53 protein-coding genes, 1 rRNA gene, 1 pseudogene and 2 riboswitches (1 of these 57 cut by a window edge) are annotated in these 56,899 nt (G+C 54.7%); of the genes and pseudogenes, 36 read left to right on the top strand and 19 right to left on the bottom strand.

Features of this window, described 5'->3' with window-relative positions; translation table 11 throughout:
* The 3 genes in view from ACIDEJ_RS11590 to ACIDEJ_RS11580 are tightly spaced (at most 1 nt apart) and all read right to left on the bottom strand, a layout consistent with a single transcriptional unit that may run on beyond the window.
* On the bottom strand, positions 1-2,236 hold the 5' portion of the coding sequence (locus tag ACIDEJ_RS11590; protein WP_411988226.1) for an efflux RND transporter permease subunit. The gene continues 818 nt to the left of window position 1, outside the view; the window shows 2,236 of its 3,054 coding nt (coding positions 1-2,236); the start codon lies at positions 2,234-2,236; the stop codon falls past the left edge of the window.
* Between the two features lies 1 nt (position 2,237).
* Positions 2,238-3,266, bottom strand: coding sequence for an efflux RND transporter periplasmic adaptor subunit (locus ACIDEJ_RS11585; protein ID WP_411988225.1), 1,029 nt, complete (start codon positions 3,264-3,266; stop codon positions 2,238-2,240).
* Complete coding sequence (locus tag ACIDEJ_RS11580; protein WP_411988224.1) at positions 3,263-4,477, bottom strand: metal transporter; 1,215 nt, start codon at positions 4,475-4,477, stop codon at positions 3,263-3,265. Before ACIDEJ_RS11580 ends, ACIDEJ_RS11585 begins: the two co-directional genes overlap by 4 nt.
* 153 nt (positions 4,478-4,630) lie before the next feature.
* Here ACIDEJ_RS11580 and ACIDEJ_RS11575 point away from each other — a divergent pair, with 153 nt between their 5' ends.
* A complete protein-coding gene (locus ACIDEJ_RS11575; RefSeq protein ID WP_411988223.1) occupies positions 4,631-5,149 on the top strand; it encodes a helix-turn-helix transcriptional regulator in 519 nt (172 codons plus the stop codon).
* A gap of 14 nt (positions 5,150-5,163) precedes the next feature.
* Here ACIDEJ_RS11575 and ACIDEJ_RS11570 read toward each other — a convergent pair whose 3' ends face one another.
* A complete protein-coding gene (locus ACIDEJ_RS11570; protein ID WP_411988222.1) occupies positions 5,164-6,108 on the bottom strand; it encodes a YeiH family protein in 945 nt (314 codons plus the stop codon).
* 226 nt (positions 6,109-6,334) lie between these two features.
* On the bottom strand, positions 6,335-6,853 hold the full coding sequence (locus ACIDEJ_RS11565; protein WP_411988221.1) for an aldolase/citrate lyase/malate synthase family protein: 519 nt from the start codon (positions 6,851-6,853) through the stop codon (positions 6,335-6,337).
* A gap of 130 nt (positions 6,854-6,983) precedes the next feature.
* Here ACIDEJ_RS11565 and ACIDEJ_RS11560 point away from each other — a divergent pair, with 130 nt between their 5' ends.
* Entirely contained in the window at positions 6,984-8,489 is a 1,506-nt protein-coding gene (locus tag ACIDEJ_RS11560; protein ID WP_411988220.1) for a DUF3612 domain-containing protein, read from the top strand.
* Between the two features lie 15 nt (positions 8,490-8,504).
* Here ACIDEJ_RS11560 and ACIDEJ_RS11555 read toward each other — a convergent pair whose 3' ends face one another.
* Together ACIDEJ_RS11555 and ACIDEJ_RS11550 are read right to left on the bottom strand one after the other, a co-directional pair.
* Entirely contained in the window at positions 8,505-10,421 is a 1,917-nt protein-coding gene (locus tag ACIDEJ_RS11555) for a methyl-accepting chemotaxis protein (protein WP_411988219.1), read from the bottom strand.
* Positions 10,422-10,598: 177 nt separating this feature from the next.
* The gene (locus ACIDEJ_RS11550) at positions 10,599-12,248 is read right to left on the bottom strand and encodes an electron transfer flavoprotein-ubiquinone oxidoreductase (protein WP_411988280.1); all 1,650 of its coding nucleotides are present in this window, start codon (positions 12,246-12,248) and stop codon (positions 10,599-10,601) included.
* A gap of 187 nt (positions 12,249-12,435) precedes the next feature.
* Positions 12,436-12,572: riboswitch (molybdenum cofactor riboswitch) on the top strand.
* On the opposite strand from ACIDEJ_RS11550, the gene moaA reads away from it, so the two are divergent.
* The 11 genes from moaA (at position 12,560) to ACIDEJ_RS11495 (ending at position 20,809) form a co-directional block, all read left to right on the top strand.
* Positions 12,560-13,543, top strand: a complete 984-nt coding sequence (gene moaA / locus ACIDEJ_RS11545; protein WP_411988218.1) for a GTP 3',8-cyclase MoaA — start codon at positions 12,560-12,562, stop codon at positions 13,541-13,543. Its footprint overlaps the riboswitch before it by 13 nt.
* 54 nt (positions 13,544-13,597) lie before the next feature.
* Positions 13,598-14,074 carry a cyclic pyranopterin monophosphate synthase MoaC gene (moaC, locus tag ACIDEJ_RS11540; RefSeq protein WP_411988217.1) on the top strand — a complete coding sequence of 159 codons (477 nt, stop codon included), beginning with the start codon at positions 13,598-13,600 and terminating at the stop codon, positions 14,072-14,074.
* Between the two features lie 4 nt (positions 14,075-14,078).
* Entirely contained in the window at positions 14,079-14,330 is a 252-nt protein-coding gene (moaD, locus tag ACIDEJ_RS11535) for a molybdopterin synthase sulfur carrier subunit (protein ID WP_411988216.1), read from the top strand.
* A 2-nt stretch (positions 14,331-14,332) separates the two neighbouring features.
* Positions 14,333-14,794 (top strand): molybdopterin synthase catalytic subunit MoaE, encoded by a 462-nt coding sequence (gene moaE, locus ACIDEJ_RS11530; RefSeq protein ID WP_411988215.1) that lies wholly within the window; start codon positions 14,333-14,335, stop codon positions 14,792-14,794.
* Positions 14,794-15,582, top strand: a complete 789-nt coding sequence (gene modA / locus ACIDEJ_RS11525) for a molybdate ABC transporter substrate-binding protein (RefSeq protein WP_411988214.1) — start codon at positions 14,794-14,796, stop codon at positions 15,580-15,582. The genes moaE and modA overlap by 1 nt, the downstream gene beginning before the upstream one ends.
* Positions 15,582-16,247, top strand: a complete 666-nt coding sequence (modB, locus tag ACIDEJ_RS11520; protein WP_411988213.1) for a molybdate ABC transporter permease subunit — start codon at positions 15,582-15,584, stop codon at positions 16,245-16,247. The genes modA and modB overlap by 1 nt, the downstream gene beginning before the upstream one ends.
* Complete coding sequence (locus ACIDEJ_RS11515) at positions 16,244-17,344, top strand: ABC transporter ATP-binding protein (RefSeq protein WP_411988212.1); 1,101 nt, start codon at positions 16,244-16,246, stop codon at positions 17,342-17,344. The genes modB and ACIDEJ_RS11515 overlap by 4 nt, the downstream gene beginning before the upstream one ends.
* A 247-nt stretch (positions 17,345-17,591) precedes the next feature.
* Positions 17,592-18,110 carry a hypothetical protein gene (locus ACIDEJ_RS11510; RefSeq protein ID WP_411988211.1) on the top strand — a complete coding sequence of 173 codons (519 nt, stop codon included), beginning with the start codon at positions 17,592-17,594 and terminating at the stop codon, positions 18,108-18,110.
* Positions 18,111-18,113: 3 nt separating this feature from the next.
* Entirely contained in the window at positions 18,114-18,791 is a 678-nt protein-coding gene (locus ACIDEJ_RS11505; RefSeq protein WP_411988210.1) for a response regulator transcription factor, read from the top strand.
* 49 nt (positions 18,792-18,840) lie between these two features.
* Positions 18,841-20,106, top strand: coding sequence for a sensor histidine kinase (locus ACIDEJ_RS11500; protein WP_411988279.1), 1,266 nt, complete (start codon positions 18,841-18,843; stop codon positions 20,104-20,106).
* 13 nt (positions 20,107-20,119) lie between these two features.
* On the top strand, positions 20,120-20,809 hold the full coding sequence (locus tag ACIDEJ_RS11495) for a TIGR01621 family pseudouridine synthase (protein WP_411988209.1): 690 nt from the start codon (positions 20,120-20,122) through the stop codon (positions 20,807-20,809).
* A gap of 75 nt (positions 20,810-20,884) precedes the next feature.
* Here ACIDEJ_RS11495 and moeB read toward each other — a convergent pair whose 3' ends face one another.
* The 3 genes from moeB to ribB form a co-directional block, all read right to left on the bottom strand.
* Entirely contained in the window at positions 20,885-21,646 is a 762-nt protein-coding gene (gene moeB / locus ACIDEJ_RS11490; RefSeq protein ID WP_411988208.1) for a molybdopterin-synthase adenylyltransferase MoeB, read from the bottom strand.
* An 11-nt stretch (positions 21,647-21,657) separates the two neighbouring features.
* Entirely contained in the window at positions 21,658-22,902 is a 1,245-nt protein-coding gene (gene moeA / locus ACIDEJ_RS11485) for a molybdopterin molybdotransferase MoeA (protein WP_411988207.1), read from the bottom strand.
* 184 nt (positions 22,903-23,086) lie between these two features.
* Positions 23,087-23,740: a 3,4-dihydroxy-2-butanone-4-phosphate synthase gene (gene ribB / locus ACIDEJ_RS11480; protein WP_411988206.1), complete on the bottom strand. Its 654-nt coding sequence runs from the start codon at positions 23,738-23,740 to the stop codon at positions 23,087-23,089.
* Between the two features lie 113 nt (positions 23,741-23,853).
* A riboswitch (FMN riboswitch) is annotated at positions 23,854-24,032 on the bottom strand.
* A gap of 197 nt (positions 24,033-24,229) precedes the next feature.
* Between ribB and ACIDEJ_RS11475 the strand changes: the two genes are divergently transcribed.
* From ACIDEJ_RS11475 to ACIDEJ_RS11450, 6 genes and pseudogenes are all read left to right on the top strand, one after another.
* The gene (locus ACIDEJ_RS11475; protein WP_411988205.1) at positions 24,230-26,365 is read left to right on the top strand and encodes a S9 family peptidase; all 2,136 of its coding nucleotides are present in this window, start codon (positions 24,230-24,232) and stop codon (positions 26,363-26,365) included.
* 8 nt (positions 26,366-26,373) lie between these two features.
* Positions 26,374-26,643, top strand: a pseudogene (locus ACIDEJ_RS11470) (GIY-YIG nuclease family protein); the annotation flags it as partial.
* A gap of 431 nt (positions 26,644-27,074) precedes the next feature.
* On the top strand, positions 27,075-27,728 hold the full coding sequence (locus ACIDEJ_RS11465) for a TorF family putative porin (protein ID WP_411988204.1): 654 nt from the start codon (positions 27,075-27,077) through the stop codon (positions 27,726-27,728).
* Positions 27,729-28,052: 324 nt separating this feature from the next.
* Positions 28,053-28,949, top strand: a complete 897-nt coding sequence (gene nrfD / locus ACIDEJ_RS11460) for an NrfD/PsrC family molybdoenzyme membrane anchor subunit (protein WP_411988203.1) — start codon at positions 28,053-28,055, stop codon at positions 28,947-28,949.
* Between the two features lie 9 nt (positions 28,950-28,958).
* A complete protein-coding gene (dsrO, locus tag ACIDEJ_RS11455) occupies positions 28,959-29,675 on the top strand; it encodes a sulfate reduction electron transfer complex DsrMKJOP subunit DsrO (protein WP_411988202.1) in 717 nt (238 codons plus the stop codon).
* 4 nt (positions 29,676-29,679) lie between these two features.
* Positions 29,680-32,754: a molybdopterin-dependent oxidoreductase gene (locus tag ACIDEJ_RS11450; protein WP_411988201.1), complete on the top strand. Its 3,075-nt coding sequence runs from the start codon at positions 29,680-29,682 to the stop codon at positions 32,752-32,754.
* 93 nt (positions 32,755-32,847) lie between these two features.
* On the opposite strand, the gene ACIDEJ_RS11445 is transcribed toward ACIDEJ_RS11450, so the two are convergent.
* The 3 genes from ACIDEJ_RS11445 to hslR all read right to left on the bottom strand — a co-directional run bounded on the left by ACIDEJ_RS11445 (position 32,848) and on the right by hslR (position 35,551).
* The gene (locus tag ACIDEJ_RS11445) at positions 32,848-33,828 is read right to left on the bottom strand and encodes a LysR family transcriptional regulator (RefSeq protein ID WP_411988200.1); all 981 of its coding nucleotides are present in this window, start codon (positions 33,826-33,828) and stop codon (positions 32,848-32,850) included.
* 455 nt (positions 33,829-34,283) lie between these two features.
* Positions 34,284-35,144 (bottom strand): Hsp33 family molecular chaperone HslO, encoded by an 861-nt coding sequence (gene hslO / locus ACIDEJ_RS11440; RefSeq protein WP_411988199.1) that lies wholly within the window; start codon positions 35,142-35,144, stop codon positions 34,284-34,286.
* Positions 35,145-35,158: 14 nt separating this feature from the next.
* Positions 35,159-35,551 (bottom strand): ribosome-associated heat shock protein Hsp15, encoded by a 393-nt coding sequence (gene hslR, locus ACIDEJ_RS11435; RefSeq protein ID WP_411988198.1) that lies wholly within the window; start codon positions 35,549-35,551, stop codon positions 35,159-35,161.
* Between the two features lie 272 nt (positions 35,552-35,823).
* Between hslR and gspC the strand changes: the two genes are divergently transcribed.
* Genes gspC through ACIDEJ_RS11375 form a run of 12 tightly spaced genes read left to right on the top strand, consistent with a single transcriptional unit; the run spans position 35,824 to position 47,273 of the window.
* Positions 35,824-36,732 carry a type II secretion system protein GspC gene (gspC, locus tag ACIDEJ_RS11430; protein ID WP_411988197.1) on the top strand — a complete coding sequence of 303 codons (909 nt, stop codon included), beginning with the start codon at positions 35,824-35,826 and terminating at the stop codon, positions 36,730-36,732.
* A 24-nt stretch (positions 36,733-36,756) separates the two neighbouring features.
* Positions 36,757-38,886 (top strand): type II secretion system secretin GspD, encoded by a 2,130-nt coding sequence (gene gspD, locus ACIDEJ_RS11425; protein ID WP_411988196.1) that lies wholly within the window; start codon positions 36,757-36,759, stop codon positions 38,884-38,886.
* On the top strand, positions 38,879-40,444 hold the full coding sequence (gene gspE, locus ACIDEJ_RS11420) for a type II secretion system ATPase GspE (RefSeq protein ID WP_411988195.1): 1,566 nt from the start codon (positions 38,879-38,881) through the stop codon (positions 40,442-40,444). The genes gspD and gspE overlap by 8 nt, the downstream gene beginning before the upstream one ends.
* Positions 40,445-40,447: 3 nt before the next feature.
* Positions 40,448-41,671: a type II secretion system inner membrane protein GspF gene (gene gspF, locus ACIDEJ_RS11415; protein WP_411988194.1), complete on the top strand. Its 1,224-nt coding sequence runs from the start codon at positions 40,448-40,450 to the stop codon at positions 41,669-41,671.
* Positions 41,672-41,703: 32 nt separating this feature from the next.
* Complete coding sequence (gene gspG, locus ACIDEJ_RS11410) at positions 41,704-42,138, top strand: type II secretion system major pseudopilin GspG (protein ID WP_411988193.1); 435 nt, start codon at positions 41,704-41,706, stop codon at positions 42,136-42,138.
* Positions 42,101-42,703 carry a type II secretion system minor pseudopilin GspH gene (gspH, locus tag ACIDEJ_RS11405; protein ID WP_411988192.1) on the top strand — a complete coding sequence of 201 codons (603 nt, stop codon included), beginning with the start codon at positions 42,101-42,103 and terminating at the stop codon, positions 42,701-42,703. Before gspG ends, gspH begins: the two co-directional genes overlap by 38 nt.
* Entirely contained in the window at positions 42,690-43,058 is a 369-nt protein-coding gene (gspI, locus tag ACIDEJ_RS11400) for a type II secretion system minor pseudopilin GspI (protein WP_411988191.1), read from the top strand. The genes gspH and gspI overlap by 14 nt, the downstream gene beginning before the upstream one ends.
* Entirely contained in the window at positions 43,039-43,749 is a 711-nt protein-coding gene (gene gspJ, locus ACIDEJ_RS11395; RefSeq protein ID WP_411988190.1) for a type II secretion system minor pseudopilin GspJ, read from the top strand. Before gspI ends, gspJ begins: the two co-directional genes overlap by 20 nt.
* Before the next feature lie 35 nt (positions 43,750-43,784).
* Positions 43,785-44,774: a type II secretion system minor pseudopilin GspK gene (gspK, locus tag ACIDEJ_RS11390; RefSeq protein WP_411988189.1), complete on the top strand. Its 990-nt coding sequence runs from the start codon at positions 43,785-43,787 to the stop codon at positions 44,772-44,774.
* Positions 44,775-44,809: 35 nt separating this feature from the next.
* On the top strand, positions 44,810-45,997 hold the full coding sequence (gene gspL / locus ACIDEJ_RS11385) for a type II secretion system protein GspL (protein WP_411988188.1): 1,188 nt from the start codon (positions 44,810-44,812) through the stop codon (positions 45,995-45,997).
* A gap of 1 nt (position 45,998) precedes the next feature.
* Positions 45,999-46,475, top strand: a complete 477-nt coding sequence (locus tag ACIDEJ_RS11380; protein ID WP_411988187.1) for a type II secretion system protein M — start codon at positions 45,999-46,001, stop codon at positions 46,473-46,475.
* 36 nt (positions 46,476-46,511) lie between these two features.
* Positions 46,512-47,273 (top strand): type II secretion system protein N, encoded by a 762-nt coding sequence (locus ACIDEJ_RS11375; protein WP_411988186.1) that lies wholly within the window; start codon positions 46,512-46,514, stop codon positions 47,271-47,273.
* Positions 47,274-47,300: 27 nt separating this feature from the next.
* Here ACIDEJ_RS11375 and yrfG read toward each other — a convergent pair whose 3' ends face one another.
* On the bottom strand, positions 47,301-47,996 hold the full coding sequence (gene yrfG, locus ACIDEJ_RS11370) for a GMP/IMP nucleotidase (protein WP_411988185.1): 696 nt from the start codon (positions 47,994-47,996) through the stop codon (positions 47,301-47,303).
* A gap of 80 nt (positions 47,997-48,076) precedes the next feature.
* Between yrfG and nudE the strand changes: the two genes are divergently transcribed.
* Both nudE and cysQ read left to right on the top strand, forming a co-directional pair.
* A complete protein-coding gene (gene nudE / locus ACIDEJ_RS11365) occupies positions 48,077-48,634 on the top strand; it encodes an ADP compounds hydrolase NudE (protein WP_411988184.1) in 558 nt (185 codons plus the stop codon).
* A gap of 74 nt (positions 48,635-48,708) precedes the next feature.
* Positions 48,709-49,518 carry a 3'(2'),5'-bisphosphate nucleotidase CysQ gene (cysQ, locus tag ACIDEJ_RS11360; RefSeq protein WP_411988183.1) on the top strand — a complete coding sequence of 270 codons (810 nt, stop codon included), beginning with the start codon at positions 48,709-48,711 and terminating at the stop codon, positions 49,516-49,518.
* Here the strand turns inward: cysQ and mnmH are convergent.
* From mnmH to ACIDEJ_RS11345, 3 genes are all read right to left on the bottom strand, one after another.
* A complete protein-coding gene (gene mnmH / locus ACIDEJ_RS11355) occupies positions 49,515-50,636 on the bottom strand; it encodes a tRNA 2-selenouridine(34) synthase MnmH (protein WP_411988182.1) in 1,122 nt (373 codons plus the stop codon). The genes cysQ and mnmH overlap by 4 nt on opposite strands.
* A complete protein-coding gene (gene selD / locus ACIDEJ_RS11350) occupies positions 50,636-51,679 on the bottom strand; it encodes a selenide, water dikinase SelD (RefSeq protein ID WP_411988181.1) in 1,044 nt (347 codons plus the stop codon). Before selD ends, mnmH begins: the two co-directional genes overlap by 1 nt.
* 94 nt (positions 51,680-51,773) lie before the next feature.
* Positions 51,774-52,883: an acyl-CoA desaturase gene (locus tag ACIDEJ_RS11345; RefSeq protein WP_411988180.1), complete on the bottom strand. Its 1,110-nt coding sequence runs from the start codon at positions 52,881-52,883 to the stop codon at positions 51,774-51,776.
* 142 nt (positions 52,884-53,025) lie between these two features.
* On the opposite strand from ACIDEJ_RS11345, the gene fabR reads away from it, so the two are divergent.
* The gene (gene fabR / locus ACIDEJ_RS11340; protein WP_411988179.1) at positions 53,026-53,664 is read left to right on the top strand and encodes an HTH-type transcriptional repressor FabR; all 639 of its coding nucleotides are present in this window, start codon (positions 53,026-53,028) and stop codon (positions 53,662-53,664) included.
* Between the two features lie 10 nt (positions 53,665-53,674).
* On the opposite strand, the gene trmA is transcribed toward fabR, so the two are convergent.
* On the bottom strand, positions 53,675-54,775 hold the full coding sequence (gene trmA / locus ACIDEJ_RS11335) for a tRNA (uridine(54)-C5)-methyltransferase TrmA (protein ID WP_411988278.1): 1,101 nt from the start codon (positions 54,773-54,775) through the stop codon (positions 53,675-53,677).
* Positions 54,776-54,961: 186 nt separating this feature from the next.
* Here trmA and murI point away from each other — a divergent pair, with 186 nt between their 5' ends.
* Positions 54,962-55,759 carry a glutamate racemase gene (gene murI / locus ACIDEJ_RS11330; RefSeq protein ID WP_411988178.1) on the top strand — a complete coding sequence of 266 codons (798 nt, stop codon included), beginning with the start codon at positions 54,962-54,964 and terminating at the stop codon, positions 55,757-55,759.
* A 6-nt stretch (positions 55,760-55,765) separates the two neighbouring features.
* Here the strand turns inward: murI and ACIDEJ_RS11325 are convergent, their stop codons facing one another.
* Complete coding sequence (locus ACIDEJ_RS11325) at positions 55,766-56,212, bottom strand: RNA recognition motif domain-containing protein (protein ID WP_411988177.1); 447 nt, start codon at positions 56,210-56,212, stop codon at positions 55,766-55,768.
* A gap of 537 nt (positions 56,213-56,749) precedes the next feature.
* On the opposite strand from ACIDEJ_RS11325, the gene ACIDEJ_RS11320 reads away from it, so the two are divergent.
* Positions 56,750-56,899: ribosomal RNA gene (locus ACIDEJ_RS11320) — 16S ribosomal RNA — on the top strand; the annotation flags it as partial.

Below are 56,899 nucleotides of genomic sequence, written 5' to 3'. Positions count from 1 at the left end.
TGACTTCTGTCACCATCACCCCTTCCAGCTGGCTTTTCAGGTAACGGCCAAACTCGGTGGCATCCATGCCATAGCGGCTGGCCAGCCCCTCTTTGAGCTTGAGGTTGATAAACGGGCTGCCTTCGGTCATGGCGGTTTTCACGTCCTGCGCCCCGGCGGTGCTGCCGGTAATGCTGCTGATTTGTCCTGCCAGCCGGTTGAGTGTGCCCAGGTCATCACCGAAAATCTTGATGGCCACATCCCCGATGCTGCCGGTGAGCATTTCAGAAACGCGCATCTGGATGGGCTGGGTAAAGTTGAAATCGATCCCGGGGAATTTCACCACCTCGGCGCGGATGGCATCAATCAGCTGCGCTTTGGTATCAAAACGCCACTCCTCCACCGGTTTCAGTTGCAAAAACACGTCGGTTTCGTTGAGTCCCATGGGGTCCAGCCCCAATTCATCCGCACCGGTACGGGCTACCAGCTGGCGGATTTCCGGTACGGTTTGCAGCAGGTGCTCTTCTATCTGGGTGTCCAGCTCCAGTGACGATTGCAAAGAAATGGACGGGGATTTGGCCAGCTGCAAAATGATGTCGCCTTCATCCAGTGTGGGCATGAAGGTTTTGCCCACCAGTGTGAACAGGCCAAAACTCAGCACCAGCAGCACGCTGGCAATGGTGACAAAGCGTTTGCCATGATGCAGCACCCATTCCAGGGATTGCAGATAGCGCCGTTTCAGCCACTGGACAAATTTGGGTTCGGCCACGGCTTTTTCATTCACCAGATAGGACGCCACCACCGGAATGATGGTCAGCGCCAGCAACAGCGCCGAGAGCATGGCAAACACAATGGTAATGGCCACTGGCGAGAACAGTTTGCCTTCCAGCCCGGTTAGCGTCAGCAATGGCGAGAACACGATAATCACAATCACGGTGCCGGAGATCACCGGTGTGGCCACATCCTTGGTGGCGCGGTAAATCAGGTGCAGCCGCGGCAGTCTTTGCCCGCCCGCCAGTTGGTTGACGATGTTTTCCACCACCACCACCGAGGAGTCCACCAGCATGCCGATGGCAATCACCAGCCCCCCCAGGCTCATGAGGTTGGCCGACAGGTTGAAATAACGCATCAGCACAAAGGTGGCCAGCGCCGCCAGTGGCAGCGACAGTGACACCACCAGTGCCGCCCGGACATTGCCCAAAAACAGTGCCAGCAGCACAATGACCAGGATGACCGCTTCCACCAGCGCTTCGGAAATGGTGCCGATGGCAGTGCTGATAAGATTGGCCCGGTCGTAAAACACGTTGAGCTGGCTGCCGGCTGGCAGGGTTTTCTCAATTTGTGCCAGTTTGGTTTTCACCGATGCCACCACATCGGCGGTATTGGCGTCTTTCAGGGCGACAATTAACGCCTCGGCGGTTTCACTGCCATTGCGGGTAACCGCGCCATAGCGTGCCAGATGGCCGATTTCCACGGTGGCCAAATCTTGCAGGCGGTAGGTGCCGTTGGCATTGCTGACAATGACCATGTTGCGCAGGGCATCCAGGGTGTTTACCCGTCCTTCTGTGCGCACGGTGAAGTTGTCGGTGCCCACGGTGATGCGTCCGGCACCGGTATTGGCGTTGCTGGCCTCAATGCGGGCCATCAGCTCGCGTTGGCTGATGCCGGCCTGGGCCATCAGTTGCGGGTTGGGGGTGACTTGCAGGGTTTTGGCATAGCCCCCGAGGATGTTGACATCCGCCACCCCGGGCACGGTGCGCAGCAGCGGCCGCACTTGCCACTGCAACAGCTGGCGCCGTTCCAGTAACGACATGTTGGGGTTTTCCAGTGAAAACATGAAAATTTCACTGAGCGGGGTACTCATGGGGGCAATGCCGCCTGCAATATTGGCGGGCAATTTATCCTTTACGGCCGCCAGACGGTCGCTTACCTGTTGCCGCGCCCAGTAAATATCAGTGCCTTCATTGAAATCCAGGGTGATGGCGGTAATCGCGTATTTGGTGGTTGAACGCAAGATGGCCTGTTTGGGGATGCCCAGCAGCTCGGTTTCCACCGGTACGGTCACTTGGGACTCAATCTCCTCGGCGGTCATCCCCGGCGCTTTCAGAATGATTTTCACCTGGGTTGGGGAGATATCGGGAAAGGCGTCCAGCGGAATACCCACCCAGGCATAACCGCCGGCGGCGGCCAGGATCAGTCCGGTGATCAGCATGAACAGCCGTTGCGTTAATGAAAAACGCAGAATTGAGTTCAGCATATTACTCGCCTCCCAAGCCCAGTAACATGCCCTTGGCGGCGGCCACGGATTCGCTTAACACCTGGCTGTTTTGCAGCTCGGATTGTGGTTGCAGCAGGTAGTGTTCGGCCTCAACCCCCACAATGGTGACGTCGGTGGGCAGCAGTTTTTCCCCGCTAAGGCGCAATACCTGGCGCCCGGTTCCCCAAGAGTAAACGCTCTGTTTGGGCACTTTCAGCGCGGTGGCCTGTTGCAGTGGTGTCACCTGCAATTGCTGTCCGAGCATGAGTTGGCACGCTGGGGTCACAGGTTCGCTCCAGGCGGTAACAAATCCCCCTTGGGCGTAATTGTCGCGGCGGCTGAGGGTAAGCTGGCATTTGCCGGTATCCACTGCCGTGGTTGTGGCTGCCAGTGTCAGCGGCAGGCGTACATGCAGGCGGATATCGTCAAGGGGGGTAACCCCCAGCAGCAAATCGCCGTCATTGAGTGGCTCTCGCTTGTCGCCATAACGCAAAATGCCGGCAATGGGCGCCAGCAGCTGGGCGGCATCGCCCTGGGCGGTAGGGGTGTCCCGCAGCAGTTTGATAAAGTGCTGCATGTGTTCAAACTGCAGTTTGGCACTGTAGTATTGCTGGCTTATCTGACGCCATGCATCAGCACCAATGGTGCCGTTTGCCCGCAGCTTGCGGTTGTGTTCATAGCGTTGCTGCGCCAGCGAAAATGCGGCTTTGGCGGCGTCAAACTGCATATGGAAATGATGAACCCCGGCCCCTTGCAGCAAAATGAGCGGCTGCCCTTGGGTAACCTGGGCGCCATCGGCCACCAGCCAGTGGCGTTGCTGGATCATCTCCGGTGCATTCAGAAAAAAGGTATTGCCGGTTTCGGCAGCCACGGTGGCCGGTACTGGGCTGGCGGGCAACTGCTGCACTGTGGTAACCGGTGAGTAAGCCAATGCCAGATTGCCCAATTCGGCTACCGCCAGTTCGTTGGCTGCGGCGCCATAGCATGACAGCGCCAAGACACTGCTGCTGAGCAGTGATTTCCATTTCATAAGGTAACTCCAAGAGCTTGCAATTGTTTGGAATGCAGTTGGGACTGCGTTAATTGGTTCAGGGTAAGACGGCTTTGGGTATCCATCTCATCAATATAACTGCGTAGCCATGCCTGATATTGCGCCAGCCCCTGCTGTTTGGTGGCGGCCAGTGCCCGGGTCAGTTGCTGCGCCAGCTGCAATGACTGTTGCAGCAGTTGTTGCTGTTGTTGCAACTGGTGGCGTTGTTGCAGCAAATCATCCAGTTGCAGCCGGGTTTGCAACATCAGTTGCTGCTGTTGCTGTTGTAAGTTGAGTTGCTGCTCCACCAGTGTGCCCACTTCCTGTTGGCTCAAACCGCTGCGGGTTGGCAGGGGGATATCCAGGCTCAGGCCCACGGCCTGTTCTTCCATGCCCGGTGTGGCGGTGTTTTTGGCATTCACGGAAAACAGCCACGGGGTGCTGTCACCGTTGACGGTTGACGTTGCCATCAGTTTTTGCCGTTGCAGCTGGATGCTTGCCAGTTGCCACAGGGGATTACCGGCACCGTCATCCTGTGGTAATGCCCGGTTGCTTTCATCAAGGGAGGGTAACTGGCTCAGGCCTGTCAGCCGTTGCAGGGCATCGCTGGCACTGCTGCGCTGCTGGGTCAGGGGCAATACGGCCAGCTGCAGGGTTAACAGCTCCCGTTGTAGCATCAGCAGCTGACTGGTGGGGGATTCGCCGCTGTGGCTCAGCGCTTGCTGGCGTTGCAACAGTTGTTGCAGGGTTTGCTGTTTATGCTGCAACTGGCGCAGCGCCGCATCCGCCAGTTGCTGCTGCCACCAGTATTGGCGCAACAATCCAGACAGATACAACTGCTGCAATTTTTGTTGCTGCTGTACCCACTTGGCATTCAATGGCGCCAGTTGCTCATCCAGGCGCTGCATAGCCGGGGATTTTACCGGCAAGTTCAGTGACAGTTGCTGTTCATAACTGCGACGGCTGTCCAACCCCTGCAAATGGCTGAGGCTCAGGGTGGGCAGCCCCATTAACCAGTCGGAACTTTGGTAAAGCGATGCAATCTGATTGGAAGGGCCTTGGGCGGTGTAACCTTGTAATCTGGATTGGGTTTGAGACAGTAATTGGCTGCGGATGCTTTCGGTGCTGGTTTGGTGGGGGGCGGTTGCGGCAGATAGCGGCAACGCCGACACCAGCAGCGCCAGTGCTAACGAAAGTTTTTGGAATATCATAAGCTGTGATCACCGGGGAAAATAACATCACCAGCCTGCCACAAAATTACCCTGTTGGCATCGGGGAACTGTATAATGAACCCGCCTATGGTACATATGTACCATGCGATTATCTTTATGATAGAAAAGGATTTATTTTTAGGAGCGTTGCAAATGAAGGACTGGCTGATGATTACACTGCTGTGTGTAATAATGGTGCTGAACCTATTGGATGTGCTGTCGGATCTGGAGCTGGGCGTGCCTCAGTGGCACATTATTCAGGAAAGTTTTCTGGTGCTGTTATCGGCGCTTGGCGCCCTTTATATCAGCACCGATTTACTGTGTCGCACCCGCAAAATCCGCCAGCTGGCTGCCCAGTTAAAGCGGGCCGACACCCGCATTTGCAACATCTCCAACCGCATGCAGGCGGCCCGGCAGGAATATACACTGGCGGTGCAGCAGCAGTTTGACCTTTGGTCACTCACCCGCAGTGAACAGGAAGTGGCGTTGCTCTTGCTTAAGGGGTTGAGTTTCAAAGAGATTGCCGGTGTACGCAACACCAAGGAAAAAACCGTCAGGCAGCAGGCATCTTCCATTTACACCAAAGCCGATGTGGACGGCCGCCACAGTTTTTGTGCCTGGTTCATGGAGGATTTAATTCAGCCTGGTGCCGATAATGCCCAGGCCGCCTGACAGGTGCGTCATCCCTATTCACTCAACCACAATACGCAGCATAACGAACCACTGCCAATGGCCAGCCACAGCAGGGTCGCCATCAACAGCGGCCCGCGGCCATGGGTGCGCAGTTTTTTCAGGGTAATGCCGCAGCCAATCAAGAACAGGCACACCACCAACGTGCGTTTACCGGCGCTAAAGAGCAGCTCATAAAATGCCGCCCCTTGGGGAAACAGACTGGTAATGGCAATGGCCAGGCAGTAATAAAGGATGAATGACGGCACAATCATGCGGCCCTTCCCGCCGAAAAACATGGCGCTTAATGCCGCTACCGGCACAATCCACAACGCCCGTGCCAGTTTAATGGTGGTGGCGGTTTTCAGGGCCTCCTCGCCATAAGCGGATGCGGCACCTACCACAGATGAGGTGTCGTGAATGGCAATGGCACTCCACACGCCAAAATCGTGCTGGCTCATGGCCAGCAGATGGCCTATCACCGGAAAAACAAACAGGGCAATGGAGTTAAGAATGAACACACAGGCCAGTGCCAGTGCGGTTTGATCGCTTTTGGCATTAATGGCGGGGGCCACTGCCGCAATGGCACTGCCGCCACAGATTGCCGTGCCGCAGGCAATCAGGTGGCCGGTGCGGTGCTCCAGTTTGAACAGGCGGGTAAGCAAGGTGCCCACCGCAATGGTAAAGATGATGCTGCCCAGAATTAACGGCAAATTATGGGTACTGATGGCCACGGCCTGCTGCAACGGAATGCCAAACCCTAAGCCAACAATGGAAATGGCCAGCAGCTTTTTGGTGAATTTGCCGATTTCCCAATCAGCGGGTAACCAGCCCAGATTGGCCAGTATAAAGCCCAGAATTAACGCCAGTGGTGAGGATACCGCCGGGATCAGGCAGGCAACGGCTAACAGGCAAAACAAAATTTTACGGTGATTTTCCCGCAGAAAAACAGCTTCAGTCATGGCTTAAGGGTTCCAGAAAACGCAGAAGCCGCAGTATAGGGGAGACCACATGTTCAATAAAAATCAAATTATCTTAATTGTATGATTCAATTTTATTTAATGTTGGCATTTATTGTCATTTGCGCTTCCCTGCAGGTGACCATGTCCCTTCAAGGGGGGCGGCAAACCGCCATAAAAAAACGGCAGGTAATGCTGCCGTTAGTGGGTTTTGCCGCCGGGCTGCCAATCACAGCGTGTACAGCACGCCTTCCCGGTCGACAAACTGTTTGTCCAAGGTTTGGGCGCAGGCCTGGCCGCCGTCGTTTTCATGGAGCAGGCTAATCCATTGCCGGGTTTTGCGGTCGGCTTTTTCCAGCTGGATATCATCAATGCCCGCTCGGTCATGGATGCCGATAATGCCTCCATGATTAAAGCTCATCTCCAGATGGTAACCGCTGTTGTGTTTCAGCAGCAGGGCTTCTGGCTGGTTTTTATGGCCGGCAAGGGCCACAAACTGTTGTGGTTGCTGCAAACCGCTCATGGTGGCATCGGCAAAGCATGCCAACAGGTGCTGGTAGTACACCATGTAGCCGGTCACATTGTTATGGGACCCTTGAGCCAACGGAAACAGGATGTCCAGTAACTGTTTGGCGTTGGACAGTTTTTCAGAGATATGACGTTTAGCCAGCGACTCCACATTCACGACTGCCATCGCAATACATGGGTGTTGACGCTGCAATTCAGTGGCATTCAGTGGCATATTCATGGCTATTCCCTCGTAATTGACTGTATATGGTATACGTCACAGGACCCTTTCCCGTTTTGTATATTTTGTAGGCTAGCCGTTTTTCTACTAGAATTTCACAATAAAAATTTTACATTGTGAATTTTACAAAATGCGTCAGGAAAATAGCCTTCTTCGTAAGTCCCATTTTCTTGGGACAAAAATCAGAAATCTCAGAAAACGTAACCACTTGACCATGGAGGATTTGTCGGCCCGCTGCGTGCGGACGGCACCGGAGCATGCGCCATCGGTGTCTTACCTGTCGATGATAGAGCGGGGCAAGCGTACCCCCAGTTTCGCCATGCTGAAGGTGATTGCCGATGTGTTTCAGAAAACCCCGGAGTGGTTTTTGGACGATGCGCCGGAAGACGATGCCATTGTGCCGGAAAAGGGGCGTCACGGCGGCATCAGCGGTATGCCGCTGGAGCCGGGATTCCTGTTTTCAGACGACATCTTGCAGATTGCCATTCCGGAGATGCTGTCGCAGGCGGGGATCTCCGGGCGTCAGTTTGCCCAGTTGTTGATCCGGGCTTATCAGGAACACCATCAAAACCATTTTCCGGATCTGGAGCGGGCCGCCGAAGAGATTGGGCAGAAAAGACTGCCGTTGACACTGGAAGAGATGCTGGATTTGGCTGCGCGCCAGGGGCTGAAGATCCACTGGTTCAACACGCCCCGCAGTGATGACAATAGTCACCGTCTGGTGACCTCTTTTATGGATGCGCCCGGTAAACTGATGCTCAATGAATGTTTGCGCAGTAGCCCCACCCGCATGAAATACGATTTGGCGGTGCATATCGGCCACTGCGTATTGCACCGCAGTGACGGGCTGCAACACGAGATGAGCATCGGCCCCGGTGCCTATGAACTGGACCCGGCCCAACAAAGCTCCCTGATGAATGCCCAGGACATTTTACAGGCGTGGCGCGGCTTTGAGGCGAGCTTTTTTGCCGGGGCCCTGCTATGCCCCAAGGTGCCTTTTCGACAACTGCTGGACCGTTATGGCTATGAAGTGGATGCCCACCGGTTGGCCGGGGTGACGCCTTCGGTGGCGATGCGGCGCATGACGGTGGTCTCCCCGTACCCCCACTGGCATTATTTTGATGCCTATGCGCCGGGCAAACTCAAGGCGGTATACCGGGGCAACGGCATTCCGCTGCCCTGGGGCAATATGCGCAAGGTGGTGGACCCGTGCCAGCATTGGTCGGTGTTTCGCATGATCCGCGAATCCCGCCAGGGCAGTGCGGCACAGATTTCCTTGCTGGACGTGAATGGGCAGCCGCGCATTTATTGCTGCGAGTCGGTGAAGGTGACGGATCTTGCAGGCAATAACCGGGTGTTGTGTGCCGGTATTGATTTGAATCCGGCCATTGAAGCCCAGCAAATGGATGCCCAGTCCATGGCGCGGGAGCTGCAGCAGCTATGTGTCAGCCGTGGTGGTGAGTCGGATATTCCCGGCAGCATGCGCCGTCAGTTACTGATGTTGGCGCGCATTCTGAATATCCACTGGCTGGAGCGGGGGCTGAAACAACAAGCCCGGCTTATTTGCTCCCGCGGCGCGGTTTGTCCGCGGGAGCCGGGGTGTTACCAATGCGCTGACAAAAACCAGGAGCACTAATCCCTTAAGCTGCCCTTAGAGCCGGAAACGGCCAACCAGAGTGTTGAGCCTGTCTGCCAGTTGATTGAGGGAATCACTGGCCTGATAGGCGGTTTGGGAGCGTTCACTGGTGCGGTGAGAAACCTCGCTCATCTCCTGCAGGTTGCGGTTAATGTCCTGCACCACGGCGGTTTGCTCTTCCGTGGCGGCGGCCACCTGCACATTCATGTCGCTGATAAGGGAGATGCGTTCCGAGATCTGCTGCAATACGTGGCTGGCTTCATCTGCGGCCAGCACCCCCTCCGCCGAGCGGTTTTGGCTTTGCTCCATGGCGGCCACCGCTTTGGCCGCTTCCTGTTGCAGGCGGTCAATCATCTGCTGCACTTCATCAGTGGATTTGGCGGTACGAGCAGCCAGATTGCGCACTTCATCGGCCACCACCGAAAATCCGCGGCCGGCTTCTCCGGCGCGGGCCGCTTCAATGGCCGCATTCAGCGCCAGCAGATTGGTTTGATCGGAAATGCCGCGAATCACATCCAGAATGCTGCCGATGGCATCGGTATGACTGGACAGCGAGGCTATCACCTCGGACATCTGTCCCACATCTTCCGATAACTGGTTGATGGTATTGCGGGTACGGGCAACCACTTGTTGGCCGGTAACGGCTTGCTCGTCGGCATTTTTTGCTGCGGATGCCGCCTGGGCCGCATTGGCGGCAATATCGCTTACGGTGGCGCCCATCTGGTTGACCGCGGTGACAACCGTTAAGGTTTTGTCTTTTTGTTCGCTGTAATCCAGTTGTGTTTGCTGGGCATGTTCCGCGGCGGTGTTGGCTGCGGCGGTGAGCTTGCCGCTGGTATCCGCCACGGCTTCCATGGAGTGGTGAATTTGTGCAATAAAGCCGTTAAAGCCATGGGCCAGTTTTGCCAGTTCATCCTGTCCTGCTTCTGGCAGCCGTTGGCGCAAATCCCCGTCGCCTTTGCCCAGTTCGCTAAACATGGCCGCAGCCCGGGCAATGGGGCGGCTTACCGAGCCTGCCACCCAAATGGCCAATAGGATGAAAATGGCGGTGATCAGCAGTGTCCACAGCATGATCATCCAGGCGGCCTGCTCCAGTTCAGCAAAAATCTCCTGCTGCGGTACCTGGGCCACCACATACCAGCCAATGGCGGGTAAATAGCTGCTGGCAACGAGCATGTCTTCGCCGCCCAATGGCAGTGTTTGCAGGTTGAAATCCCGGTGTTGCAGCAGCGCGTTGGCATGGGCGCCGTAAAGTTGCTGCAGGCGGCCGCTGCCAGAAAGGGCTTTGTCCGGATGGATTTGGATAACGCCTTGCCCGTCAGTCAGAAAGACATAGCCGGTTTTATCAATGCGAAAACTGCTCAGTAATGTCATCATGTCTTTCAATGACTTACCCAATCCCACCAGCGCCCGGCCATGGGTTTGCTGGTAATTGACAAACAGTTTCACCTCTTTGCTGTCCGGCTCGGTATACAGCTGCAGCATTTGGGTTTTGCCGCTGTTGACGTAGTCAAAAAACCAGCCGTCCCGTTGTGGTGTTAATACCCGCAGCAGTCCTTTTTGGGTGTAGTAGGCCGCTGACTGGCGATCGGCATAGGAGGCCTGGGCCAGCTGATATTGGTTGACCAGTTGTTGCAGTTTTGCTTGCACCAGTGGTGTGGTGCTGTCTGGTCGTCCCTGTTTTAGCCATTGCTCCAGCAGTGGGTCGTCTGCCAGCTGTTTGGATGCATTGAGTAAGGTACCGATTTCCAACTCGATACGGTGGCGGATTTGCAGCAGTTGATTGGGCAATTCCGAGGTTAACATGCGCTGACGGATCACCTGTTTGGCATTGTGCTGATCAAGTATGCCAATGAGGCATGCGGGCAGCAGCACTGCCAGTACCATGGTGATAAGCAGTTTCTGCTTAATCGTTAGTGTGTTGAATTTCATTTTATTTTATTAATTGTGACAGCTCAGATACTCAGGGCTCCTCAAGCCTGGGGCTCAAGGCGGGTACGCACAGATACGACACAGCCGCACTGCCTGCAAGCATTATCCCTGCCAGGCCGTGCGGCTGCAATCTTGCTGTCTATAAATACTGCAGTGATGTCACCGCCGTGTGACACCCTACATGCTGGAGTAGTTGGGGCCACTGCCCCCTTCAGGCGTCACCCAGGTGATGTTCTGGCTGGGGTCCTTGATGTCACAGGTTTTGCAGTGAATGCAGTTTTGGGCATTAATCACAAATGCCGGCTGGCCGCTGTCGTTGGTGGCGATTTCATAAACCCCGGCAGGGCAGTAACGCTGGGCCGGTTCATCATACAGCGGCAAATTGCGAGTCAGTGGCACATCGGCATTGGTGAGATGCAAATGGCAGGGTTGGTCTTCGTCATGGGCAATATTGGCCAGATAGACGGAAGAGAGGCGATCGAAGGTCAGTTTGCCATCGGCTGGCGGATAGCTTACCGGCGGGTGATCGGCTGCATTGCCAAGGCAGGTGAAATCGGCTTTATCATCCCGCAAGGTGAGGGGAAATTTGCCATTGAACCAGTTTTGTTCCACAAAGTTGAAAGCACCTCCGAGCATGGTACCGAATTTGTGCAGCGCCGGACCAAAGTTGCGGGCACGGTAAAGTTCGTCATAAAGGGAGCTTTGTTCCAGCCGGGTTTGCAAGCAGTCCAGATCCTTGCCGGCATCAACGCCTGCCATCAACGCCTCTGCCAGGGTTTCGGCGGCCAGCATGCCGCTTTTAATGGCGGTGTGCACCCCTTTGATTTTGGCAAAGTTGAGGGTGCCCGCATCACAGCCCACCAGCATGCCGCCGGGGAAACTCATTTTGGGCAGGGAGTTAAGTCCGCCCTTGGCTATGGCTCTGGCCCCATAACTTATCCGTTCGCCCTGCTGTAAAATGGCGGCAATGGCCGGATGGGTCTTGTAGCGCTGAAACTCCTCAAAAGGGCTGATGTGGGGATTCTTGTAGTTGAGATCCACAATCAATCCTACAGATACCTGATGGTTTTCAATGTGATATAAAAAACCGCCACCGGATGCCTGGGTTAATGGCCAACCGGCAGTATGTAACACTTTGCCCAGCTGGTGCTGCTCGGGCGGAATTTGCCACACTTCTTTGAAACCGAGGGCGTAGTGTTGGGGGCTTTTGCCATTGTCCAGATGAAAATGGCGGATTAACTGCTTGCCCAGATGGCCACGGCAGCCTTCGGCAAATACGGTATATTTGGCCAGCAACTCCATGCCGGGCATGAAACCGTCCTTGGCCTGGCCGTTTTTGCCCACCCCCATATCACCGGTCAGGATCCCCTTGATGCTGCCGTCATCATTGAACAGCAATTCGCTGGCGGCAAAGCCCGGGAAAATCTCGGCGCCCAGCGCTTCTGCCTGGCTTGCCAGCCAGCGGCACAAATTACCGGCACTGATAATGTAGTTGCCGTCGTTGGTCATGGGTTTTGGAATGAGCGAGTGGGGGATCTCCCGAGCGCTGTCGGCAGATTGCAACAGCAGGAATTCATCGGCACTGACGGCGGTTTCAAGCGGTGCCCCCAGGCTTTTCCAGTCACCGAACAGCTCTTGCAATACCGAGGGTTCAAAAACCGCGCCTGACATGATGTGAGCCCCGACTTCGGCCCCTTTTTCAACCACACAGACACTGAGCGGTGTTTGCGCATCCTTGGAAATCTGCAGCAAACGACAGGCAGTTGCCAACCCTGACGGGCCTGCCCCAACAATGACAACATCGAATTCCATAGACTCGCGTTCCATCATGCTTTGTTATTCCTTTTAGTGTTAAGCGGATGTTGACGTAGGGTTACACCATACCCGAATTTTTTGTCAGCGCACAGGGTTTGCCCTGACGGGGGATAGTGGACTTTAGTCACAGATCCTGCCTTTGGCTGTGGTGCAAACTCGTTTGGGGGTTTTGGCGATATGCCATTTGCATTTATACTAAGGACAGACGGTTCTCCGAGCCCAGGTTCCTACGTCACTACAGATAAGGGATCTTGGCCGTGGCATTTCGCCACCGGGGTGAATGTAGAAATGCACTCGCCTCCCCTTGTATTGGAAAGGTGATCATGTCCCAGCAGTTACAAGACAATTTTGGTCGACGGTTTCACTATTTGCGGATGTCAGTGACTGACGTTTGCAACTTCAAATGTAGCTATTGCCTGCCGGACGGCTATCGTCCCAATGGTAAGCAGTCTTTTCTTACGCTCAGCGAAATAGAGCATCTGGTGACGGCTTTTGCCAACGTGGGCACCCGCAAGGTGCGCATTACTGGCGGCGAACCCACACTGCGCAAGGATTTTACCGACATCGTGCGGGTGCTGGCGGATAACGACGCCATTCATACCATTGCCACCACCACCAATGGCTACCGCCTGGAGAAAAACGCCCAGGAATGGTACGACGCCGGTCTGCGACGCATTAACATTTCCGTGGACAGCCTGGATCCGCGCATGTTTTACCAGATCACTGGTGAAAACCGCTTCGATCAGGTGATGCGTGGCGTGGATGCGGCGCTGAATGCGGGGTTTGAGCGGGTGAAAATCAATGCGGTGCTGCTGAAAGACCTTAACGACAAAGACTTACCCCGTTTCCTGCACTGGATTAAACACACGCCCATCGATTTACGCTTTATCGAGCTGATGGAAACCGGCCTCGGGCACGACTACTTCGAAGCGCATCACCTGGCGGGTGAATCCATTAAAGGGCGGCTGATGGCCGCCGGTTGGCTATATGACCAGCCCGGCGCAGATGATGGCCCGGCACAAAATTTCAGCCACCCCGATTACCAGGGGCGCATTGGGCTTATCATGCCATACTCCAAGGATTTTTGTGCCAGTTGTAACCGGCTGCGGGTCTCCGCAACCGGCAAACTGCACTTGTGCCTGTTTACCGAACAAGGGCTGGATTTGCGGGATTTACTGCAAAGTACAGCACAGCAGGAGGCGTTAATCGCGCGTTTGCATCAGCAATTGCAACTGAAAAAAGAAACGCACTTCCTGCATCAGGGCATCACCGGCGTTACCCAGCATCTGGCGTCCATCGGCGGTTAATGCGTCCGGCGGTGTCACCGCCATATTTTGAATGACAACTAAGGCAGCTTTTTGATGAGCGAAACATTTACCCATATCAATGCCGATGGTAATGCCCATATGGTGGACGTTACTGCCAAGTCTGAAACCGAACGTGAAGCCCGTGCCGAGGCCTATGTGGAGATGGCTCCGGCCACGCTGGAAATGATTATCAGCGGCAAACACCACAAGGGTGACGTATTCGCCACTGCCCGGGTGGCCGGCATCATGGCTGCCAAAAAAACCTCGGAGCTGATCCCTTTGTGCCATCCCTTGATGCTGACCAAAGTGGAAGTGGACTTGGCGGCACAGCCTGAACACAACCGGGTATGGATTACCAGCCGTTGCAAACTGGCAGGTAAAACCGGCGTGGAGATGGAAGCGCTGACCGCTGTATCCGTAGCGGCCCTGACCATTTACGACATGTGTAAAGCGGTACAAAAAGACATGCACATCACCGGCGTGCGCCTGCTGGAAAAAAGCGGCGGAAAATCAGGACATTTTAAGGTGTAGCACTATGATTAACGTATTGTTTTTTGCCCAAATCAGAGAACTGCTCGGTACCGCTTCCCTTCAAGTGGAGGCCAGTGAGCAAATTGCGACCGCCGCCGCGTTGCGCGAGCACCTGGCCGCCACCAACGACAAATGGGCCCAGGTGTTGGCGTCTGACAAACTGCTGGTGGCGGTTAACCAGACCCTCAGCAACTGGCATGAGACGATTCGTGACGGCGATGAAGTGGCCTTCTTCCCGCCGGTGACCGGAGGTTAACCATGCAAGACCGTATCCGTGTACAACAACAGGATTTTGATGTGCCGGCAGAATACGCCCAAATTGCCACTGACGCCGGGGATGGTGCCATTGTGACCTTTGTGGGCAAGGTGCGGGATTTTAACGATGGCAGTGCGGTCACCGATTTGACCCTGGAACACTATCCCGGGATGACCGAAGCGGTATTGCAGCAGATCACCGCCCAGGCCCGGCAGCGCTGGCCGCTGAACTTTGTCACCATCATCCACCGGGTGGGCACCATGTCCCTGGGTGAGCAAATCGTGTTTATCGGCGTCAGCAGTGCCCATCGCAAGGCAGCGTTTGCCGCTTGTGAATTTCTTATCGACTACCTGAAAACCAAGGCGCCTTTCTGGAAGCTGGAAGGTACCGGCGACGACAAGCGCTGGGTGGATGCCCATGACGCAGACGAACAAGCGGCAAAAGCCTGGGAGCAAGGAACCTGATGATGACGTGGCTCTGGCGTGGTTTTACCTTGTTATTACTGGGCTGGAGCAGTGCATTGTGGGCTGCGGGGGCATCCACTGAGGCGCCCAACATTGCGGCCGCGGCCAACATCAAGTTTGCCATGGATGAAATCGTCAAAAATTACCAGCAGGCCAGCGGGCATCACCTGCGGGTATCTTATGGCTCATCCGGTAATTTTGTGGCGCAGATAAAACACGGCGCCCCTTTCCAGCTGTTTTTGTCTGCGGATGAAAAATATGTGGATGCCTTGCAGCATGCGGGCATGACCCAGGATAACGGCGTGGTGTACGCCTATGGCCGCCTGGCGCTGGTGGCGCCGAAAAACTCCCCCCTGACGCTGGATGAAGATTTATCCGGGTTAAAAGCCTTGCTGGCCAGTGGTAAGTTAAGCCGTTTTGCCATTGCCAACCCGGCCCATGCCCCCTATGGCGAACGCGCCAAACAGCTGTTGCAGCATCATGGCCTGTGGCAGGATTTGCAACCGGCCGTCGTTTACGGTGAAAACGTGTCCCAGGCTGCCCAGTTCGCCCTCAGCGGATCGGCCCAAGGGGGCATCGTGGCGTTATCCCTGGCGCTGGCCCCCCAGTTTCAGGCGCGGGGGCGTTATCTGGCCCTGCCCCAGGAACAGCACCGCCCCTTGACCCAACGCATGGTGTTGCTGAACAACGCCGGCAGCGTGGCCCAGGATTTTTTCCAGTATCTGCAAAGTGAACCTGCCAGGGCCGTGTTCAGCGCCTATGGTTTTGGTTTGCCCAAGGTGCCGTAATGGATTGGCAGTCACTGTGGTTGTCGATAAAGCTGGCTGCCATCAGCGTGCTGATCCTCATTCCCTTGGCGGTGATTATCGCGCGGCCACTGGCCTATGAAAATTTTCGCGGAAAATCCTGGCTGGAAGCACTGATTATGGTGCCCCTGGTGCTGCCTCCCACGGTGATTGGTTACTACCTGTTGGTGAATCTTGGCAGCGAGAGCTGGCTGGGGCAGCTGTTGCAGCAATATTTCGGCGTGCAGCTGGTGTTTCATTTCTCCGGTTTGGTGCTGGCTTCCGTGCTGGTGAATATCCCGTTTGCAGTGCAACCCATCCAGCGCTCCTTCGAAGCGGTGCCTCAGGAGGTGCGTGATGCCTGCGCCTGTTGTGGCATGGGGCGGTTGAAACAGCTGCTGCGGGTAGAGCTGCCACTGGCCTGGCCCGGGATCTTGACTGCACTGGTTCTGTGTTTTTCCCATGTACTTGGCGAATTTGGCGTGGTGTTGATGATGGGCGGCTCCATTGCCGGAGAAACCAAAACCATCTCCATTGCCATTTACGACAGCGTGCAGGCGTTTGATTTCAGCACCGCAGGCAACATGTCGTTGCTGCTGCTGGTGTTTGCGGTGTCTGCACTGGCGTTGACCACTGCCTTATCTCGGCGGATGGAGCGTAACCGATGAGCGGCCGGGGCGATTTGCAGGTACGGGTAGCCCAGATGCAGGGCATTCCCTTGCAGGCACAGTTCCAGTGCCGCGCCGGTGAATTGCTGGCGGTTGTTGGCCCCTCCGGCGGCGGTAAAACCACCTTGCTGCGTATGATTGCCGGGCTTAACCAGCCCCAAAGCGGCGAAATTCGCTGTGGCGGCCAGTTGTGGTTTGGCCCCGGCGTCAATTTGTCTCCCCAGCAGCGGCATTTGGGCTATGTGCCCCAGCATTACGGTTTGTTTCCCAATCTCAGTGCCCAGGCCAACGTGATGGCAGGGCTGGATCACCTGCCCAAATCCCAGCGACAGCCGCGGGCCCGGCAATGGTTGGAGCGGGTAAACCTGCAGGGCTTGCCAGAGCGTTTGCCCCATCAGTTGTCAGGCGGTCAGAAGCAGCGGGTGGCGCTGGCGCGGGCACTGGCCCGGGAGCCCTCGGTGCTGCTGCTTGATGAGCCTTTTTCCGCGCTGGACCGGGAAACCCGCGAACGCCTGTACATTGAGCTGGCCCGCTTGAAAAGCCAGTTGCAAATACCGGTGATTATGGTCACCCACGACATTAACGAAGCGTTGTTGTTGGCCGACAAACTGGTGTTGGTCAGTGGCGGGCAAATCCTGCAACAGGGCGAGCCACGGCAGGTGCTGCTAAAGCCCCGTAATGAAGCGGTGGCGCGGCAAATGGGGCTGCGGAACATTTTCGATGCCACGGTACTGCACTATGATCCTGAGCAGAAACTGCAATGGCTGCAATTTGGTGAGCAGCAGATTGCCTGCGATGCACCGCCGGGCGAGGCCCCAGGAAGCCGGGTGCGCTGGGTGATCCCCAATCAGGGCATCCGTTTTAACGCCATCAGTAGCGGACGCCTGAGCCGCAGTTACAACAAGTTGTCGGTCACCATTGACTCACTGCTGGTGATGGGCGAATCCGTGCGGCTGGTGGCCAGCATTGCCGGGGTGGCTTACCAGCTTCAGGCCGAACTGCCGCTGCATCTGGTGCAAAAACTGGCACTGACGGCAGGGCAACAAACCGATGTTGCCCTTAAATCGGAACTTATCCATCTGCTGGAAGCCGAATAATCGGCAGTGGATGACTGAGATGATCAAAACTTAATCTTGTTTCCATACAGGGTTATTCCATCCTTTCGTATACTGAACCCCCAAGTTTATCCGCCATTGGGGCGGTAATGGCAGCCAATGTCCGAATGGCCAAATAGCGCTAACCCCAAGGTTGCCCTCACGCCTGGTGCAGGTGGGTGATGGCAGCATGAGTGGGGCATGAACGCTTATTTACGGGCACTGCGGGCGTTATTTGAATGGAGGTATCATGAGGCTGATGCTGGCAATGTTATTGTGGTGCTTCGCTGCCATGGCAAGTGCCGCGCCATTATTGAGTTATTTTGAAGATGGCCAGCACCTGCGGCCACTTGATGCCATTGACATGGCTGCCGCCCTGCATTTGGGTGAGGTGATGCAATACCGCGCCCGGGTGGCAGATGAGCAGCTGCAATACCAGTTTACCTTGGTGGATCCGGGCACCCGCCTGCAGCACAAACTGGTGCTGGATGGCCGTCAGGGCCAGGTATTGCAGCGCAGTGCCAGCCCTCTTGCCAAAGAAGCGCCGGTGCTGGCATTGGCATTGTTGCTGCGCGAGCGCCGGCAAACCCTGTCGGCGTTAGCCCGTCCCTTACTGGCCCAACATCCGGGTTACCTGCAGCAGGCATTACTGGATCAGGATTTGGGGATCAGCTATCTGGAGCTGAAAATACTGGATGAACACGGCAGCTACAATCTGGCATTTGACATTGAACATCAGCGGCAGCTGCCGTTACTGAAATGGGACTAACCGATGAAAATATTACTGGTAGAAGATGATGTGACCACCCAGCAGTATATCGTCAAAGGGTTTCAGGCGCAGGGGCACCAGATAGCAGCCGCAGGTGACGGCTTGCAAGGGTTGGCTCAGGCGGAGTCCGGACAGTTTGACCTGCTTATCCTTGACCGCATGCTGCCATCGCTGGATGGGCTGACCCTGCTGGAAACCCTGCGGCGGCAGGGCGATAAAACCCCGGTGCTGATTTTGTCGGCGCTCAGCCATGTGGATGAGCGGGTCAAGGGCCTGCGTGCCGGCGGCGATGATTACATGACCAAGCCGTTTGCGTTTTCAGAGCTCTTGGTACGCTCAGAAAAATTGATGCAGCGCGGCCAGTCCCAGCCGGCAACCACGGATTTGCAGGTCGGGGCGCTGCGCATGGAACTGCTGACCCGGCGGGTGACACTGGATGACGCCGAGCTGCAACTGCAGCCCAAGGAGTTCCTGTTGCTCAAGTACCTGATGGAACATGCCAATCAGGTGGTCAGCCGTACCTTGCTGTTTGAGGCGGTATGGGACTATCACTTCGACCCCCGCACCAACGTGATTGATGTGCACATTGCCAAACTGCGGCGGAAATTTGAAGATTTGGGGCATGGCAACCTGATTGAAACCGTGCGAGGTGCCGGCTATCGTCTTCGCAAAGGCTATTAAACCGCTGCGCAGCAGCGCTTGGCGCATTACGTTGATTTTCTCGGTACTGGTGACCTTGATTATCGGTGCCTTGTTGCTGGTGCTGTACCGGCAACTGGTGCACGAGCAGCAAACCCAGGTACGCCAGCACCTGTTGTCGGAGGCCCAGCGTTACCAGCAGTTATCGCTGACGGTGGATCGCCGGGCATTTGCAGCGCAAATCCGCGCCTCTGATTCCCGCACCGCCCTGATTGCCTGGCAGGGCGGGGTGGAGATGGTGGGCGCGCTCACCTTGATGCCGGAAAACATGCCGCTGCTGCCCAATACCCGGGAGTTTCCCATCTTTACCGGCGGCCCGGAAAAAATCCACATCCTCACCGGCGGCGTGGTGATGACCCGTTACGGCCCGGTGCTGATTGCCACCCGCACCGATCATCTGGCGGCACTGATTGATAAATTTGTCAGCGCCGCACTGATGGCACTGGCATTGACCATCGTACTGGCACTGGTTGTGGGCTATCTGTTTTCCAAGGGGTTATTGCGGCGACTGGTGCAGTACAACCGGCTCAGTGAGCGCATTGAACAAGGCTATTACAATACCCGCTTGCCGGTGAGCCACCAGCAGGATGAGTTTGATTTGCTGGCCACCCAATTCAATCGGGTGCTGGATACCCTGGAGCATAATTTGCGGGCGGTGCGGGGGGTGACCGACAATATTGCCCACGATTTGCGCACGCCCCTCTCCCATCTGCGCATCGGGCTGGAGCAACTGCCCTATCAGCCGCCGGAAAAACTGGCGGAGCGCTGTGGCGAGCTCACCGATGAACTGGATCATTGCCTTGCCACCTTTAATGCCATGTTGTCGCTGACCCGCATCGAAGAGGGGCAGCAAACCCTGGAGCTGCAACCGGTAAGCCTGCATGAGTTGTGTGCCGATTTGCGGGAAATGGCCGAAGCGCTGGCCGAAGAACAGCAGCAAACACTGGTGCTGGAAACCACTGAGGACTGCGTGATTTCCGGCGACAAGCACCTGTTGTTCCAGGCATTGTTCAATTTGGTGGATAACGCCATCAAATATGCGGGCAAGGGGGCCTGCATCCGTATTTGCCAGCAGGGGCGCAGCATTGAAATCAGCGATAATGGCCCGGGCATTCCCGCCGCAGCGCGGGAAAAAGTGTTTGAACGGCTGGTGCGGCTGGATCCCAGTCGCCACCAACAGGGCAGCGGTTTGGGATTATCCATGGTAAAGGCGATTTTATCGCGCCATCATGCGACAATCACCCTTTTGGACAACCAGCCGGGTTTGAAGGTGATTTTGACATTCCCGGGCGCTTGAGAAGACCGTTGTAATGACCCAGCCTTACCGTTTACTGGCCTGTGAGCCGGATTTTATCGTGGTGGACAAAGCCCCCGGTGTGCATTTTCACAGCCAGGATGGCAATGCCGGGTTGGTGGCCCAGTTGTCTGCCAACTTGCAGCAGCCACTGTATCCGGTGCACCGCCTTGATACCATGACCTCAGGTTTGTTGTTGCTGGCGCGTTCATCGGCGGCAGCGGCAGGATTTACCGCACTGTTCAGCCATCATCAGGTGCAGAAATATTATCTGGCACTGGCAGAAGGCAAACCGAAAAAGAAACAGGGCTGGATAGTGGGGGACATGGCCAAATCCCGCCGGGGCATGTACAAACTGCTGCGCACCACCCACAACCCGGCCACCACCCAGTTTTTCAGCCAGTCGGTGGCGGCAGGCCTGCGCCTGTACCTGCTAAAACCCTTGAGTGGCAAAACCCATCAGCTGCGGGTGGCGCTGGGCAGCATCGGCGTGCCCATTCTTGGGGATCCCCTTTATGGCGCGGCCGAAAGTGCAGCCGAACGCGGTTATCTGCATGCCTACGGGCTGGAGTTTTGCTGGCAAGGGCGGCATTACCGCTATTTGTGCCCGCCTGACACCGGCGCGGCATTTTTGAGTGCTGAGGTTGCGGCGCAGCGGCAACTCTGGCAATCCCCGTGGGATTTGCCATGGCCGCAGCACAAATGACACATAGAGAAAAAAGATTTTTGGCTCAAACACCCCGGTGTTGAGCCAGATGCCCGCCAATGCGGGCAAGAGGGGTCAGGGCTGACAAACCGGGCAGTGAGGCTGTTTGGGCAATTTCATTTCGCGAAACTCCATGGTCAGCGCATCCACCATCAGCAAGCGGCCGTACAGGGGCTTGCCCAGTTGGCAGATGACCTTGATGGCCTCCGTGGCTTGTAAACAGCCCATCATGCCCACCACGGGGGCCAGAATGCCGGATTCCACACAGCTCAGCTGCTGCTCGCCGAACAGACTGGCAAAACAGTGATAACAGGGCATGTGCTCCTGATAGTTGAAGACGGTGATCACCCCTTCCATGCGGATGGCGGCGGCAGACACTAGCGGCACCTTGTGATGGAAACAGGCGCGGTTCAGCTGCTCGCGCACGGCCACGTTGTCGGTGCAGTCGAGCACAATGCTGTGGTTGGCCACCAGCGCGTCAATTTCGTCATCATCCAACACTTGGTTGAGGGTCTTGATTGCCACATGGGGATTGAGCTGTTGCAGGCTTTCCCGGGCTGAGAGCACCTTGGGTTGACCCACGTTTTTATCAAGATGCAGCACCTGGCGCTGCAGGTTTGACAGCTCCACCGTATCAAAATCCACCAGCGTCAGCTGGCCGATGCCGGCAACGGTCAGATACTGGGCCGCAGTGCAGCCAAGACCGCCGGCGCCAATCATCAGCACCTTGGCCTGTTTCAGTTGTTCCTGCCCTTCGATATCCATGCCCTTAATGGAGATCTGGCGGCTGTAACGCAGCATTTCGCTGTCGCTGAGAATATCGTCAAACTGCTCCATAAGTGGCTCCGTTAGCACAGCACTGGGTTAAAGGGTTCGACGGTGACCAGTTCTCCGGCCTGGGTGTTTCCCTGCTGCTGGGCCAGCACGATAAAGCAGTTGGCCAGATGCATGGAGCTTAACTGGGAGGAGTCCTGCGACCCGGTGGTACACACCTGCAACTTGCCGTCGCTGCCCTGACTGAGAATGCCCCGCTGGAACTCCACCCGGCCGGGTTTCTTGCGAATGGCGCTGGTCAGTACCGCTTGCAACTGCAAGGTGGAGGCGGGTTTATGCCCCTGCAATTTGCGCAGCAGCGGTAATACCAGTTTGTAGAAGGTCACCATGGACGACACCGGGTTGCCCGGCAAGCCGCAAAATACCGCATCACCGATTTTACCCATGGCAAAGGGTTTGCCAGGTTTCATGGCCAGTTTCCAGAAGGTGATTTTGCCTTCTTCATCCAGTACCTGTTTGGTGAAGTCGGCATCGCCCACGGATACGCCGCCCGAGGTGAGCACCATATCGGCTTTGGCGGCGGCTTCACGAAAGGCCTGACGGATGGCTTCCGGGTCATCCTTGATAACCCCCAAATCAATCCACTCCACGCCGGCTTTCATGAGCAAGGCCTTGATGGAATAGCGGTTTGAATCGTAAATCTGCCCAGGCGCCAGCTCACTGCCAATGGGGCGAAGCTCGTCACCCGTGGAGAAAAACGCTACCCGTGCGCGGCGGTATGCCCGCAAATGGCTGATGCCCAAGGTGGCGATAATGCCCATTTCGGCGGCGCGGATCTCGGTGCCACTGGTGAGCACTTTGGTGCCTGCAGCCATTTCGCCGCCGCGAAGGCGCACGTTTTCCCATTGCTCGCTGCAAGGCTCCAGTGTGACCTGGGTGCCGTCCACTGTGGCATATTCCTGCATCTGCACGGTGTCGTAGCCTTCGGGCACGGTGGCACCGGTCATGATGCGGATGCAGCTGCCGGGACGATATTCACCGTGATAAGGATGGCCGGCAAAGGATTTGCCAATCACCGTAAGGGTGCCCTTGCCCGGCAGGTCGGCAAAGCGGTAGGCGTAGCCGTCCATCCCCGAATTATTAAAGGGAGGCAGTTCGATGCTGCTGCACAAATCCTCTGCCAGAATGCGCCCGAGGGCTTCACTCAGGGGAACGGTTTCGGTTTCATACAGGGGGATAATCTGCTGCAGCAACATGGGCACTGCTTCGTCGGGATGCAATAACTGGGGACGGGCACAAGGATCCTGAGACATCGACATAGATCAACCTTAATCTAACGGTGAATATTTCTGGCGGCCATTATGCCACGCTCAGGCTGGCTGGCTATGCTTCCGCCGATAATTTCCTTGGGATTTTACCGGGAATTTAAACAATAACAGTGAACTGTGTCGCCAACAAAAAAGCAGCCAAGGCTGCTTTTTTCATTGTGTGCCAACCGCAGGTTTACCCCGCGTTGGCCAGCAGCGACTGGCGGTAACCGGCGATGTCCTCAATGGTGAGTACCGGCATCTGATGCTCTGCGCCAAAGCGGATGATTTGTGGCAGGCGTGCCATGGTGCCATCCGGATTGGTGACTTCGCACAATACCCCGGCGTGCTTGAGTCCTGCCAGCTTCATCAAATCAATGGTGGCCTCGGTGTGACCGCGACGGCTGAATACGCCGCCAGGCTGGGCCCGCAGCGGATAGACATGGCCGGGACGCACCAAGTGCTCGGCTTTGGCATCATCGGCAATGGCGGCCTTGATGGTGGTCACCCGATCAGCGGCAGACACGCCGGTGGTCACGCCGTCACGGGCTTCAATGCTCACGGTAAACGGTGTGCCGTACTGGCTGGTATTGGTGGTCACCATGGGCGGCAAATCCAGCGCCTTGACCCTCTCGTCGGTTAAACACAGGCAAACAATGCCGCTGCCTTCGCGGATCAGCAGCGCCATCTGTTGGGCGGTGAGGCTTTCGGCGGCAAAAATCATGTCGCCTTCATTTTCCCGGTCTTCATCATCCACCACCAATACGCCCAAACCGGCGCGCAGGTGCTCAAGCGCGGTTTCCACCCGTTCTTTGGGCGTGCCAAAGGGGCTTAACAATGACTGATTCATGGTAAAAGTCCTTAAATTACAACGTGAATTTTCCAGAATCAGGGCAAGAAAGAAATGGCTCTGCCACTGCAATGCAGTGACGGACGCCTGAAAGACAGACTGAATGGCAGTTGTCATATTCTCTTTCATCCGGACTGAGCCAGTCACACTGGCAACACCGTCGGCTCTGGAATGATCACGGCAAGTGATGTCACCAGATCTGCTGACCCTGACAGGATGTCAGGCGCTCGCGGGCTTTCGCTGTGGGCGATTTACCGCCGGTGGGGAATTGCACCCCGCCCTGAGAATACCTCCCGATTTTCATCGGGCATCTGGCAGCATGCGCCCCGTGGGCATAAATAACAAGACGGCAGGTCACATTTCTTGGGCAGCACTTGCGGTGGTCACGCTTGCCGGTCACTATAGTATTGGGGCCCGTAGTATTGGGGCCCGTGGGGTTGGCCATGAGACGCCGCCTGGTTTTCGCGGTAGCATAATAGGGAAAGGCTCATGAACAGACTGTTGATATCTCTTGGATTGGCAGGCACGGCACTTTTTATGTGCGGATGCGAAAGTATGACACAACAAACCGAAATCACGGCGCCGGTGGCCGCCAAAGTTCCCCATGAAATGACTCTGCACGGGGTGACCCGGGTCGACAATTATTACTGGCTGCGGGATGACAGCCGCAGCAATCCACAGGTGTTGGCGCATCTGCATCGGGAAAACGCCTATACCGAGGCGCAGCTTGGGCCTTTCAAGCCATTGCAGCAGCAACTGTTTAAAGAGCTCACCGCCAGAATGACGGCGGATGACAGCTCGGTGCCTTATCGTTGGCACCGCCATTGGTATTCCCGCCAGTATCGCCCCCATCAGGAGTATCCTGTGCTGGTGCGCAGCAGCACCCAGAAAGGGCCGGCAATGGTGTTGCTGGATGTGAACCAGCGGGCGGCCGGCCATGAGTTTTACAGCCTGGGTGATACCAGCATCAGCCCGGATGAATCCGTGCTGGCCTTTGCCGAAGACACCTTAAGTCGCCGCATTTATACCGTGCATTTCAAGGATCTCAATAGCGGTCAGTTGCTGCCAGACACCTTGACCAATGTGGATGGTGCCATGGTGTGGAGCAACGATGGCCGCTACGTGTTTTACATTGCCAAAGACCCGCAAACCCTGCTGGGGGATCGGGTATTCCGTCATAAGCTGGGTACGCCACAAACGGCAGACGTGCTGGTATACCGGGAGCAGGATGATTCCTACTATCTGGACCTTGGCAAAACCCTGGATGAAACCCACATCGTATTGACCCACGAAAACACCACCACCAGCGAAGTGTCGTTGCTGGATGCCAACGCCCCATTGGGCACGTTTCTGCCGGTGCTGGCACGGCAGGAAGGCATGGAGTACAGCGTGGCCAAACGGGGCAATGAACTGTATATCCTGACCAACTGGCAGGCGCAAAACTTCCGGTTGATGAAAGTGGACATCGCCAAAGCCGGCAATCAGGCGCTGTGGCAGCAGGTGATCCCCCATGATGCCGATGTATTGCTGGAAGACTTTTTGCTGCTGGATGATTTTCTGGTACTGCAGACCCGGGAGATGGGGTTGAGCCATATCCGCATTTATCCCGACAGCGACCCCAGCCGCGGTTACGACTTGCCTTTTGATGATCCCGCCTATGTGGTGGGGCTGGATGCCAATCCCTCTCAGCACAGCCGTGAACTGCGGGTGTATTACTCCAGCCCGTCCACCCCGGAAACCATTTATCAGTACCAGCTGGATTTCCCAGGGCGTCGCACCCTGCTCAAGCAAGACAAGGTACTGGGCGGGTTTGCGGCTGATAACTACCGTACCGAACGGCTGCGGATCACCGCCCGGGACGGCACGCCGGTACCGGTCACCCTGGTGTATCGCAAAGACAAGTTCAGCCGTAACGGCAGCAATCCGCTGTATGTCTACGGCTATGGTGCCTATGGCGCGGTGATTGAACCCGAGTTCCGGGATGACATCATCAGCTTGCTCGACCGTGGCGTGGTGTATGCCATTGCCCATGTGCGAGGCGGTGAAATGCTGGGACGGCGCTGGTACGAAGCGGGTAAATTGCTGCACAAGCAAAACAGTTTCAACGATTTTGTGGACGTGACCCGGGGATTGCTGGCAGAAAAATATGGCGCGCCAGGCAAAGTGGTGGCCGCCGGGCGCAGTGCCGGTGGGTTGCTGATGGGCGCGGTCCTCAATCAGGCCCCCGAGCTGTATCTGGCCGTGGCCGCCCATGTGCCGTTTGTGGATGTGGTCACCACCATGCTGGATGAATCGATTCCGCTGACCACCAATGAGTACGATGAATGGGGCGACCCCCGGCAAAAAGCCTATTTTGACTACATGCTCGGCTATTCTCCCTATGACAATGTAAAGCATCAGGATTATCCCCACCTTTTGGTGACCAGTGGTTTGCATGACTCCCAGGTGCAGTATTTCGAGCCGGCCAAGTGGGTGGCCAAGTTGCGTGACTATAAAACCGATAAGCACCTGTTACTGCTGCACACCGATATGGCTGCCGGGCACGGCGGCAAAAGCGGACGCTACAGCAGCTATGAGGATACTGCGCTGGAATATGCGTTCCTGTTGGGGTTATTGGGCTACTGATGCACCGCTGGTCGCTGTATATCATCCGTTGCCGCAATGGTGAGTTATATACCGGGGTGAGCACCGATGTGGCTCGCCGTTTTGCCGAACACCAAGGTGGCAGTCGTGGCGCCAAATACCTGCGAGGGCGGGGGCCTTTGCAACTGGTGTATCAGGAAACGGTGGGCAACCGCAGCCAGGCACTGAAGCGGGAAGTGCAGGTTAAAAAGCTGACACGACAGCAAAAACTGGCATTGGTGGGTGAAGCTGCAGGGTTGATTGCCGATGAATGCCAATAGGATTTGATTAATGGCCCAAATAATAACCCGCAGCCCATTATGTAATGTGCTGTGGGTTATTTTTATGGGGAATAATCCCGTGTTTCATTATTTAAAATAATGACGAATAAATAATATTTGGTTATTATGTAATTATGCGTTCAGGCTGTTTTGTCTCTTTTTGATATATACTCAAAAACTGCCCTTTAGTATTTAGATTAAAAAATGAGCGTTGTGCAAAACCCGCAAATTAAAAAATGCATTTCCCGAAAATTGCAATAAAAGTCACTATTCACAAAAGCATAAATACCCCAGATCCACTGTGAGAAATATCACATCTGTAGCTAATCCTCGTGGTTACAATGCGCTCGTGAGGCAATCCTCTCCAAATATATTGGGGACATAAATAAAAATGGCTATTGCCAATAATAACTATAGACGAGGAGAAAATAATGCGAGTTATGCATTTAACACCTTTGTGCGCTTTATTGCTTGCCGTGCCGAGCTATGCCAATGATTTTAGTGTGAGTGGCAATGCATTATTGGTAAATGACTACCTTTGGCGTGGGATGACCCTGAGTCTTGAAGACCCTTCAATTCAGGGCAGCGTTACGCTGGAACATGACAGTGGCGCATTTGCCGGGATCAGTGCTGAAAGCTATCGTTATCGCGATGATGACGGCGACCGCGTGAATGACTACGAACTGGATTACTATGCTGGCTATTATCATGATATTAATGATGATTTTGCCATTCAGGCTGACGTTAACGTTTATACCTATGGCGATGCGAGCCACAACACCGAATGGGGCCTGACCGGTTTTTACGGTGATAGCCGCGCTTCCGTGTATTACGACCAGGACATCAAGTCTTGGTATGGCCAGGCAGAACATGATTACGCACTGGCTGATGACCTGAGCTTGACCATGCACGTGGGTTACTATTTTGATGATGACGGCGCTTTTGGTTATGAAGATGACAATTTTTATGACCTGGCAGCAACCGTTACCTGGGCCGTACATGAACATGTAAATTTAATGGCCGGTGGCACTTACCATGAATTTGATCATGGTTACGCATTGGTGGGTGTTGAAGTCACTTTCTAAGATGAGTATGAAAAACCAAATGAATAATATGATTATCAATAAAGCCGACAGGTTAAATGTTGCATCTCATATTATGAATCGGTTTTGCATGGATTCATTTTTCAACCAGTAAAATTGAGAAAGCAAAATAGCAAATAAAATAGCTAATCAAAATAGTGATAAAAGCCATTTTTAATTTGTTGTGGACCAATATTATCCAATAGCTTGTGTTGCCTGTTAAAAATATTCGCATGGGCTATTGGGTAGTGTCTTCATGATGATTATTTAACAAATAAAATGGTGTCGTTCACTGGTTAGGTTTTGCTTTTTAATAAGGGTAAAAGCATGAGTGAAATTCATTGGGGCATACTGGTTGCCGCCTATCTGTTTTTTGCCGGTGCCGGAGCGGGTGCGCTATTCATCAGCGGCCTGTTAACCGTTACCGGTAAGATTGCCGAACAAGGGCAACTCAAATTATCGCGCTATAGCGCACTGGCGGGCACCGTGATGCTGATTGTGGGCACCGCGATGATTGCCTTTGACCTGACCACTTTCCAGTATGGCCTGAGCCATATGGACGTCGACAAGTTAATTCGCGCCTTCAGGCTGTTCATGACCTTCCAGCCCAGCTCCATGATGAGCATCGGTACTTGGCTGCTCACCTTCATGATTATCCTGTCAGTGTTGTACTGCGCATCGTTTTATCTGTCCAAAAAGGCCGGAAAACCCAACAGTGCATTGGCCGTTATCAACATGGTGCTGGCCGTTTGCGTGGCCGCTTACACCGCACTGCTGATTGGTGACATCTCCCATAACATCGTGTGGTCAAACAGTATTCTGGTCATCATTTTCCTGTTGTCGGCATTGTCCAGCGGGGTGGGTTTGGTACTGATTATCCGTACCGCCATTCGTCTGGGTGATGAGCAACACCGCTTTGCCAAGGCCGATACCGTGTTGTTGGTGCTGGAGCTGCTGGCACTGCTGATTTTCGCCTACTCCGTACGTAACGTCAGCCTGGTTAACGGATTTGACAACCTGCTGGGCCTTGCCACCGCTGCTGGCGCTTTCTGGTGGGGTGGTGCCGTGTTACTGGGGTTGGTGCTGCCACTGCTAATCAATCTGGTCGCTATCAAGGGTCACCTGCAGCTGCACTGCACGGTGGAATATTTCATCGCACTGCTTACGCTCATCGGCGCCTTCTGCCTGCGCTACTCAGTGCTGCTGGCCGGTCAGTATTATTAGGAGTCGATTATGTTAGATAGAAGAAAGATGCTGAAGGTTCTGGCTGGTGGTGCGGTAGGCGCAGCCTCAATCTCTTTTGTATCCGCTGCCGGCGCCATCAGTAATATCCGCGCCAAGGGTGGCAAACACCTGGCCATGCTGGTGGACTTGCGTCGTTGTAACGGTTGCAAGGCCTGTGTGGTTTCCTGCGGTAACGAAAACGGCAACCGGCCGGATGAGCACCGCACTGAAGTGTATCAGGCGGTGGCCGAGCGTGAAGGCAAGCCTTTTGTGCTGAACCTGCCATTGCTGTGCAACAACTGTGAAAAACCGTCCTGCGTCAAGGTGTGCCCTACCGGTGCAACTTTCAAACGGGCTGAAGACGGCATTGTGGTTGTGGACTCCACCTTGTGCGTGGGCTGTAACTACTGCATTCAGGCCTGTCCGTACAGCGCGGTGCGTTTTACCAATTCCAATACCGGCACTGTTGATAAGTGCAATTTCTGTATCCACCGCACCTCCCGCGGGCTGTTACCCGCCTGCGTGGAAACCTGCACCGGTGGCGCCAGGATTTTTGGCGATATCAATGACAAAAACAGTGAAATTGCCAAGCTCATCGAGAAGGAAAATCCACTGGTACTGCAGTCGGGTAAACATACCGAACCCAATGTGTTTTATATCGGGTTGACTCAGGAAGAAAGCAACACCGCTTTCAGTTTGAAATTCCCTCAAGAGTGGCAGAGGTAACATTATGGATCGTAGACAATTTCTTAAAGCAAGTTCGCTGGCCGCACTTGCAGGTGCCGGTCCAGCCAAGGCTGAAACAAGCAAAGTGCCGACACTGGACGATAAAGACATTGATAAATATGCCCCAACGTCCATCAAGCCCGATTACTATTTTGATGAAAACAAGCAGTTGATCCGCAACCCGAAACAGCGTTTTGCCTTTTCCAAATGCTATGGCTGCTTCAACGTGTGCGGTGCCCGTGTCAGTATTGATAACGAGACCGATAAAGTGGTGCGGGTTATCGGTAACCCCTATTCACTGACCAGCAATGCCGGTCAGCCGTTTGCCCTGGACGTGTCCCCCAAAGACGCCATGTATCGCTTGTCTGGCACTGAAGAGTACAGCCAGACCAACCGGGCAACCCTGTGTGGCCGTGGCAATGCGGTGATTGATGCCTTCAATGACAAGCACCGGGTGACCTCCTGCCTGAAACGGGTGGGCAAACGTGGTGAAAACCAATGGAAAACCATCTCTTACGAGCAGCTGCTCAAAGAAGTCACTGAAGGTGGCGACCTATTTGGTGAGGGCCATGTGGACGGTCTGCAGGCCATTTACAGCAATCCGGCGCTGGCCAATGCGGCTTACCCGGATTTTGGTAAAGTCAAAAACCAGCTGTTTGTGTCCACCTCTTCCGAACAGGGCATTCGTACCGACTTCATGGCGCGGTTTGTTCATCACGCCTGGGGCACCCCCAATATCGGGACCAAAGACTCCTACTGCGGTCACCAACAGGTGGCAGGCTGCGCCTTGGGCTGTTTTGATGCCGTGGATGAAATGGCGTTGCCCACCACCGATTATGATGAATGTGAATTTGCCATTTTCATCGGTACCAACCCGGGGCTGAGCGGCCTGAGCCTGAACTCCGGCTCCCGCCGGCTGGCCACTGCCCGTGCCGATCGTCCTGATTTCAAATATGTGGTGATTGACCCTATTCTGCGGGCGCTGACCTCTGAAACCGATGCCCAAAACAGCGAATGGATCCCCATGCGCGCCGGTGGTGACACCGCGCTGATGTTTGCCATGTTGCAGTACGTGATTAACCATCAGCGTTATCACGCTACTTACTTGCAGGCACCCAGCCAGGCCTGCGCCGACAAGCATGGCGAAGTGAACTACACCAACGCCACCTATCTGGTGGTGACAGATGCCAAACATCCGCTGTATCGCCAGTTCCTTACCGCCGAAGCCTGCGGCTTGGGCACTGCCGACGTGAAAATGGTGATTAACGCCGAAGACGGCAAACCGGTCACCAGCGACAGCGAATCACTGGCAGAACTCTTCTATGAAGGGCCGGTTACCCTGGCCGATGGCCAGCAGGTACAGGTGGAAACCGCTTTCTCTTTGCTGAAAAAACGGGTTAACCAGCAACCCATGGCGGTTTATAGCGCCCGTTGCGGTATTCCGGTGGAAAGAATTGAAGCGCTGGCCACGGAATTTACCTCCCATGGTCGCCGGGTTTCCATTGAAACCAATACCGGCTGTAACGCCTCCGATGGCGGCCAGTTCGCCTTTGCCTTGATCATGCTGGCCACCATGGTGGGTGCCCATAATGCCAAAGGCGGCATGCACCACATGAGCGGTTGCGGTTTTGCGGTGATGTACGACATCTTTGACGGCCCGTTGTATAACCTCAATGATTTTGAGCAGGCCGAGCCTGAAGGCTTTAACGCCGAGCGTTCTGGCAACTATGAAGAAAGTGACGAATACCGCCAGAAAGTGGCCAAGGGGATTGACCCTTATCCGTCCAACCAGCCCTGGAACAACACCATTGTGCAGGAAAACAGCGGCGAAATGCTGGTGGCCCATGCCAATGCCAACCCGTTCCAGTTCAAAGCCTGGATCAACTGGTCTACCAACCCCATCTATAACTGTTCAGGCCTTGGGGATCAGGTGATTGACGCCATTAAGGATCCTAAACAGCTGGGGCTGATCATCGGCATTGACCCTTACATCAACGAAACCAACGTTTACGCCGACTATCTGGTGCCAGACTCACTGCAGTACGAGCAGTGGGCACTGTCCAGAATGTGGGGCAGTGAATATATCGGCGATGTGGCCTGTGTACCGGTTGTTGAGCCAAGAACTGCCAAAACCCAGGAAGGCCACCATGTGAACATGGAGCAGTTCCTGATTGACGTAAGTAAAAAACTGCAGCTGCCGGGCTTTGGCGACAACGCCTTCAAAGACGTGAACGGCAACAGCTATGCCGTTAATGTGCCTGAAGATTTTTACGTGCCCCTGTTTGCCAACGTGGCACACACAGGTGAAGTGCTGCCAGCGCCCACAGCGGAAGATATCGAGTTGACCAGTGTGGATAGGGTGCTGCCGGTATTCAAACAGCGCCTGAAACCCCAAGAGCTGGATGCCACCCTGTTCATGTTGACCCGTGGGGGCCGTTACGAGCGTCTGGAACAACGCTATGAGGGAGAATTCCTCAATCCGGCCATCCGCATGGATACCCAATTCCAGCTATACAACGAATCCCTGGCCCGGATTAAAGATTCCTACACCGGCCAGTATCTGGATGGTCAGCCCATCTATGATGTGGACCGTTTCTGGGATGGTTCTGCGGTGAGGGAACACTGGAACAACAAGGATTATCCCTTTGTGTTCTCCACCTTTAAGTCGCACTTGCGTAGTCCGTATTCTGCGGTATTGCCAAGAATTACCGCGCTTGGCGAAGCCAACTTTATCCAGATGCATGAAGATGACGCCCGTCGCTATCAGCTGCAATCCGGTGATAAAGCGCAGCTTCTGTCGCCTAAAGGCACCACCATCGAAGGTGTGGTTCAGGCAGACAAAACCGTGGCCAAAGGCACCATTGTGGTGTGTACCGGTTATGGTCATACCCAGTTCGGGGCTCAGGCCGTGACCGTGGACGGTAAGGAAATTCCGGGGGTTGCCAGCCGTGGTGAAGGGATTGCGGTGAACACCTTTAACGTGGTTGACCCAACCCGCAAGGGCGCCAGCCTGTATCGTGACCGCACCTTTGGCTCCACTGCCCGTCACGGGGTACCGGTAGCCATCAAGAAAATCTAATCACTCGCCAATGTCTTCTCCGGGCAGGGATGTCCGGATGAGGCATTTTTTTCCAACCGTCTGTTCTCCCCAGACGGTTTTTTTATATCACGTTTATTGTGCTTGCTTGGTAAGCATCTCCACACCGCTGTACCACTCGTCCTGGATCCCTTCAAACAACTGGGTTTTCAGCCATTGGTGCAAAGGCGAGCTGTTAATTTCGGAATACACCAGATAGTTACCGGGGGTGCGCCCAACCTGAATGAAACTCAGCAGTTTTTCACTGAACTCCCGGGACAGGCGCGTGACCTGGATCCCCGGTACTCCGGTAAAATATTCACAGGTAAAGGCATTGCAGGTCATGGAGATGCAGTTGGTATCAAGAATATGCCGCCCAAGGGAGGCGATATTATCCGTGGCGCCAATCACATCAATATCTTTCCCTTCCGATAATGCCAGTTGCTTTATTAATGGAGAATCCAAATCATTAAAATTATCAAGGCAGATATATTTGCATTTAATAATATCGTCAACAGCCAGCGGGGTTTCCAAAACCGGATGGTTGTTCCGGGAAAGAAGATATATGTCTTCGGTGGGAGAGATCATCTCGCCCCTTATTTTATCCCCGCCGAAATTTTCATAAATCACCGCAAAATCGATATCGCCGTTTTCCAGGGCCCGGCTGCAGTTGGCGGCTAGGGTTCTCACCTCAAAAGTGACGTCCGGCACCTGGGTGGCAATCCGTTCAAAAATGACTTTGTTGATGGTGTAAGTGAATTCATCATAGGCATAAATGCGAAAATGCCCGGTGGATGCCGCTGGCGAGAACATGGTGTAGCTGGTGCGCAAATTATCGTATTTGCTTAAAATATCACGCACATAGGGGAGCATTTTGGTGGCTTTGTCGGTGAGGACGAAACCGTAGGCACGGCGGATGAACAGGGTGTCCTGAAAGATGTCCCGCAAGAGGGCCAACTGGCGGCTGATGGCGGAAACGCTCATCGACAGCTCGTTGGAGACCAAACCGGCATTCTTATGGCGACACATGGATTCATACACAACCAGCGAGGTATAGTTCAGTTTTTCAAACTTCATAAAGGCCCCAATGAAATACCCAAAGGCAAGGTTGTTAATTAAACAGGATAAAATGTTTTTTGTTATTTAGAATCCCGAACTTCATGTATTGCATCTGAATCTGTTAAATAGTGTTATGTCAGTTTGCTTCCTTGCAAAAACGGAATAATAAAAACCTGGTTTTCTATTTTTGAAAAACGTCAAAAATCCATCATCCAGCGAAAAATTAACATATCTTGCAAATGATTTATAGATATTTATTACACCTTTAGAAAGTTTAATTTTACGTCCATTTTTGGTTAAGAATATCAGCATTATCTATATATCTTTATTAATAAAATAATCATCATCGACCGCATTTTGCTGCAGCCATAACGGCACGAAAAGCCAAGCCATGCCCGGTGTTTTTTGGCGGTTACACCGGTACTGATGACGTACAAAAAAGCCGGCTTAACGCCGGCTCGGGTGCCTGTTCATCATTGTGGCCGTTCTGGCGCGTCGGTCATGTTGAATATGCTTTCTATATCAATGGCATCAAAGTGATAGTGTTGATTGCAATATTCACAGTCCATTTCCACGGCACCACGTTCGGCGATGATGCTGTCAATCTCCTGCTTGTCGATGGTGCGAATGGCAGCGGCGCAGCGCGCTTTTGAACAGGTGCAGCGAAAGCTCACCGCTACCGGTTCAAACAGCCGGACATCTTCCTGATGATACAGGCGGTGCAGTACCTCTTCTGCCGGTAAGCGATAGAGCTCGTTGGCAGTGATGGTGGCGGTCAACTGCATCAAATGTTCGAACGGCTCGTTTTCAGCCTGTTCGCTGGGCAGCACCTGTAGCAGCATGCCGGCGGCTTGCTGGCCATTGGCAAATAACCAGATGCCGGTGGGAAGCTGCTCTGATTGGGCAAAATAGCCCTCAAGGCACTGGGCCAGAGTGGCCTTGTCCAATGCCACAACCCCTTGATAGCGCTCACCTTCCTGGGGTGTCACGGTAATGACCATATGGCCGTTTGGCAGCAGTTCGCTCAAGGTGGCGTCATCGGCAATTTCGCCCTGCCAGCGGGCAACGCCCCGTAATTGCTGCTGATTGGTGCCGTTGATGACCGCCAGCGACACCGGCCCCTGGCTTTGCAGCTGCACGCTGATGTCGCCATCGAATTTCAAGGTGGCAGTCAGCAGGGAGGTGGCTGCCAGCAGTTCTCCCAGCAGGCGTTGCAGCCGGGGCGGATAAGCGTGGGTACCCAGTACCTGCCGGTAGCTTTGCTGTAACTGCACCATTTCGCCACGGACGTCGGCGTTGTCAAACAGATAACGATGAAGTAGATCTTGGTTCATGCTGGTTCTCGCAATCAGGATTCTTTAAATCGGATGAGCTGGCGCCGCTGCTTTTTGTCCGGCTTACCTTCCGGGGCCGGGTTGAGCAGAATGTTCAGGCGCCGTGCTTCGGCGTTTGCCTGCCGTTTTTGCATGCTCTGGGCCGTTTCTTCATACAGCGTTTGGGCAACTGCGGCACTTTGGCGTACGCCGGAAATTTTTTTTATTAGGATCTCTTTCTCGTCATATCCCTGACGTAATCTGAGCCGCGCGCCCACTTCGGCAATTTTGCTGGATTTGGCGCGTTGCCCGTTATAGTGCACTTTGCCGCTGTTGATCATCTCTTTGGCCAGCGCCCGGGTTTTGTAAAAACGGGCGGCCCATAGCCATTTATCCAGCCGGACAGCCTCTTCACTGTGGTGTTCCACGCTGTTGCTGCTCCTGTATTGCAGATGAACCGGGACAAGTTCACATAGTTGTTAATAACCGCGACGTTACAGGCGTAAACCGGTTATAAAGAGTGGGGCGCATCACACCCTTTTTAGGCGCGAAAAGGTAGCATAATTCGGCTGTTTTAGCCAATCTTGAGCGGGGTACGCTCTTGTCGCTATCCAAGCACTAGGTTAGCATGGCGACTACTTTTATTAGTAAATCAGATAATAATATCAAAACAGTGCCTGACTAAGAGGCCCGGGAAAATATGGATTCTCTGGACAAGATTATTGCGAAGGTGGCAACCATACCGTCAAAACCGGTCAGTAATGCGGTGTTCTGGTTGTTGCTGTTGTTGGTACTGTATCTGGCCGCACAACTTACCTGGAAGCTGATCCCCTCTGCCAGCCCACCACTGCACTGGCAGCCATCGGCGGTGAGCGAGGCGCCATCCCAAACACTGGATTTGTCGGCCATCAAGGGCTTGGCCCTGTTTGGCAAAACCGATGCCGCCCCCAAGACCGCCCCGACCGCGGCAGCGGAACTCATTACCGATGCCCCCAAAACCTCACTTTCCATCCTGCTGACCGGCGTGGTGGCCTCTACTGCCGAGCAGCGCGGGCTGGCGGTGATTGCCTCCCAGGGCAGCCAGGAAACCTACAGCCCCGGTGACCGCATCAAGGGCACTTCTGCCTCGTTAAAAGAGGTCTATGCTGATCGCATCATCATCACCAATGCCGGGCGTTATGAAACACTGATGCTGGATGGCCTGGAATTTACCACCACCAACGCGGCCAACGCCCAGTTGCAGCAGGCACGTTCTGAAACGCCACTAAAGGTGGACCGGCGTGACGAGGCATTAGGGGAAGACATTCAGGCTTCCCGGGACGAGCTGTTGGCCGATCCCAGCAAATTGAGCGATTTTCTGGTGATATCACCGGTACAACAAGAGGGTGAGTTAACCGGTTACAGGATAAATCCGGGACGCAATCCGGAGCTGTTTCAAAAAGCGGGCTTCAAGCCCAACGATTTGGCAAAAGCCATTAACGGATACGATTTAACACAAATGAGCCAGGCGCTTGACGTGATGGCTCAGCTACCGGATTTGACCGAAATTTCAGTGACCGTCGAACGGGAAGGTCAACTGGTGGAACTTATGTTTAGTTTGCCGCAGTAACGCAGGTTTAGGGGAAATTGAATAATGAATAACAAGCGGATTCGAACCAAACTGATTGCGGGACTGGTGGCATCAGTGGCCTTTTTCAGTCAGCCAAGTGTTTGGGCAGAACAATATGCGGCCAATTTCAAGGGCACGGATATTCAGGAATTTATCAACATTGTGGGTAAAAACCTGAATAAAACCATCATTGTTGACCCTACCGTGCGTGGCAAGATTAACGTGCGCAGCTACGACATGCTCAATGACCAGCAGTACTATCAATTCTTTCAGAATGTGCTGCAGGTTTACGGGTATGCCGTGGTGGAAATGGATAACAATGTCATCAAGGTGGTGAAAGACAAAGACGCCAAGGTTTCCTCCATCCGGTTGGCAAGCGACAAGACCCCGGGACTGGGGGATGAAATGGTCACCCGCATCGTGGCGTTGTATAACACCGAGGCCAAACAGCTGGCACCGCTTCTGCGGCAGCTTAACGACAACGCCGGTGGCGGTAACGTGGTCAATTACGATCCCTCCAACGTGCTGATGATCACCGGGCGTGCCGCCGTTGTGAATAAACTGGTGGACATCGTCAAGCAGGTGGACAAGCAGGGAGACGTGGACAGCCAGGTGGTACAGCTGAAATACGCTTCTGCCGGTGAAATCGTGCGGATTATTGACAATCTGTACCGCACCAGCGCCAACCAGGCACAAATGCCCGGCCAAGCGCCCAAAGTGGTGGCTGATGAACGCACCAATGCGGTGGTGGTCAGTGGCGATCAGCGCAGCCGTGAGCGGGCCGTGGAGCTGATTTCCCGTCTTGATGCCGAGCAGGCGACCACCGGCAACACCAAGGTGCGTTACCTCAAGTACGCCAAGGCTGCCGACTTGGTGGAAGTGCTTAACGGCTTTGCCCAGAAACTGGAAGCCAAAGACGGCGCTACCGCACCAGCAGCGGCAAGTGCCAACAAACGCAACAAATCCATTACCATCATGGCGCATGAAGAAACCAACGCCTTGGTGATAAGTGCCGAGCCGGATCAGATGCGCACGCTGGAAAGCGTGATTAACCAGCTGGACATCCGCCGGGCGCAGGTACTGGTAGAAGCCATCATTGTGGAAATCTCCGAAGGTGACAGCATTGGCCTCGGGATCCAGATGGGCTCGCTGTCCGGCGGCATGACCCAGTTCAACAACATGGGCTCCACCCTGGCCGAAATTGGCGCCGGTGTCTGGAATGCCCGCACCATCAAGGGTTCAACCACCACCACCGCCACCAGCACCGGCGTGGTGACTACCACCACCCCGGATACCGATGGGGATATTTCTACCCTGGCCAGCGCCCTTAGCAAGGTCAACGGTGTGGCTTGGGGCGTGGTGTCCGGCGACTTTGGCGCCTTGATCCAGGCCGTGGCCTCCGATACCAACTCCAACGTGCTGGCAACTCCCTCCATCACCACCATGGACAACCAGGAAGCCTCCTTTATTGTGGGGGATGAAGTGCCGGTGATCACCGGCTCGCAAAGCTCGCAAAACGGCAACAGCAATCCCTTTACCACCGTGGAGCGCAAAGAGGTGGGGGTTAAGCTCAAAGTGGTGCCGCAAATCAACGAAGGCAATGCGGTCAAACTCACCATCGAACAGGAAGTCTCCGGCATCAACGGTAATACCAGTGTGGACGTTACCTTTGCCACCCGTCGCTTGACCACCACCGTTATGGCGGATTCCGGTCAAATCGTGGTACTGGGCGGCCTTATCAATGAAGAGACACAGGAAAGCGTGCAGAAGGTCCCCTTGCTGGGCGACATTCCGGTATTGGGGCAACTGTTCCGCTCCAGCAACAGCAAAAAAACCAAACGTAACCTGATGGTGTTTATCAAACCCACCATCGTGCGCGACGGGATCACCATGGAAGGCATCGCCGGTCGCAAGTACAACTACTTCAGAGCGTTGCAGCTGGAGCAGCAGCAACGCGGCATTAACCTGATGCCCAATACCCAGGTGCCCGTGATGGAAGAGCTGAAACCCGGTGAACAGCTCCCCCCTGAGGTCAACGACATTCTTGAGCGTTACAAAAATGGCCAGGGGCTGGCCACTCCCAAGCGTGAATCCGAACCAGCCTTAAGCGCCATCAATGGTAACCATCAACAAGACGGCAGTGATCATGAGTGAGATTGAAACGCCAACAGAAGAACTGCTGCAGGCATCCAATGAGTTGGGGCTTGCAACGGAGGCCGACAGCGATGAACTGTTTCATTCTGCCAGCAGCGAGCGCTTGCCCTTCGCTTTTGCCCATCGCCAAGGCGTGGTGCTCAGCAAAGAGGGTGAGCAGCTGGTGCTGTATTACACCGCACGGGCCGCCATGTCGGCGTTGCTGGAGGCCCGGCGTTACGCTGCCTGCGACTTGCCACTGATAAAAGTGGACGATGCCACTTTTGAAAACCATCTGACCCAAACCTACCAGAGCGATTCATCAGAGGCCCAGCAACTGATGGAAGACATTGGCAATGAGATGGACCTGTTCACCCTGGCAGAAGAGCTGCCGCAGACAGAAGATCTGCTGGAAGGGGATGACGACGCCCCCATCATTCGGCTGATTAACGCCATGCTCTCGGAAGCCATCAAGGAAGAAGCATCGGACATTCACATCGAAACCTACGAAAAACAGCTGGTGGTGCGTTTTCGCATAGACGGCGTGCTGCGGGAGGTGCTGCGGCCCAACCGCAAACTGTCATCCTTGCTGGTGTCTCGTATCAAGGTCATGGCGCGGCTGGATATCGCCGAAAAGCGGGTACCGCAAGATGGCCGCATCTCCTTGCGCATCGGCGGCCGGGCGGTGGATGTGCGTGTATCCACCATGCCCTCCAGTCACGGCGAGCGGGTCGTGTTGCGTTTGCTGGACAAAAACGCCGGCAATCTGGATTTGGTGCAGCTTGGCATGACCGAAGAAATTCGGGTGCAATTTGAAGAGCTTATCCGCAAACCCCACGGCATCATTCTGGTGACCGGTCCCACAGGCTCCGGTAAAAGCACCACGCTTTATGCCGGGCTGACCGACATCAACCATAAAGACATCAATATCCTTACCGTGGAAGATCCCATCGAGTATGAGATTGAGGGCATCGGCCAGACCCAGGTGAATAACAAGGTGGATATGACCTTCGCCCGTGGGCTTCGCGCCATTTTGCGTCAGGACCCGGACGTGGTGATGATTGGTGAAATCCGCGATCTGGAAACCGCCCAAATTGCCGTGCAGGCATCCCTTACCGGGCACTTGGTGCTGTCCACCTTGCATACCAACACCGCATCGGGTGCCATTACCCGCTTGCAGGATATGGGCGTGGAGCCGTTTTTGGTGTCATCCAGCTTGCTGGGGGTACTGGCACAGCGGCTGGTACGGACACTGTGCGATGATTGCAAAGAACCGCACCTGCCCAGCAAACAGGAGCGGGAACTGCTGGGGCTTGGCAAAAAGGACGATACGCCCATTTATCGGGCCAAGGGCTGTAAAGCTTGCGGTTTCAACGGTTATAAAGGCCGTACCGGTATTCACGAACTACTGCCGGTGGACGATAAAATCCGTGAGCTTATTCACGGCGGTCACGGCGAGCTGGCCATTGAAAAATATGCCCGTGAGTTCACCCCCAGCATCCGCCACGACGGCATGCAGAAAGTACTGGCCGGGATCACCACACTGGAAGAAGTGCTGCGTGTGACCCGCGAGGAGTAATCCATGGCGGCATTTGACTATAAAGCCCTTAACCCGGCGGGCAAGCAGGTCAAAGGGGTGATTGAGGCCGACACGCCAAGGCATGCCCGCAGTCAGTTGCGCGAGCAGCAACTGATGCCGCTGGAGCTGACCCCGGTGACCGAAAAGGAATCCCGGGTGGCCAAGGCGGCCTGGTTCAGCCGGCGCCAGCGCATTTCCGTGTCGGAGCTGGCCCTGATCACCCGCCAGCTGGCAACCTTGATTGCCGCCGGCTTGCCCGTGGAAGAAGCCTTGAAAGCCGTGGCCCAGCAGTGCGAGAAAAACCGTCTGGCCTCCATGGTCATGGCCGTGCGCTCCCGGGTGGTGGAAGGCTACTCCCTGGCGGACTCCATGGCAGAATTTCCCCATGTATTTGACGACTTGTACCGCGCCATGGTGGCCTCCGGTGAAAAATCCGGTCATCTGGAAGTGGTCTTGAACCGCCTGGCGGATTACACCGAAAGACGCCAGCAACTGAAAAACAAGCTTACCCAGGCGCTGATTTACCCCTCGGTACTGACACTGGTGGCCATTGCGGTCATCTCCATCCTGCTGACGGCGGTGGTGCCAAAAGTGGTGGTGCAGTTTCAGCATATGGGGCAGGAGCTGCCTGCCACCACCCGGGCATTAATCAGCACTTCCGATTTCCTTACCGATTACGGCTTGCTGTTACTGGGGTTGCTGCTGGCACTGCTGGTGATTGGCAAACGGCTGCTGCAAAAAGCGGACATCCGCATGAAATACCACAGCCTGTTGCTGCGGTTGCCCGTGGTGGGTAAAGTCAGCAAAGGGCTCAATACCGCCCGTTTTGCCCGCACATTGAGCATCCTCAGCGCCAGCTCCGTGCCCTTGCTGGAAGGGATGCGCATTGCCAGTGACGTCATGCAAAACATGCGGGTAAAGGAAGCGGTTACCGAAGCCACTGCCCGGGTGCGTGAAGGCACCAGTTTGGGGGCGGCGCTGACCAATACCAAACTTTTCCCGCCCATGATGCTCTACATGATTGCCTCCGGTGAAAAAAGCGGTGAGCTGGAGCAGATGCTGGAGCGCGCCGCTGATAACCAGGACCGGGAATTTGAATCCAATGTCAATATCGCCCTGGGCATTTTTGAGCCGGCACTGGTGGTCAGCATGGCCGTGATAGTGCTGTTTATCGTCATGGCTATTTTGCAGCCGATTTTGGCACTCAACAACATGATCAGTGGCTAAGGCGACTGCTCTTTTTAGGAGGAAGTAACTTGATGCAACGCAACAGCAGACAACGCGGTTTTACCCTGCTTGAAGTGATGGTGGTGATCGTGATCCTGGGGATCCTTGCCTCCATGGTAGTGCCTAATATCATGGGTAACAAAGAAAAAGCCGATCAGCAAAAAGCGGTGTCTGACATCGTCGCTTTGGAAAATCAGCTGGACATGTACAAGCTGGATAACAGCGTCTATCCCTCCACGGAACAGGGGCTGGAAGCCTTGGTACAAAAGCCCACCATTTCACCGGAGCCGCGCAACTACCGTGAAGACGGCTATGTGAAGCGCTTGCCCCAGGACCCTTGGGGCAATGCCTATTTGCTGCTGAGCCCGGGTGAGCACGGGAAAATAGACGTGTTCAGTGCCGGCCCTGACGGACAAACCGGAACCGAAGATGACATTGGCAACTGGAACCTGCAGCAATATCAGTAAAATGCAGCGTAGCCGGGGCTTCACCTTACTGGAAGTGATGCTGGTGGTGCTGTTGATGGGATTGATGGCTGCGGCCGTCACATTGTCCATTGGCGGCGGTAATCAGCAACAGCAACTGCTGCGCGAGGCCCAGCGGTTTGTGGCCGTCACGGAAACCTTGGCGGATGAGGCCGTGCTCAGTGGTCAGTTTGTCGGCGTGGTGATAGACAAAAACGCCTACCGCTACGTGATTTATCTGGATGACAAATGGCAGCCGCTGCAGCGGGACAACCTGCTGGGCGAACACACCTTGCCTGCGGGGATCAGTACCGACTTGCAAGTGGAAGGGCTGCCGCTGGATCAGGAAGAAGAGCAAGCGTCGTTATTTGGCGATGACAAGCCGTTTGACCAGCGCCAGCAAAAGCAGCGTCACCCGGAGCCGCAGATCATGCTGTTACCCAGCGGTGAAATGAGCAGTTTCGAGCTGACTTTCATCGCCAGCGGCGGCGACCAGCCGTATGAACAGTTGGTCAGTGGCGACAATCTTGGCCGGATGACGCTGGGGAGCTTTGATGAAAGCGACTAAAGGCATGACCTTGCTGGAAGTGATGGTGGCACTGGCAGTGTTTGCCATCGCGGCGGTGGCCATCACCAAAAGCATCGGTAGTCAGGTGGCCAACCTGCCCATTCTGGAAGAGAAAACCCTGGCGCAATGGGTGGCTGACAACCAGATGGTGGAAGCCCGCTTACAGGAAGCCTTTCCCACCCTGGGCACCAAGGAAGGCAACGTGGAACTGGCAGGTAAAACCTGGTATTGGCGCCAGGAAGTGATTAAAACCACGGATGAAAAATTCCGCATGATTCGGGTGAGCGTCAGCGATAGCGACAGGTATCAGCGCATTATTACCAAGGTGAGCAGCTATGTCTTTAACCAGAAATAGCGGCTTCACCCTGCTGGAAATGCTGGTGGCCATCGGCATTTTCACCTTGCTGGGGCTGGCAACCAACACGGTGTTGCAAACCGTATTGAAAAACGACGAAGTCACCCGGGAGTTTTCCGGCCAGCTGCGTTACCTGCAGCAGGGGTTTGGCACCATTGAGCGGGACTTGGGGCAGATGGTGGCCCGCAGTTTTAGAACGCCACTGGGTGGCCATGACAATGTGGTGATGCAGGTGGGCAATAACCTGTTGGACTCAGATTCCCAGGCGCTGGTGTTTTATCGTATCGGCTGGCTCAATCCCGGAGGGCTGTTGCCCCGGGGCAACATCCAGTCACTGGCCTATGTGGTGCAGGATGAAAAATTACAGCGTTGGTATTATCCCTATCCGGATCCTGAAATCGGTAGCGAACCGATAAAAACCGTGCTGATGGACAAAGTCCTGGACGTGAAATATGCCTTTTTTGTGGATGGCAAATGGCAGCGGGCCGATCAACGCAGTTTCAGTCGCTTGCCGGTGGCCATTGCCATTGAAGTGACTCAGGAAACGCGGGGCAGCATTATCCGTAAATTCCTGTTGCCTGCAGGCGGCGCAGCGCCTCAGCAAGAGGATGGCGGGCAGCAGAAAGACAACGCAACCCAGCAAGGCTCAGACCAACAAGCAGCGGAAGATGTGGATGACCCAGAGAGTTAATCAGCGCCGCCCCGTTGAGTGTTTGGGGCAGCGCCATGAAGCATAAACAGCAAGGGGTGGCCTTGATTGTGGTGTTGCTGGTGGTTGCCATCATTGCCGTGCTGGCGGTGAGCATCAGCGGCCGCAATCAGGTATCGGTGCGGCGCACCATTAATCTGGCCCAGTATGATCAGGCCTATTGGTACGCCATTTCCGCGGAAGAACTGGCGCGCAAGGTACTGAAACAGGACCTGAACGACTCGGAAGGGCGGGTACACCTGCAGCAATACTGGGCCTTGGCCAATGTGGTGTTTCCGGCCGAAGTGGGGCAAATTGGCGGCACCCTTACCGATTTGCGCAGCTGCTTCAATCTCAACGCCCTGAGTCAGACCGCCACCACCGCGGCAGGCCATATCGCAAAATTGCCGCTGGCGGCCAGACAATACAGCGCATTGCTTACGGCACTGGGAGTGGACAGTTTCAACGCCGAGCGTCTGACCTTCACGTTGAAAGATTATCTGGATGCGGATAGTGATGCGGGGGCATATGGCGCAGAAGATGCGGAATATGAATCCCGTAAAGTCCCGTACCGGGCGGCTAATACCCTGATGAGCGATCGCAGTGAACTGCGGGCGGTGTTGGGGTACAGCCAAGAGATTTACCGTAAACTGTTGCCTTATGTCTGCGTGATCCCCGGCAACAACACCCAGATCATGAACGTGAACACGGTGAAAGTGGAACAAGCGCCGCTGCTGGCAGCCATGCTGGAAAACAAAATCTCTGTTGGCGAGGCCCAAAGCATCATCAACCAGCGGCCGGCCAGCGGTTTTGAGACAGCAGACGACTTTTGGCAACAGGGTTCACTGGCGGCCATTGCCGCCCAGGATGAGCAGCTGAAATCCAGCGTGACGGTGTCCAGCAAGTTTTTCCGGCTGGATGCCCGTGCCAAAGTGGATGATGCGGTATTTCATATGCAAAGTGTATTGCAAGTGACGGGGGGAAATAACCTGCAGGTACTTACCCGTCAGTATGGCGGGCAGCCGTAACGGCCTTTACCCTTCGGCAATGGTGGAGAAAAACAGTGAGTGAACGCTTATTTATCCGTTTGGGCAACAATATCAACGCCGCGTGCGCCTGGCTGGTATGGTCTGAACAGGAACAGGAGATCATCGCCTCCGGTGAGTTGGCAGATGCCCGTGCGCTTGCAACACTGAGCGAGCGGGCCGGTAACCGCCCGGTGGACGTACTGGTGCCGGGCGACGCTGTCAGCCTGACGAGTGTCATCCTTCCGGAAAAAGGCCAGCGTCAGGCCATCAAGGCGCTGCCGTTCATGTTGGAAGAATCCCTGGCGCAAAATGTGGAAGAGCTGCATTTTGTGCCCGGCCCCCGGGACGGCGACACCCTGCATGTGGCCGTGGTGTCTCATGAGTTGATGCAGCAATGGCTTGACTGGCTCAGCGATGCCGGGCTCAAACCCCGCCGTTTGGTGCCAGATTGCCTGGCACTGCCGCTGCAAGGGATGGATTGGGCATTACTGGAGTTTAATGGCCAGATGCTGCTGCGCCGGGGCATGGCCGATGGCATCAGTGTTAGCCGCAGCTGGTTTGATACCTTGTTGCCCACTTTGCTGGCAGCGTCAGCCACGCCGCCAGCCATTGCCTGTTATAGCCCGTTTTCCCATGACGGTGCCGATTGTCAGATGCAACCGTTGGAGCTGCCATTATTGGTGCTGGCCAAAGGTTGCCTGGCGGCGCCATTCAATTTGCTCAGCGGCCGCTATACCCCAAAACGGGAATACAGCAAACAGCTGTTGCCCTGGCGGAAGGTGGCGGTGGTGGCCGGGTTGGCACTGGTGTTGGCTCTGGTCAATAAGGGGTTCAGCATTTACCAGCTGCAGCAGCAAACGGCTGCCGTCAAAGCCGAAACCGAAAGCATTTACCGTGCCGTGGCCGGCAACGGCCGGGTGGTAAATGTACGGGCACAGCTGGAATCACTGCAACGCTCCTTGCAGGGGCAGGGCTCGGGCGGTGAACTGTTTGAAATGCTCGGAAGCCTGCAGCAGGCCTTTACCCAGGTGCCGGAGTTGAAGCCCAATAATTTGCGCTTTGATGGCAGCCGCAGTGAAATCCGCATGCAGGTGACAGCGAAAGACTACGGCCAGATTGAAAAATTCAAGAGCTTGGCCGGCAACCGTTTCCAACTGGATGCGGGAGCCATGAACAGCATCGACGGCGCGGTCACCAGTACGTTGACCCTGAGGAGCAAATAAGATGGAAAATTTGCAAAAATGGTGGGCATCGCTGGCGCAACGCGAGCGGCAGCTGGTCACCGTCATGGCCGTTATTGTGATGGTGGGCATCGGTTATTGGGGCATTTGGACGCCCATCAGCAATGCCCAGGCGCAGGCCCAAAGCCAACTGCAGGCGCAGCAACAAACCCTGGCGTTTGTGAAGCAAAGTGCCGCCAAAATCAGCGCGTTGAAAAAGGCGGGCAGTCGCCCGCAACACATGGGTAGCTTGAGCACGGTGGCGACCCAAACAGCCAGTCGTTACGGGTTGTCCATTACCCGCATGCAACCCCAGGGCAAACAGATCCAGTTATGGATGGATGATGTCCCTTTTGACGCCTTGCTGTCTTACCTTGGCGATCTGGTGCAGCAGGGATTGTCACTGGATAGCCTGGATGTGGCCGAGGCCGATGACCCCGGCATGGTGAAAGTCAGACGCATTCAGCTCTCGCAGGCATAGGCCATACTCTCAGGCATACAGGCATAAGGTGTTGTTGTGAAACTGTTTGGTAAAATCGTAATTGGAATTCTGCTCTATCTTCTGTTCATGATCATGCTGTTCCCGGCACGGGTAGCTGTGGCATTGATGCCGCTGCCAAGCGGGGTGCAGCTGGGCGGTGTCAGCGGCAGCTTGTGGCATGGCCAGGCTGATGTGCTGCAAATCGGCTCACGGCAACTGGAGCGGTTAAGCTGGCAACTCCAACCATCGTCCCTGTTTACGGGCGTAGTGCAGGCCCAGTGGCAACTTGGCAGTCGTGCCTCAGCGGTCAATGGCAAAGGGATCATCAGCTGGTCATCTGCCGGCATCGCGGCCCGGCAACTGCGGCTGGATGCCCCGGTGGGCTTTCTGGTGGGCAATCGGCGCTTGCCTTTTAAAACCGTGTTAAGCGGTGACATTTCACTGTTACTGGATGAAGGCCATCAGGGGCAGCCATTATGCGGCGGCTTGAATGGTAAACTGTTTCTGAACCACATTGGCCTGAATAACCAGTTTGGCGACTACCCGCTGGGCAACATGGCCTTTTCACTGCAGTGTGTTAAGGGACAGGTTCAACTGGCCACCGACGATGAGAAAAATGCCATCGGCGTGGCTGGCACCCTATTGTTTAAAGACCAGTTGCAAATGGAAGTGAACGGCCGGATACGGCGAACTGACGGTCAGTCACGGGACTTGCAAAACTCTCTGGGATTGTTGGGCAAGCCAGATGCCAACGGCAACTACCCATTGCAGTACAAAGGGCGCATTCCCGGGTTGTAGCCCTATAACCGCTTGCCCTTTGCGGTGTCAGCAGGGCGTGAACAACGCCTCGCTGGCCATATGGGGCAATAGTCCACGGGTCAGTTGCCGATAATCATCGGTCGCCGGAAAGCGTGAAAAGCGTTTCGGTGGCTGGGAACTGTCAGGGTTGCTCACCCCCAACAGATACCTGACGCCAGCCTCCTGCGCTGCCGTCAGTATGCGCTCATTATCATCCACAAACAGGCACCGCTCCGGCGACAGCCCGAAACGGGCGAAGACCTGCTGCCAGAACAGCGGCGATTCTTTGGGCACCCCTAACTGGTGGCTGGACAACATGTCGTCCAGATGCCGTTGCAGTTGGGTATGTTGCAGTTTCAGCCGGAGATTGTCCGGATGGGCATTGGTCAGCAATATGCGGCGTTTACCTGCCTGCTGCAAACGGTGCAACAAAGGCAATGTGTCCTGGCGCAAACGGATTTTATCGGCAATGGTGTGGTGTAACGCCAGAATGTCCAGCTGCAGTTCCTGCTGCCAATAATCCAGGCAATACCAATTCAGGGTGCCTTCCACCCGCAGGTAGGCGTCATGCACCCGCTGCCTGGCGGCTTCATGGCTGATGTGCAGTTGTCTGCTCAGGGTTTCCGGCACCAGTGACAACCAGAAATAGTTGTCAAAATGCAGATCCAACAGGGTGCCGTCCATATCCAGTAAAACCGTATCAATTTGCTGCCAGGGGAACATGTCAGCCTCTGTTAATTCCTGCCAATTGGTATAACATTGTAACCTAAATCACATATCGGCAGTTGGCAATCGAGGCATGGATGAGTAAACGGCAACAAAAGCCGGAAATTCTTGCAACAGAAACCGTGGCGCAAAGCCGCCTGTTTCATATTGAACAGGTGCATTTGCGCTTTTCCAATCAGCAGGAACGTTACTACGAGCGCATGAAAGGCGGCAGCCACGGGGCAGTGATGATTGTTCCGGTATTGCAGGGAAAGTGGTTATTGCTGGGGCGGGAATATGCCGCCGGCACCGACAGCTATGAACTGGGGTTTCCCAAAGGGCTGATTGAGCGGGGCGAAACTCCCGCCGAAGCTGCCAACCGGGAGCTGCAAGAAGAGATAGGCTATGGCGGTCATCAACTGATCCACCTGAAGGAACTCAGCCTGGCCCCCGGTTATTTTGCCAGTAAAATGCAGATTTTCTTGGCGGAAGATCTTTATGAGAACCGCCTTGAAGGTGACGAGCCTGAGCCCATTGAACTGGTGCGCTGGCCGTTGTCCCAATGGCGTGACTTGCTGACCCTGGCGGATTTTTCGGAGTCCCGCAGTGTCAGCGCCTTGTTTCTGGCATTGGAACGGTTAAAACTGAATAAATAACGTGTTACCCCCAAAACAATGCCGGGCAACCGGCCACTGAGGTTAAGGTCCTCTGCAGCGAGGTTGGAGTGGTTATGAGGCCAGAAGAGTTGCTGGAACAAGCGATAGAGATTGCCACCGAGGCGGGCAAAATGATCCGCACCATCTATCAGCAGGGTGATTTCCAGCGCGAGTTAAAAGCCGATCACACACCGGTGACGTCGGCAGACATTGCCGCCCACAAGCTGATCAGCCAGCGGCTTTCTGCGCTGACACCGGACATTCCGGTATTGTCAGAAGAAGCCGCTGATATTCCCCTTAGCCAACGGCAGCACTGGTCCTGTTACTGGCTGGTGGACCCGCTGGATGGCACTGGTGAATTCATTGCGGGCAGTGGGGATTTCTCCGTCATCATCGCCTTGGTACGGCAGCATCGGCCGGTACTGGGCGTGGTATATGTGCCCATGAAAGAAGACTGCTATTACGCCGTTGCCGGCCATGGGGCCTTTAAACGCAGCCATGGCGCTCAGGCGCAAATTCACAGTCGGCAGCTGCAACCCCAGGCACAAACCTTGCGTCTTGCCGTGAGCCGCCGCCAGGATCCGGAAAAAGTGCTGCAACTCTTCCGGCAGCCCGATAACTGCCAGTTGTTGCCGCTGGGCGGTGCCGCGCTGAAAAGCTGTCTGGTGGCAGAAGGTCGCGCCGACTGTTACGTGCGGGTGGGGCCTACTGGCGAGTGGGATACCGGCGCGGCGCAGATCATCATTGAAGAGGCCGGCGGCCGTTTGCTGGACACTTCCCTGCAGCCGCTTACCTACAATGAACGCGACACGCTGGAGAATCCCAATTTTATCGTGATGGGGGCGCCTCGTCTGGCCTGGGAACAAATCCTCATCGCGGTTTAACGGGGCGCTGACATGGATGGCTGCTCATCCAGCCATTGATGCACTGCCGTTTGATCACCGCGAAACACAATCCGGCTGCTCTTTCGCTGTAGCTGGTACTGATACATGGGGTCATAGTATTTCTCCAGCAGCAGGGCAATCCATTGCAGATGCAACGCGGTATCGTTGCGTTGTTGCTGCGCTTGCAGTGCTTCATCAATCAGTGCTTGCAGCGTATTGGCTTTTTCTGAACCCAGCCGCCGGCTAATCCCCTTGATGCTCTGATGCAGATACTGGGAAAAGGCCTCAAACCCCGCTTCCTGACCGTCCCGCTGGCAAAATTCACGACACATTTTATGGACATACTGCTCCAGTAACCGTTGCAGGCGTTGCTCCCATGGGGCTTCCAATACCACCACTTTGGCGGCCTGCATGCCGTCAAAAAATGGTTTAGGAATGAAACAATGGCCAATCAGATGGCTTTCGTCTTCCAGCAATAACCGTTTGGGATGGCGCTGCTGGTGTCGCAAAATGGCCACTGCCAGATTGTTTTCAAAGTTAATCTGGGTGGGTTGGGCGGTGATTTCTTTACCGAAACTGGAGCCGCGATGGTTGGCTGTGCCCTCCAGATCAACGGCTTCATGAGGGCGTTGCAACAGCACTTCGGTTTTCCCGGAGCCGGTAATGCCGCTGAGGATCAGCATTTGCGGCATCAGCGCCGGGCTTTCCAGTGTCTGGATTAAAAACTGGCGCATCCCTTTATAGCCGCCTTGCACATAGGCCATGTCAACGCCCGCTTCGTGCAGCCATCCTTGGGTGATTTGGGAGCGCATGCCGCCACGAAAACAATAAAGGCAGGCATCGGGATGTTGCTGGTAAAACCGTTGCCAGGCCGCAATGCGGGCATCCTTGGTGGCACCGTTCACCAACTGGTGTCCTAACGCCAGTGCCGCCGTGGGACCATGGTGTTTATAACAGGTGCCCACCTGCTGGCGCTCAGTGTCGGTCATCAAGGGCAAGTTGTGACTGTTGAAAAAGGCGCCTTTGGCAAATTCCACCGGCGCCCGAACATCAATCAGCGGCCGACCGCTGAGAAATATCTCGCGATAGGCCGCTGTGCTAACGATTGTGTGGCTCATTATTGCAATTGGATCCAGTTGGCATCATCGCCGTAGGTTGTCAGCCCGCCAATTTTATGGCCGCTGATCCCATGGGCTGCAAATACTTCAAGTAAGGCGTGTTCCTGGTCGGGGTTAATGGCAATGAGCAGGCCACCACTGGTTTGCGGATCGCACAATAACGCTTTTTGCTCAGGGGTCAGTGCTGGCAAGTGTTCGCCGTAGCTGTCAAAGTTGCGCTGGGTGCCGCCGGGCGTGCAGCCCTGGGCCAGATATTCCCGCACTTTTGGCAACAGGGGCAGGCTGGCAACGTTAATGCTGGCGGCAACGCGAGAGCCCTGACACATCTCAAGCAAATGCCCCGCCAGTCCGAAGCCGGTCACATCCGTCATGGCATGCACACCGTTTAACTTGGCCACTTCAGCCCCGATTTTGTTGAGTTGGCACATGGCGTCAGGGGCAATGTGGGCATCTTCATCCGCCAATTTTTTCTGCTTTTGCGCCGTGGTCAAAATACCAATCCCTAAGGGCTTGGTCAGATAGAGGATGTCGCCGGCTTGGGCGGTGTCATTCTGTTTCAGGTGGGGTAGGGCCACCTTGCCGGTAACAGCCAAGCCGAAAATCGGCTCCGGGGCATCAATACTGTGACCGCCAGCCAGCATGATGCCGGCATCCTGACAAGCCTGACGTCCGCCATCCACCACTTGCTGGGCAACTTCAGGGGACAGTTTGCTCACTGGCCAGCCGAGAATGGCAATGGCCATCAGCGGGGTGCCGCCCATGGCGTAAATATCGCTGATGGCATTGGTGGCGGCAATGCGGCCAAAGGTAAAGGGATCATCCACAATCGGCATGAAAAAGTCAGTGGTGCTGATAATGCCGGTATGTTCATCCAGCTGATAAACCGCTGCATCATCCCGGCTCTGGTTACCCACCAACAAGTGGGGATCAGTAAAGCCCGGCAGTTGTGAAGCAAGAATGGTGGTAAGCACTTTCGGAGAGATTTTGCAGCCACAGCCTGCACCATGGCTGTATTCAGTAAGTTTGATCGGGCCGTCGGACATGATGAACTCCATAACGATAGGACGAGTTCCCGATCTTAACCTTAACGGGCCATGTTACAAGGTGGCTGCGCCACGATTACGGATAAATTCTCCATTAACTGCCAAGATTTGCCGTCAGTTGTTGCCATTGACGCTGTTGCTGGCGAAAACGCCTTTTCAACTCAGCCACTTGCGGCTTTAAATGGGTGTCGGCAAGTTGTTGCTTGCGGGCATCGAGCAACTGTTTCTTGGCTCCATAGTAACGGCAAAGATGCTGTTTGGTATCTTCGTAAGCCTGCTGCAGCTGGGCCAGCAGTTCGTCGGTGTCATGGCGGTCCAGCAAGCGCTTCTGGGTGCGTTTGAGCTGCATCTGCAAACGGGCCCCATCAATTTTTTCCTGGGGAACCCGGCGTAAATCCGTTGCCAGCCCGCATCCTGCCAGCCCTCGGATCAGCCATTTGGTAGGATCGTAATGCCACCAACGAATGCCGTTACGGTAATCGTGTTCAAAAATGTGGTGAAAATTATGGTAACCCTCGCCGTAGGTCAGTAGTGCCAGTATCCCGTTATCCCGGGCACTGTTGCGGTCAGTGTAAGGCTGTTTGCCCCACACATGGGCCAACGAGTTAATGAAAAAAGTGCAGTGGTGCACCACCACCAAACGCAATAACCCCGCCAACAGCAACATGGACAGGATATCGCCATGGAGCCAGCCCAGCCCCAAGGGCACGGCAATATTCATGAATGCGGCCAGCCACAGATAATGTTTATGCTGCCAGCGTACAACTGCGTCCTGTTGCAGATCCCGCACATTGCTGTAATCCCCGTAGCGTTGTGGCTGATACTCCCGCAGCATCCAGCCAATATGGCTAAACCAGAATCCCCGCTGGGCGGAGTAGGGGTCTTTGTCATTGTTGTCTACGTGTTTGTGGTGCACCCGGTGATCAGAGGCCCAATGCAATACACTGTTTTGAAACGCCAAAGCGCCTCCCAGTGCATACAATACCTTGATGATTGGGTGAGCCTTATAGGTTTTGTGGGACCAAAGCCGATGATAACCGGCGGTGATGGACAGCCCGGCAGCAAATGCCAGAATGACAAACCAGCTCCATTCCGTGGCATCAAAGCCATGGGTGATCCCGCGCCAGGGCACCAGAATGCAGGCACCGGCAAAGGTTGTGATAAAAAATATCAGGTTAATCCAGATAAGGGGTGGCTGCTTCATATATGTCATCCCAGAGAAACTTTGGCTTACAAGTGTAAGCTTAAATTGCGTCTTAGCCAATCACACCTTTAGTCGAAGGGACTTTGTTTATCAGGCAAACCGGGTATCATTTGCCATATTTGCTAAAAATCAGGGGACACACATGGGAGTCAGAGCGCAACAGAAAGAAAAAACCCGCAGGGCATTGGTGGATGCGGCTTTTAGCCAGCTAAGCGCCCAGCGTAGTTTTTCCAGCCTGAGCCTGCGTGAAGTGGCCCGTGAGGCCAATATTGCCCCTACCTCTTTTTATCGTCACTTCAAGGACATGAATGAGCTGGGCCTGACCATGGTGGATGAAGGCGGCCTGGCATTACGGCAAATCATGCGTAAGGGACGGCAACGGGCCGAAGCGGGGGGCAGCGTCATCCGCATTTCGGTGGAAACATTCATGGAAGTGCTGGAGTCCAATCCCAACGTGTTCCGCATTCTGCTCCATGAGCGCTCTGGCACCTCCGCGGCTTTTCGGGCGGCAGTGGAGCGGGAAATTGAACATTTCATTTCCGAGCTTTCACACTATATCGAGGATTCTGCCGGTCGCAGCCCGGATCTGGCCTGGGAGCAGGCAGAAGCCTTGGTGATCCTGGTATTCAATGCCGGCGCCGCAGCCCTTGACATGAAACGTTCAGACCGAAAAGTGCTGGCAGAACGGTTAGTGACGCAACTGCGGATGGTGGTTAAAGGTGCCGATGCCTTGCAGCAACGGCGGGACAATCCGGAGCTGCGCCCAAAACTGTCCCGCTAATGGCAAGGGGTCAGCTTTTCTTCCGTAGCAGTACACCGCTTTCCATGTGTTCGGTATAGGGGAACTGATCAAACAGGGCAAAGCGGACAATCTCATGGGTTTGGCACAGTTGTTCCAGATTGCGTTTCAAGGTGTCAGGGTTGCAGGAAATATACAAAATGTTGTCGTATCCCTGCACCATATCCACGGTTTTCTGATCAAGGCCGGCTCTGGGCGGGTCGACAAAAATCGTATTGCAGTCATAACTGTTAAGATCAATGCCTTCCAGACGCCGAAAACTGCGCTCCCCCGTCATGGCCTGTGAAAACTCCTCGGCAGACATGCGGATAATCTGCAAGTTATCAACACTGTTTGCCTGAATATTGTATTGCGCCGCATCAACGGAAGGCTTGGCCAGCTCGGTCGCCAGCACTTTGCCGAAATTTTGCGCCAGCGCGATGGAAAAGTTGCCATTGCCGCAGTAAAGCTCCAACAAATCGCCTTGGCTGTCTTGGGTGCACGACTGAGCCCAGCTGAGCATGTGGCAGGCAACCTGGGCATTGGGCTGGGTAAAGCTGTTTTCCACCTGCTGGTATACATACTGGCGGCCATTGACCGGTAATGTTTCCATAACGAAATCCCGTCCCAGCACGATTTTTTGCTTGCGGGCGCGGCCAATAAAATCCACGTTAAAACGGGCAGACAAGCGTTGCTTCAATGCTTGGGCTTCCTGTTGCCAGGCAGCATCCAGCGGACGGTGATACAACAGCGACACCAGGATTTCACCGGAGAGCGTGGAAAGGAAATCCACCTGAAACAAGCGGTGACGCAGTGTGGGGTTGGGTTTCAGTTCATCAACCAGCGCTAGCATCATTTGGTTAATCAGATCACTGGCCGGCAAAAACTGATCGCAGCGAACCGGGCGTTTTTCTTGCTGATCATAGACACAGAAATACAGATCATCGCCATCATGCCAAACGCGGAATTCCGCGCGCATACGGTAATGTGCAGGCGCAGAAGCAAACACTTCCAAGGCTGGCGGCGTAAACTCGGCAAAGGACTGCTGCAGTCGTTGGCGCTTCTTGTCCAGTTGTTCAGCATAGCGTTCCGGCACCATCGCATCTAAATTCATCACAGTCTCTCTTGCATCGTGTACAAAACGGGGCGCAAATTTTAAACATAGTGCGGCCATAGCTCAAGGTGCATCGTTGTGATACCGCGACGGCTTTTGCAGTTTTCATGAGGCTGTGGAACAATACGCAGGCGTTAATCACCGCCCGCCAGGCGGTTAACAAGACCACATCCCCAGAGGCATCGCTTGTCACACACAATCCTGGTTTTTGATTCCGGTGTTGGCGGTTTATCCGTACTGCAGGAAATTCGTCAGTTGCTACCAGGGCAGCATTATCATTACCTGTTTGATAATGCCCGGCTCCCTTATGGTGAATTGGAAGAATCGGAGCTTATCCGGGGCTGCGTGGCCCTGATAACGCCCATGGTGGCACAACTCAAGGCGGATATTGTGGTCATTGCCTGTAACACCGCCAGCACCTTGGTGCTACCGGCACTCAGGCAACAATTATCTGTGCCGGTGGTAGGGGTGGTGCCAGCCATTAAACCCGCAGCCCAGCTCTCTGTCCGGCAACATATCGGACTGCTGGCCACGCCCGGCACCATCAAGCGCCGTTACACCCAAGAGCTCATCCACAGATATGCGGACAACTGCCGGGTGGAGCTTTTTGGTTCGTCAGAGCTGGTGATGCTGGCAGAGCAGAAAATCGCCGGCATGCCCATCGTGCCACAACAACTGCAAAAACTGTTGGCACCGGTTTGCCAATCTTCCATGGATGTACTGGTGTTGGGCTGCACTCATTTCCCCATGCTGAAAACCGAAATTCACCAGGTATTGGGTGAGGGCATACAGTTGCTGGATTCGGGCGCCGCCATTGCCCGCAGGGTCAAAACATTGCTGGGCAACCCGCCGCAGTTAATCGACACTGCACCAGAAACAAAAACTGCCGCGGCATACTATACCGCGGCAGTGATTTCGGAAGGACTCAAACAGTGCCTGCAACAGCTGGGTTTTGGTACTATCCAGCATGTCTGCAAACACTAAACCGTTTTATTCAGCATCATCCTTGTCTTTGTCCTGTGATTTCGCTTCACGTACTTTCAACGTGCGCTCCTGAAACACGAAATCGTTTAATTTCTCCAGGGCTTGTTGGCCTCCCTTTTCAGAAATCTCAACAAAGCCAAACCCTTTGCGGCGTCCGGTTTTACGATCGCGCACCAAGCGTACGGAATTAACCGGGCCATATTGTTCAAACAGGGCCTTCACCTCAGCTTCATTAACACGATAAGGCAGATTACCTACATAAAGCGTCATGATGGGCCCTTTATAGGTAGCGGCAGTGGCAGGTTGTGTCGATGCGGTTGCATAACCCACAATGGCGGCAACAATGGCACCGGCAGCAAAACTTAAAGAAGACGGGATTTGCAGATTGAAAAAGTAAATCGCCAGAGCTCCGAGAACAGCGATGAGTAAAATAATAGGCAGTGACTTTGGCATAAAAATAAAATCTCAGTGGAACATGAAATGATAAAATAGTGTTAACAACCAACTTATGGTAATGAATTCTTTAGTGTTAAACCAGCGTTTCGCTGAAAAAGTGAGCATCGCTCGCAAATTTGAACGAGAAGTGCTTTTAAAATCAAATCTCCCTCACTGTTAACCACCTTAAAAAAGCCCCTCTGGATAAAAGATCAGCGACCGAAACATTCAAGGCAAAAAAGACTTGCACCTGCAAGTCGCATCCCTATAATGCACCGCACACCGACGGACGGATACCGCTTCAATACGAAGCCGTAACGATGGTCGATAAAGTTTTCAAATAAATAAAAAATTTACTTGACGACTTAAGGGAATAGCGTAAAATTCGCTTCCCACAAATATGCAAATGCATATTTCGCTCTTTAACAAAATATCAAGCAATCTGTGTGGGCACTCACAGTGAAGATACATCGACAACGATTTATCTCATTGAAGAGTGTTCTATATAAGAACAGTCATTCATAGAGTCGCTTCTTAGGAAGCAAAAAAAACTTTCAATTGAAGAGTTTGATCATGGCTCAGATTGAACGCTGGCGGCAGGCCTAACACATGCAAGTCGAGCGGTAACATTTCAAAAGCTTGCTTTTGAAGATGACGAGCGGCGGACGGGTGAGTAATGCCTGGGAATTTGCCCATTCGAGGGGG

The organism is Shewanella mytili (genome assembly GCF_046765975.1).
In the GTDB taxonomy this organism is placed as follows: domain Bacteria; phylum Pseudomonadota; class Gammaproteobacteria; order Enterobacterales; family Shewanellaceae; genus Shewanella; species Shewanella mytili.
This window is presented reverse-complemented; position numbering and strand designations above follow the sequence as displayed.

Excerpts from the sequence above, each read along its gene's own strand:
- ACIDEJ_RS11585 (WP_411988225.1), bottom strand. The coding sequence starts at position 3,266 with ATGAAATGGAAATCACTGCTCAGCAGCAGTGTCTTGGCGCTGTCATGC.
- ACIDEJ_RS11580 (WP_411988224.1), bottom strand. The coding sequence starts at position 4,477 with ATGATATTCCAAAAACTTTCGTTAGCACTGGCGCTGCTGGTGTCGGCG.
- ACIDEJ_RS11575 (WP_411988223.1), top strand. The coding sequence starts at position 4,631 with ATGAAGGACTGGCTGATGATTACACTGCTGTGTGTAATAATGGTGCTG.
- ACIDEJ_RS11570 (WP_411988222.1), bottom strand. The coding sequence starts at position 6,108 with ATGACTGAAGCTGTTTTTCTGCGGGAAAATCACCGTAAAATTTTGTTT.
- ACIDEJ_RS11565 (WP_411988221.1), bottom strand. The coding sequence starts at position 6,853 with ATGAATATGCCACTGAATGCCACTGAATTGCAGCGTCAACACCCATGT.
- ACIDEJ_RS11560 (WP_411988220.1), top strand. The coding sequence starts at position 6,984 with ATGCGTCAGGAAAATAGCCTTCTTCGTAAGTCCCATTTTCTTGGGACA.
- ACIDEJ_RS11555 (WP_411988219.1), bottom strand. The coding sequence starts at position 10,421 with ATGAAATTCAACACACTAACGATTAAGCAGAAACTGCTTATCACCATG.
- ACIDEJ_RS11550 (WP_411988280.1), bottom strand. The coding sequence starts at position 12,248 with ATGGAACGCGAGTCTATGGAATTCGATGTTGTCATTGTTGGGGCAGGC.
- moaA (WP_411988218.1), top strand. The coding sequence starts at position 12,560 with ATGTCCCAGCAGTTACAAGACAATTTTGGTCGACGGTTTCACTATTTG.
- moaC (WP_411988217.1), top strand. The coding sequence starts at position 13,598 with ATGAGCGAAACATTTACCCATATCAATGCCGATGGTAATGCCCATATG.
- moaD (WP_411988216.1), top strand. The coding sequence starts at position 14,079 with ATGATTAACGTATTGTTTTTTGCCCAAATCAGAGAACTGCTCGGTACC.
- moaE (WP_411988215.1), top strand. The coding sequence starts at position 14,333 with ATGCAAGACCGTATCCGTGTACAACAACAGGATTTTGATGTGCCGGCA.
- modA (WP_411988214.1), top strand. The coding sequence starts at position 14,794 with ATGATGACGTGGCTCTGGCGTGGTTTTACCTTGTTATTACTGGGCTGG.
- modB (WP_411988213.1), top strand. The coding sequence starts at position 15,582 with ATGGATTGGCAGTCACTGTGGTTGTCGATAAAGCTGGCTGCCATCAGC.
- ACIDEJ_RS11515 (WP_411988212.1), top strand. The coding sequence starts at position 16,244 with ATGAGCGGCCGGGGCGATTTGCAGGTACGGGTAGCCCAGATGCAGGGC.
- ACIDEJ_RS11510 (WP_411988211.1), top strand. The coding sequence starts at position 17,592 with ATGAGGCTGATGCTGGCAATGTTATTGTGGTGCTTCGCTGCCATGGCA.
- ACIDEJ_RS11505 (WP_411988210.1), top strand. The coding sequence starts at position 18,114 with ATGAAAATATTACTGGTAGAAGATGATGTGACCACCCAGCAGTATATC.
- ACIDEJ_RS11495 (WP_411988209.1), top strand. The coding sequence starts at position 20,120 with ATGACCCAGCCTTACCGTTTACTGGCCTGTGAGCCGGATTTTATCGTG.
- moeB (WP_411988208.1), bottom strand. The coding sequence starts at position 21,646 with ATGGAGCAGTTTGACGATATTCTCAGCGACAGCGAAATGCTGCGTTAC.
- moeA (WP_411988207.1), bottom strand. The coding sequence starts at position 22,902 with ATGTCGATGTCTCAGGATCCTTGTGCCCGTCCCCAGTTATTGCATCCC.
- ribB (WP_411988206.1), bottom strand. The coding sequence starts at position 23,740 with ATGAATCAGTCATTGTTAAGCCCCTTTGGCACGCCCAAAGAACGGGTG.
- ACIDEJ_RS11475 (WP_411988205.1), top strand. The coding sequence starts at position 24,230 with ATGAACAGACTGTTGATATCTCTTGGATTGGCAGGCACGGCACTTTTT.
- ACIDEJ_RS11465 (WP_411988204.1), top strand. The coding sequence starts at position 27,075 with ATGCGAGTTATGCATTTAACACCTTTGTGCGCTTTATTGCTTGCCGTG.
- nrfD (WP_411988203.1), top strand. The coding sequence starts at position 28,053 with ATGAGTGAAATTCATTGGGGCATACTGGTTGCCGCCTATCTGTTTTTT.
- dsrO (WP_411988202.1), top strand. The coding sequence starts at position 28,959 with ATGTTAGATAGAAGAAAGATGCTGAAGGTTCTGGCTGGTGGTGCGGTA.
- ACIDEJ_RS11450 (WP_411988201.1), top strand. The coding sequence starts at position 29,680 with ATGGATCGTAGACAATTTCTTAAAGCAAGTTCGCTGGCCGCACTTGCA.
- ACIDEJ_RS11445 (WP_411988200.1), bottom strand. The coding sequence starts at position 33,828 with ATGAAGTTTGAAAAACTGAACTATACCTCGCTGGTTGTGTATGAATCC.
- hslO (WP_411988199.1), bottom strand. The coding sequence starts at position 35,144 with ATGAACCAAGATCTACTTCATCGTTATCTGTTTGACAACGCCGACGTC.
- gspC (WP_411988197.1), top strand. The coding sequence starts at position 35,824 with ATGGATTCTCTGGACAAGATTATTGCGAAGGTGGCAACCATACCGTCA.
- gspD (WP_411988196.1), top strand. The coding sequence starts at position 36,757 with ATGAATAACAAGCGGATTCGAACCAAACTGATTGCGGGACTGGTGGCA.
- gspE (WP_411988195.1), top strand. The coding sequence starts at position 38,879 with ATGAGTGAGATTGAAACGCCAACAGAAGAACTGCTGCAGGCATCCAAT.
- gspF (WP_411988194.1), top strand. The coding sequence starts at position 40,448 with ATGGCGGCATTTGACTATAAAGCCCTTAACCCGGCGGGCAAGCAGGTC.
- gspG (WP_411988193.1), top strand. The coding sequence starts at position 41,704 with ATGCAACGCAACAGCAGACAACGCGGTTTTACCCTGCTTGAAGTGATG.
- gspH (WP_411988192.1), top strand. The coding sequence starts at position 42,101 with ATGACATTGGCAACTGGAACCTGCAGCAATATCAGTAAAATGCAGCGT.
- gspI (WP_411988191.1), top strand. The coding sequence starts at position 42,690 with ATGAAAGCGACTAAAGGCATGACCTTGCTGGAAGTGATGGTGGCACTG.
- gspJ (WP_411988190.1), top strand. The coding sequence starts at position 43,039 with ATGTCTTTAACCAGAAATAGCGGCTTCACCCTGCTGGAAATGCTGGTG.
- gspK (WP_411988189.1), top strand. The coding sequence starts at position 43,785 with ATGAAGCATAAACAGCAAGGGGTGGCCTTGATTGTGGTGTTGCTGGTG.
- ACIDEJ_RS11380 (WP_411988187.1), top strand. The coding sequence starts at position 45,999 with ATGGAAAATTTGCAAAAATGGTGGGCATCGCTGGCGCAACGCGAGCGG.
- yrfG (WP_411988185.1), bottom strand. The coding sequence starts at position 47,996 with ATGTTCCCCTGGCAGCAAATTGATACGGTTTTACTGGATATGGACGGC.
- nudE (WP_411988184.1), top strand. The coding sequence starts at position 48,077 with ATGAGTAAACGGCAACAAAAGCCGGAAATTCTTGCAACAGAAACCGTG.
- cysQ (WP_411988183.1), top strand. The coding sequence starts at position 48,709 with ATGAGGCCAGAAGAGTTGCTGGAACAAGCGATAGAGATTGCCACCGAG.
- mnmH (WP_411988182.1), bottom strand. The coding sequence starts at position 50,636 with ATGAGCCACACAATCGTTAGCACAGCGGCCTATCGCGAGATATTTCTC.
- selD (WP_411988181.1), bottom strand. The coding sequence starts at position 51,679 with ATGTCCGACGGCCCGATCAAACTTACTGAATACAGCCATGGTGCAGGC.
- ACIDEJ_RS11345 (WP_411988180.1), bottom strand. The coding sequence starts at position 52,883 with ATGAAGCAGCCACCCCTTATCTGGATTAACCTGATATTTTTTATCACA.
- fabR (WP_411988179.1), top strand. The coding sequence starts at position 53,026 with ATGGGAGTCAGAGCGCAACAGAAAGAAAAAACCCGCAGGGCATTGGTG.
- trmA (WP_411988278.1), bottom strand. The coding sequence starts at position 54,775 with ATGAATTTAGATGCGATGGTGCCGGAACGCTATGCTGAACAACTGGAC.
- ACIDEJ_RS11325 (WP_411988177.1), bottom strand. The coding sequence starts at position 56,212 with ATGCCAAAGTCACTGCCTATTATTTTACTCATCGCTGTTCTCGGAGCT.